This window comes from Nocardia sp. NPDC057272 (assembly GCF_042668615.1).
GTDB lineage: Bacteria > Actinomycetota > Actinomycetes > Mycobacteriales > Mycobacteriaceae > Nocardia.
Genome location: NZ_JBHUYK010000003.1, coordinates 114968 through 172638 on the forward strand (window position 1 = coordinate 114968; position 57671 = coordinate 172638).

The 57671-nt window shown below is 67.4% G+C and carries 52 protein-coding genes (2 of these 52 running past the window's edge); 32 read left to right on the forward strand and 20 right to left on the reverse strand.

Features of this window, described 5'->3' with window-relative positions; genetic code table 11:
• Positions 1 to 1230: the 3' portion of a CCA tRNA nucleotidyltransferase gene (locus ACFULV_RS05820; RefSeq protein WP_378653540.1), read on the forward strand. The gene continues 234 nt to the left of window position 1, outside the view; the window shows 1230 of its 1464 coding nt (coding positions 235-1464); the start codon falls outside the window, past its left edge; the stop codon is at positions 1228 to 1230.
• Here ACFULV_RS05820 and ACFULV_RS05825 read toward each other — a convergent pair whose 3' ends face one another.
• Entirely contained in the window at positions 1231 to 2046 is an 816-nt protein-coding gene (locus ACFULV_RS05825; RefSeq protein WP_378653542.1) for a hypothetical protein, read from the reverse strand.
• A gap of 138 nt (positions 2047 to 2184) precedes the next feature.
• Between ACFULV_RS05825 and ACFULV_RS05830 the strand changes: the two genes are divergently transcribed.
• The 7 genes from ACFULV_RS05830 (at position 2185) to ACFULV_RS05860 (ending at position 7910) form a co-directional block, all read left to right on the forward strand.
• Positions 2185 to 2583: a molybdopterin-binding protein gene (locus ACFULV_RS05830; RefSeq protein ID WP_378653545.1), complete on the forward strand. Its 399-nt coding sequence runs from the start codon at positions 2185 to 2187 to the stop codon at positions 2581 to 2583.
• Complete coding sequence (gene modA / locus ACFULV_RS05835; RefSeq protein WP_378653546.1) at positions 2580 to 3323, forward strand: molybdate ABC transporter substrate-binding protein; 744 nt, start codon at positions 2580 to 2582, stop codon at positions 3321 to 3323. Before ACFULV_RS05830 ends, modA begins: the two co-directional genes overlap by 4 nt.
• A complete protein-coding gene (locus ACFULV_RS05840; protein WP_378653547.1) occupies positions 3320 to 4159 on the forward strand; it encodes an ABC transporter permease in 840 nt (279 codons plus the stop codon). The genes modA and ACFULV_RS05840 overlap by 4 nt, the downstream gene beginning before the upstream one ends.
• A gap of 110 nt (positions 4160 to 4269) precedes the next feature.
• A complete protein-coding gene (locus ACFULV_RS05845) occupies positions 4270 to 5445 on the forward strand; it encodes a sulfate/molybdate ABC transporter ATP-binding protein (protein ID WP_378653994.1) in 1176 nt (391 codons plus the stop codon).
• Between the two features lie 98 nt (positions 5446 to 5543).
• Complete coding sequence (locus ACFULV_RS05850) at positions 5544 to 6293, forward strand: LamB/YcsF family protein (protein ID WP_378634648.1); 750 nt, start codon at positions 5544 to 5546, stop codon at positions 6291 to 6293.
• Positions 6294 to 6308: 15 nt separating this feature from the next.
• Positions 6309 to 6983, forward strand: coding sequence for an allophanate hydrolase subunit 1 (locus ACFULV_RS05855; RefSeq protein WP_378653549.1), 675 nt, complete (start codon positions 6309 to 6311; stop codon positions 6981 to 6983).
• Positions 6984 to 7052: 69 nt separating this feature from the next.
• A complete protein-coding gene (locus ACFULV_RS05860) occupies positions 7053 to 7910 on the forward strand; it encodes a biotin-dependent carboxyltransferase family protein (protein WP_378653550.1) in 858 nt (285 codons plus the stop codon).
• A gap of 1 nt (position 7911) precedes the next feature.
• Here ACFULV_RS05860 and ACFULV_RS05865 read toward each other — a convergent pair whose 3' ends face one another.
• A complete protein-coding gene (locus ACFULV_RS05865) occupies positions 7912 to 9435 on the reverse strand; it encodes a DUF4185 domain-containing protein (RefSeq protein ID WP_378653552.1) in 1524 nt (507 codons plus the stop codon).
• Positions 9436 to 9527: 92 nt separating this feature from the next.
• Between ACFULV_RS05865 and ACFULV_RS05870 the strand changes: the two genes are divergently transcribed.
• Positions 9528 to 9764, forward strand: coding sequence for a hypothetical protein (locus ACFULV_RS05870; RefSeq protein ID WP_378653553.1), 237 nt, complete (start codon positions 9528 to 9530; stop codon positions 9762 to 9764).
• Here ACFULV_RS05870 and ACFULV_RS05875 read toward each other — a convergent pair.
• A complete protein-coding gene (locus tag ACFULV_RS05875) occupies positions 9733 to 11046 on the reverse strand; it encodes an MFS transporter (RefSeq protein WP_378653996.1) in 1314 nt (437 codons plus the stop codon). The two genes, ACFULV_RS05870 and ACFULV_RS05875, sit on opposite strands and share 32 nt — an antisense overlap.
• A gap of 142 nt (positions 11047 to 11188) precedes the next feature.
• Here ACFULV_RS05875 and ACFULV_RS05880 point away from each other — a divergent pair, with 142 nt between their 5' ends.
• Positions 11189 to 11908 carry a pirin family protein gene (locus tag ACFULV_RS05880; protein ID WP_378653999.1) on the forward strand — a complete coding sequence of 240 codons (720 nt, stop codon included), beginning with the start codon at positions 11189 to 11191 and terminating at the stop codon, positions 11906 to 11908.
• Positions 11909 to 11910: 2 nt separating this feature from the next.
• On the opposite strand, the gene ACFULV_RS05885 is transcribed toward ACFULV_RS05880, so the two are convergent.
• Entirely contained in the window at positions 11911 to 12441 is a 531-nt protein-coding gene (locus ACFULV_RS05885) for a hypothetical protein (protein WP_378634659.1), read from the reverse strand.
• 220 nt (positions 12442 to 12661) lie between these two features.
• Here ACFULV_RS05885 and ACFULV_RS05890 point away from each other — a divergent pair, with 220 nt between their 5' ends.
• The 5 genes from ACFULV_RS05890 to ACFULV_RS05910 all read left to right on the forward strand — a co-directional run bounded on the left by ACFULV_RS05890 (position 12662) and on the right by ACFULV_RS05910 (position 18048).
• On the forward strand, positions 12662 to 13516 hold the full coding sequence (locus ACFULV_RS05890) for a helix-turn-helix domain-containing protein (protein WP_378634661.1): 855 nt from the start codon (positions 12662 to 12664) through the stop codon (positions 13514 to 13516).
• 10 nt (positions 13517 to 13526) lie between these two features.
• The gene (locus ACFULV_RS05895; protein WP_378653555.1) at positions 13527 to 13892 is read left to right on the forward strand and encodes a DUF397 domain-containing protein; all 366 of its coding nucleotides are present in this window, start codon (positions 13527 to 13529) and stop codon (positions 13890 to 13892) included.
• A 42-nt stretch (positions 13893 to 13934) separates the two neighbouring features.
• Entirely contained in the window at positions 13935 to 15950 is a 2016-nt protein-coding gene (locus tag ACFULV_RS05900; RefSeq protein ID WP_378653557.1) for a M13 family metallopeptidase, read from the forward strand.
• 66 nt (positions 15951 to 16016) lie between these two features.
• Positions 16017 to 16772 (forward strand): MBL fold metallo-hydrolase, encoded by a 756-nt coding sequence (locus tag ACFULV_RS05905; RefSeq protein WP_378653559.1) that lies wholly within the window; start codon positions 16017 to 16019, stop codon positions 16770 to 16772.
• 94 nt (positions 16773 to 16866) lie between these two features.
• Positions 16867 to 18048 (forward strand): Fic family protein, encoded by a 1182-nt coding sequence (locus ACFULV_RS05910; RefSeq protein WP_378653561.1) that lies wholly within the window; start codon positions 16867 to 16869, stop codon positions 18046 to 18048.
• On the opposite strand, the gene ACFULV_RS05915 is transcribed toward ACFULV_RS05910, so the two are convergent.
• The 7 genes from ACFULV_RS05915 to ACFULV_RS05945 all read right to left on the reverse strand — a co-directional run bounded on the left by ACFULV_RS05915 (position 18045) and on the right by ACFULV_RS05945 (position 26207).
• Positions 18045 to 19121, reverse strand: a complete 1077-nt coding sequence (locus ACFULV_RS05915) for an ABC transporter ATP-binding protein (protein ID WP_378653563.1) — start codon at positions 19119 to 19121, stop codon at positions 18045 to 18047. The two genes, ACFULV_RS05910 and ACFULV_RS05915, sit on opposite strands and share 4 nt — an antisense overlap.
• A gap of 67 nt (positions 19122 to 19188) precedes the next feature.
• Positions 19189 to 20517 carry an ABC transporter substrate-binding protein gene (locus ACFULV_RS05920; RefSeq protein WP_378634671.1) on the reverse strand — a complete coding sequence of 443 codons (1329 nt, stop codon included), beginning with the start codon at positions 20515 to 20517 and terminating at the stop codon, positions 19189 to 19191.
• Positions 20518 to 20538: 21 nt separating this feature from the next.
• On the reverse strand, positions 20539 to 21405 hold the full coding sequence (locus ACFULV_RS05925) for a carbohydrate ABC transporter permease (protein WP_378653565.1): 867 nt from the start codon (positions 21403 to 21405) through the stop codon (positions 20539 to 20541).
• Positions 21402 to 22313, reverse strand: coding sequence for a carbohydrate ABC transporter permease (locus ACFULV_RS05930; RefSeq protein WP_378653567.1), 912 nt, complete (start codon positions 22311 to 22313; stop codon positions 21402 to 21404). Before ACFULV_RS05930 ends, ACFULV_RS05925 begins: the two co-directional genes overlap by 4 nt.
• Before the next feature lie 158 nt (positions 22314 to 22471).
• Positions 22472 to 23362, reverse strand: a complete 891-nt coding sequence (locus ACFULV_RS05935) for a L,D-transpeptidase (RefSeq protein ID WP_378653570.1) — start codon at positions 23360 to 23362, stop codon at positions 22472 to 22474.
• Between the two features lie 320 nt (positions 23363 to 23682).
• The gene (locus ACFULV_RS05940) at positions 23683 to 25020 is read right to left on the reverse strand and encodes a cytochrome P450 (RefSeq protein ID WP_378653573.1); all 1338 of its coding nucleotides are present in this window, start codon (positions 25018 to 25020) and stop codon (positions 23683 to 23685) included.
• Between the two features lie 8 nt (positions 25021 to 25028).
• A complete protein-coding gene (locus ACFULV_RS05945) occupies positions 25029 to 26207 on the reverse strand; it encodes a serine hydrolase domain-containing protein (protein ID WP_378654001.1) in 1179 nt (392 codons plus the stop codon).
• A gap of 184 nt (positions 26208 to 26391) precedes the next feature.
• Between ACFULV_RS05945 and ACFULV_RS05950 the strand changes: the two genes are divergently transcribed.
• Together ACFULV_RS05950 and ACFULV_RS05955 are read left to right on the forward strand one after the other, a co-directional pair.
• Entirely contained in the window at positions 26392 to 27012 is a 621-nt protein-coding gene (locus ACFULV_RS05950; RefSeq protein ID WP_378634683.1) for a hypothetical protein, read from the forward strand.
• A 38-nt stretch (positions 27013 to 27050) separates the two neighbouring features.
• A complete protein-coding gene (locus tag ACFULV_RS05955; protein WP_378653576.1) occupies positions 27051 to 28499 on the forward strand; it encodes an MFS transporter in 1449 nt (482 codons plus the stop codon).
• Between the two features lie 63 nt (positions 28500 to 28562).
• Here the strand turns inward: ACFULV_RS05955 and ACFULV_RS05960 are convergent, their stop codons facing one another.
• Positions 28563 to 29231 carry a S1 family peptidase gene (locus ACFULV_RS05960; RefSeq protein WP_378653579.1) on the reverse strand — a complete coding sequence of 223 codons (669 nt, stop codon included), beginning with the start codon at positions 29229 to 29231 and terminating at the stop codon, positions 28563 to 28565.
• Between the two features lie 489 nt (positions 29232 to 29720).
• Here ACFULV_RS05960 and ACFULV_RS05965 point away from each other — a divergent pair, with 489 nt between their 5' ends.
• The 9 genes from ACFULV_RS05965 to ACFULV_RS06005 all read left to right on the forward strand — a co-directional run bounded on the left by ACFULV_RS05965 (position 29721) and on the right by ACFULV_RS06005 (position 39227).
• Positions 29721 to 30575 (forward strand): ABC transporter permease, encoded by an 855-nt coding sequence (locus ACFULV_RS05965; protein ID WP_266294734.1) that lies wholly within the window; start codon positions 29721 to 29723, stop codon positions 30573 to 30575.
• Positions 30576 to 30578: 3 nt separating this feature from the next.
• On the forward strand, positions 30579 to 31442 hold the full coding sequence (locus ACFULV_RS05970) for an ABC transporter permease (RefSeq protein WP_378634691.1): 864 nt from the start codon (positions 30579 to 30581) through the stop codon (positions 31440 to 31442).
• A gap of 7 nt (positions 31443 to 31449) precedes the next feature.
• Positions 31450 to 32949 (forward strand): MlaD family protein, encoded by a 1500-nt coding sequence (locus ACFULV_RS05975; protein ID WP_378634692.1) that lies wholly within the window; start codon positions 31450 to 31452, stop codon positions 32947 to 32949.
• Entirely contained in the window at positions 32946 to 33971 is a 1026-nt protein-coding gene (locus tag ACFULV_RS05980) for an MCE family protein (RefSeq protein WP_378653581.1), read from the forward strand. Before ACFULV_RS05975 ends, ACFULV_RS05980 begins: the two co-directional genes overlap by 4 nt.
• Positions 33968 to 34963 (forward strand): MCE family protein, encoded by a 996-nt coding sequence (locus ACFULV_RS05985; protein WP_378634697.1) that lies wholly within the window; start codon positions 33968 to 33970, stop codon positions 34961 to 34963. The genes ACFULV_RS05980 and ACFULV_RS05985 overlap by 4 nt, the downstream gene beginning before the upstream one ends.
• Positions 34960 to 36063, forward strand: coding sequence for an MlaD family protein (locus ACFULV_RS05990; protein WP_378653584.1), 1104 nt, complete (start codon positions 34960 to 34962; stop codon positions 36061 to 36063). Before ACFULV_RS05985 ends, ACFULV_RS05990 begins: the two co-directional genes overlap by 4 nt.
• 8 nt (positions 36064 to 36071) lie before the next feature.
• The gene (locus ACFULV_RS05995) at positions 36072 to 37160 is read left to right on the forward strand and encodes an MCE family protein (RefSeq protein ID WP_378634703.1); all 1089 of its coding nucleotides are present in this window, start codon (positions 36072 to 36074) and stop codon (positions 37158 to 37160) included.
• The gene (locus ACFULV_RS06000) at positions 37157 to 38335 is read left to right on the forward strand and encodes an MlaD family protein (RefSeq protein WP_378634706.1); all 1179 of its coding nucleotides are present in this window, start codon (positions 37157 to 37159) and stop codon (positions 38333 to 38335) included. Before ACFULV_RS05995 ends, ACFULV_RS06000 begins: the two co-directional genes overlap by 4 nt.
• A 133-nt stretch (positions 38336 to 38468) precedes the next feature.
• Positions 38469 to 39227 (forward strand): hypothetical protein, encoded by a 759-nt coding sequence (locus ACFULV_RS06005; protein WP_378634709.1) that lies wholly within the window; start codon positions 38469 to 38471, stop codon positions 39225 to 39227.
• A gap of 91 nt (positions 39228 to 39318) precedes the next feature.
• Here ACFULV_RS06005 and ACFULV_RS06010 read toward each other — a convergent pair whose 3' ends face one another.
• From ACFULV_RS06010 to ACFULV_RS06035, 6 genes are all read right to left on the reverse strand, one after another.
• The gene (locus ACFULV_RS06010; protein ID WP_378653586.1) at positions 39319 to 39903 is read right to left on the reverse strand and encodes a ribonuclease H; all 585 of its coding nucleotides are present in this window, start codon (positions 39901 to 39903) and stop codon (positions 39319 to 39321) included.
• Between the two features lie 10 nt (positions 39904 to 39913).
• A complete protein-coding gene (locus ACFULV_RS06015; RefSeq protein ID WP_378634715.1) occupies positions 39914 to 40387 on the reverse strand; it encodes an SRPBCC family protein in 474 nt (157 codons plus the stop codon).
• Positions 40388 to 40458: 71 nt separating this feature from the next.
• Positions 40459 to 41676 carry an L-2-hydroxyglutarate oxidase gene (gene lhgO, locus ACFULV_RS06020; RefSeq protein WP_378653588.1) on the reverse strand — a complete coding sequence of 406 codons (1218 nt, stop codon included), beginning with the start codon at positions 41674 to 41676 and terminating at the stop codon, positions 40459 to 40461.
• Entirely contained in the window at positions 41673 to 42374 is a 702-nt protein-coding gene (locus ACFULV_RS06025; RefSeq protein ID WP_378653590.1) for a hypothetical protein, read from the reverse strand. The genes lhgO and ACFULV_RS06025 overlap by 4 nt, the downstream gene beginning before the upstream one ends.
• Before the next feature lie 335 nt (positions 42375 to 42709).
• A complete protein-coding gene (locus ACFULV_RS06030) occupies positions 42710 to 43501 on the reverse strand; it encodes a TIGR03084 family metal-binding protein (protein WP_378634722.1) in 792 nt (263 codons plus the stop codon).
• A gap of 99 nt (positions 43502 to 43600) precedes the next feature.
• Positions 43601 to 44956 (reverse strand): hypothetical protein, encoded by a 1356-nt coding sequence (locus ACFULV_RS06035; protein WP_378653593.1) that lies wholly within the window; start codon positions 44954 to 44956, stop codon positions 43601 to 43603.
• 168 nt (positions 44957 to 45124) lie between these two features.
• On the opposite strand from ACFULV_RS06035, the gene ACFULV_RS06040 reads away from it, so the two are divergent.
• A complete protein-coding gene (locus tag ACFULV_RS06040; protein WP_378653595.1) occupies positions 45125 to 46000 on the forward strand; it encodes a 3-hydroxyacyl-CoA dehydrogenase family protein in 876 nt (291 codons plus the stop codon).
• A 4-nt stretch (positions 46001 to 46004) separates the two neighbouring features.
• Positions 46005 to 46901 (forward strand): hypothetical protein, encoded by an 897-nt coding sequence (locus ACFULV_RS06045; protein WP_378653598.1) that lies wholly within the window; start codon positions 46005 to 46007, stop codon positions 46899 to 46901.
• Between the two features lie 106 nt (positions 46902 to 47007).
• On the opposite strand, the gene ACFULV_RS06050 is transcribed toward ACFULV_RS06045, so the two are convergent.
• Entirely contained in the window at positions 47008 to 47343 is a 336-nt protein-coding gene (locus ACFULV_RS06050; RefSeq protein WP_378653601.1) for a hypothetical protein, read from the reverse strand.
• A gap of 122 nt (positions 47344 to 47465) precedes the next feature.
• On the opposite strand from ACFULV_RS06050, the gene ACFULV_RS06055 reads away from it, so the two are divergent.
• The 4 genes from ACFULV_RS06055 to ACFULV_RS06070 all read left to right on the forward strand — a co-directional run bounded on the left by ACFULV_RS06055 (position 47466) and on the right by ACFULV_RS06070 (position 56764).
• The gene (locus tag ACFULV_RS06055; RefSeq protein WP_378653603.1) at positions 47466 to 50261 is read left to right on the forward strand and encodes an ATP-binding protein; all 2796 of its coding nucleotides are present in this window, start codon (positions 47466 to 47468) and stop codon (positions 50259 to 50261) included.
• Between the two features lie 117 nt (positions 50262 to 50378).
• The gene (locus ACFULV_RS06060) at positions 50379 to 52175 is read left to right on the forward strand and encodes an HSP90 family protein (protein WP_378653605.1); all 1797 of its coding nucleotides are present in this window, start codon (positions 50379 to 50381) and stop codon (positions 52173 to 52175) included.
• A complete protein-coding gene (locus tag ACFULV_RS06065) occupies positions 52175 to 55006 on the forward strand; it encodes a hypothetical protein (RefSeq protein WP_378653608.1) in 2832 nt (943 codons plus the stop codon). Before ACFULV_RS06060 ends, ACFULV_RS06065 begins: the two co-directional genes overlap by 1 nt.
• 30 nt (positions 55007 to 55036) lie before the next feature.
• Positions 55037 to 56764 (forward strand): serine/threonine-protein kinase, encoded by a 1728-nt coding sequence (locus ACFULV_RS06070; RefSeq protein WP_378653610.1) that lies wholly within the window; start codon positions 55037 to 55039, stop codon positions 56762 to 56764.
• A gap of 317 nt (positions 56765 to 57081) precedes the next feature.
• Here the strand turns inward: ACFULV_RS06070 and ACFULV_RS06075 are convergent, their stop codons facing one another.
• Positions 57082 to 57671: the 3' portion of a TetR/AcrR family transcriptional regulator gene (locus tag ACFULV_RS06075; RefSeq protein WP_378634743.1), read on the reverse strand. Its footprint extends 28 nt past the window's final position; the window shows 590 of its 618 coding nt (coding positions 29-618); the start codon falls outside the window, past its right edge; the stop codon is at positions 57082 to 57084.

A 57671-nucleotide genomic window follows, 5' to 3' on the forward strand; every position in this document is an offset into this window, starting at 1 on the left:
GAGTTGATGCGTGGGTGGGCCGACCACCTGTGGGATACCGGCGGCTTGGCCTTCGGCACGGTCAGTGCGGCCAAGAACGACCAGCAGCTCGAGATCACCACCTTCCGCGCCGACACCTACGACCGGGTCTCGCGCAATCCCGAGGTCACCTTCGGTGACACCCTCGAGGGCGACCTGGTGCGCCGCGACTTCACGGTGAACGCCATGGCGGTGAAGATCGCCGCCGACGGGTCGCTGGAATTCGTCGACCCGCTCAACGGGATCGAGGCGCTGCTCGAAGGCGTGCTGGATACTCCGGCGGCGCCGCAGGATTCGTTCGACGACGATCCGTTGCGGATGCTGCGGGCCGCGCGCTTCGTCGCCCAGCTGGGTTTCGAGGTGGCGCCGCGGGTGCGTGCGGCGATCATCGAGATGGCCGACCAGATCGACCGGATCACTGCCGAGCGGGTGCGCGCCGAACTCGACAAGCTGATCGGCGCCGACCACCCGATCGACGGCATCAATCTGATGTGCGACACCGGTCTGGCGCAGCGCGTGCTGCCCGAGGTGCCCGCGATGAAGCTCGAGATCGACGAGCACCACCAGCACAAGGACGTGTACCAGCATTCGCTGACCGTGCTGCAGCAGGCGATCGACCAGGAGGAAGGCGACGCCGACCTGGTATTGCGCTGGGCCGCACTGCTGCACGACATCGGCAAGCCCGACACCAAACGCAACGAGCCCGCGGGCGGCGTGAGCTTCCACCACCACGAGGTGGTCGGCGCGAAGATGGTGCGCAAGCGGATGCGAGCGCTGAAGTACCCGAAGGCGTTCACCGAAGAGGTTGCGCGCCTGGTGTTTCTGCACCTGCGTTTCCACGGCTACGGCAAGGGACAGTGGACGGATTCGGCGGTGCGCCGATACGTCACCGACGCCGACGACCTGCTCGATCGCCTGCACAAGCTCGTGCGCGCCGACTGCACCACCCGCAACAAGCGCCGCGCGGCGGCCCTGCGCTCGACTTACGACGAGCTCGAGGAGCGGATCGCGGCGCTGCGCGAGCAGGAGGATCTAGCTCGGGTACGCCCGGATCTGGACGGGAACGCGATCATGGAACTGCTCGGTCTGCCGCCGGGGCCCCAGGTCGGTAAGGCGTGGAAGTACCTGAAGGATCTGCGTCTGGACCGCGGCCCGATGACGCGGGAAGAGGCCGAAACCGCCCTTCGGGAATGGTGGGCTACCCAGAACTGATCAGAAGACGATCAGTGTTGTCCCCGCGATGATGGCGTCGCGGATCTGGGTCAGGTCGAACGAGCCGGTGGTCTCGGGCAGTTCGAGCCGGAATTTCACCACGTCACCGCGCCGGTGCGCGTAGGAGATTCTGGCCCGGTTGGGCAGGTCGTCGAGCAGTAGCGCGGGTGCGGGCACCACGCGCTTGGGGAGCCGGATGCCGTACCAACTGGCCTTGCGGATGTCGAGGGTGAGCAGGTTGTCGTAGACCTGCCCGTCGACGACCGCCCGCATCTTGCGCGTGCGATGCGTCGCGACGATCTGTCCGCGCTGGTCGAGCCGCACCCGCCAATCCAGGTTCTGGGCATCCACCCAGTCCGCCAGCGCGCCGATGCCGATGGTGCCCTCGATGTCGAGCTGCTGGACCCGGACCTTGGTCGGCACACCGGGAATCAGCCGCACACCGTGCGCGACCACGGTGACCGTGTCGAACGGATGTGAGTCCCAGACCAGGTTCGACAGCACTGTCTTGCTCTGGAAGTGAGCGCCGCGTCTGCGCAGCTTGAACGTGTCGAGGGTGGCGGTGAGGTCGTGCCCGAGCAGCGTGGCACTGATCTCCTGGCCGCCGAAACGGCTGAGGATGCCCTCGCTGAGCACGGTCATCAGCACATCGGGCATGAGCGCGGTGACGGTGCCGGAACCGAGGTCGGCGACGGGGTCGGCCCAGGACGTGGTGAAGCCGAGCCACTGGTCGATCCATGACGGGTCGAGCAGACGTTTGCCCATATCGACAGCGCCTGACAGTGACCAGGACTTCGGATCGAAATACGTGGCCATGATGGCTTCGAGCGTACTTGGCCGCGTCGCCGGTGGCCATGAAGTGTGACCCGATTATGGGATATCACGACCGGTTGTTTCCGGAAGTGCGGAGTTTTTTTCTTGTTATGTCCGAATATGCGGACATATCCTGATCGGGTGGCGAAACTGCGAATCAAGGAAGCGGCCGATCTGCTCGGCGTCAGCGACGACACGGTGCGTCGCTGGATCGACACGGGCGCCCTCACGGCGACCAAGGACGCCGCGGGCCGCCTGGTGCTGGACGGTCGGGAGCTGGCCGAACACGCCGTCGACCAGGCACGCACGCCACACACCCAGGTGGGTAGTGCCAGCTCGGCACGCAATCGGTTTCCCGGTCTGGTCACTCGCGTGGTGACCGACACGGTGATGGCACAGGTGGAGATGCAATGCGGTCCTTTCACGGTGGTCTCGCTGATGAGCAGCGAATCGGTGCGCGAGCTGGGGCTCGAGCCGGGCAGCGTCGCGCTGGCCAGCGTCAAGGCCACGACAGTGGTGGTCGAGAAGGCCGCCGAATGATCGGCCGGGTCGCGCTCGGCACCGCGCTGGTGCTGGTCACCGTGAGTGGTTGCGGGAGTGGCGATACCGAGGAATCCACGCTCACCGTGTTCGCCGCGGCTTCGCTGAAGAGCGTTTTCACCGGCCTGGAGAAGGACTTCGAGTCCGCGAATCCGGGTGTGGACGTGCAGTTCTCGTTCGCGGGCTCGTCCGACCTGGCCGCGCAACTCCAAGCGGGAGCGCCCGCTGATGTTTTCGCCTCGGCCGACCAGCCGACCATGGACAAGGCCGTCCAGAGTGGCCGAATCACCGCAGCCCCTACCACTTTCGCCACCAACGTGCTCACCCTGGTCACGGCGCCGGGAAATCCCAAGGGCATCAGCGGAATCAACGACCTCGCCGACGCGACCGTGGTCGTCTGTGCCCCCCAGGTTCCGTGCGGCCGGGCGACGAAAAAGGTCGCCGACGCCGCGGGGGCCACGCTGCGTCCGGTGAGTGAGGAATCCTCGGTGGCCGATGTTCTCACCAAGGTGACCTCCGGCCAGGCCGACGCCGGCTTCGTCTACGTCACCGATGCTTCCGCCGCGGGTGCGAAGGTGGGCGTCGTGGCGGTTCCCGAGGCGTCGGCTGCCGTGAACACCTATCCGATTGCCGTGGTGGCCGATTCGAAGCAAGCCGCGAACGCGCGGAAATTCGCCGAACTGGTCACCGGCCCCACCGGACGCGCGGCCCTGGCCGCAGCGGGGTTCGGCGCACCGTGACCGGTGTCGGCAGTACCGGGCTGCCTCGGTGGTTGCCGGTGCTCGCCGTCTTCGGTTTCGCACTGGTGGTACTCCCGCTGGCCGCGTTGGCCTGGGGAGTGGAGTGGGGTCGGTTCGCTGAGCTCGTGACTACCGAAGCATCAAGGGACGCACTGTGGTTGAGCCTGCGCACCGCTACCGCGAGCACCGTGCTGTGCCTGGTGTTCGGGGTGCCGATGGCGGCGGTGCTGGCGCGAGCTCGGTGGCGAGGGTTGCCGGTGTTGCGCGCTCTTGTGCTGCTGCCCTTGGTATTACCGCCGGTGGTCGGCGGTATCGCGCTGCTCTACACCTTCGGCCGGCGGGGGCTGCTCGGCGAACATCTGGAAGCCGCGGGGATTCGGATCGCGTTCAGCACGACCGCGGTCGTGCTGGCGCAAACCTTTGTGGCACTGCCCTTTCTGGTGCTCACCCTCGAAGGGGCGTTGCGGACGGCGGGTAGCCGCTACGAGCAGATCGCCGCGACGCTCGGTGCGGGCCCGAGCACGGTCTGGTGGCGGATCACCCTTCCCCTGCTCCGCCCCGCGCTGATCTCCGGCGCGGTTCTCGCCTTCGCTCGCGCCCTCGGCGAATTCGGCGCCACCCTCACCTTCGCGGGCAGTCTCCAAGGCCGCACCCGCACCCTCCCACTGGAGATCTACCTCCAGCGTGAAGCCGATCCCGACGCGGCCGTCGCCCTGTCGGTGGTGCTGATCGTCGTCGCCGTGCTGATCGTCCTGCTCGCCTACCGCCGCACCAGCCCGATCCCCGGCACCCAGCTGCGCAGCGGTGCCCCGCGAGCGATCGGCGGCGCGAAGTGACCGAGGATTCGCCCGAGCAGAGCCCCGCGACCGGACCGGCTGATGTGCCGAGCGACCATACCGGCCCACCTGCGACGTGGCCCGCCGATCGTTCGAGCCATCCGAGCGGGCTGTCGGTGTCCGCGCGGATCGCAGGCCGCCATCTCGACTTGCGGATCGAAGCCGGCCCCGGCGAAGTACTCGCCGTGCTCGGCCCCAACGGCGCGGGGAAGTCGAGCTTGCTGCAAGTCATCGCCGGACTGCTGGTCCCCGACGATGGCCACGTACGACTCGGCGAACGCACCCTCACCGACACTGCCGAAGGCATTGCGCTGCCCCCACATCGGCGCGGAGTCTCTCTGCTCGCCCAGGACCCACTCCTGTTCCCCCACCTCAGCGTGCGCGACAATGTCGCCTTCGGCCCACGCAGTCGAGGCGCCAACACGCGCACCTCCCGCGAAATCGCCGAATACTGGCTGAGCGCCGTCGATGCGAAAGAATTCGCCGACCGCCACCCCGGCGGGCTCTCCGGTGGTCAATCCCAGCGTGTCGCCCTGGCCCGCGCTCTCGCCGTCGACCCCGACCTGCTGCTCCTCGACGAACCCATGTCGGCGCTCGATGTCGATGTCGCCCCGGCCATGCGAACCCTGCTCCGTCGCGTCCTGCGCGACGAACCCGGTCGCGCCCACCCCCGCTGCGCCGTCCTGGTCACCCACGACATCATCGACGCCATCACCCTCGCCGACCGCCTCGTCGTCCTGGAAGCAGGCCGCATCGTCGAATCGGGCCCGGTCGCCGAGGTGATGGCGCACCCCCGCAACCCCTTCGCGGCCCGCATCGCCGGCCTCAACCTCCTGCGCGGCACCGGCGTCGAGTCAGCGCTCCAGACAGGTCCGGTGGCCGAACGCGGTGGCCTGCTCACCGGTGCCGGCGAACCGCAGGCACCGCGGACTCACCCCGGCGATCCGGCCCCGGCCCTGGGGACGGTGCTCGTCGACGACCTCGGCGTCGATGGCTGCGTCGTCGGCGATTTCCTCCCCGGCGCCCGCGCCGCGGCGGTGTTCGCACCGGCCGCGGTGTCGGTATTCCGCAGCCGGCCCGGCGGTAGCCCACGCAACGTGTTCACCGTCGACATCACCGAGATCACCGACCGGGGCGGCATCGTCCGGGTTCGCGGTGACGCACCGCAGGCACCGGGTCTCTGCGCGGACCTGACCCCCGCCGCTGTCGCCCAACTCCACCTCACCACCGGCATTCAGGTCTACTTCGCGGTGAAGGCCACCGAGGTCCGCGTGTACGCCTGCTGAACCGCGCCCCGGTGATAACGGTATGAATCTGTGCGTTCATGCTCGAAATACCGGGGTACATTCCCGGCGAGTGACCCGCGAAGACCGGAGGGCATCGCATGCCGCTGGACCTGAACAGTGATCTGGGCGAGGGGTTGGGCCCGTGGCGGATGGGTGACGATGCCGCCATGCTCGACATCGTGACCAGCGCGAACATCGCGTGTGGTTTCCACGCCGGCGATCCGACCATCATGCGCCGCACCTGCGAACTCGCGGTGGCCAAGGGCGTGCGGATCGGCGCGCACGTCGGCTATCGCGATCTGGTCGGTTTCGGCCGCCGCGATATCGCCATCGCCCCGGCCGATCTGCGCGACGAGGTGCTCTATCAGATCGGCGCGCTCGCGGCCTTCGCGCGGGCGGCGGGCGACCGGGTCCGCTATGTGAAACCGCACGGCGCGCTCTACCACGCGGCCGCCCGCGATCGCCTGCTCGCCGAAGCCCTTGTCGCCGCGGTGGCCGAGGCCGAACCCGGTCTCGCACTGCTCGGACCGGCGGGTACCGAACTGGAACGGGCCGCCCAGCGGGTGCGTTTCGTCGGTGAGGGATTCGCCGACCGGGCCTACACTGCAACAGGTTCGCTGGCCCCGCGCGGAGTTGCCGGGGCGGTGCTGTCGGCCGACGACGCCGTGGCCCAGGCGACAACTCTTGCGCTGTCGGGGACCGCGCGTACCGTAGACGGTCCCGGTACGGTCGCCGTGTCCGTGGCCAGCGTGTGCGTCCACGGCGACTCTCCGGCGGCCGTCGAGATGGCCCGCCGGATTCGGGGGGCGCTCGACGAAGCCGGGATACCGGTGGAGCCGTTCAGCTGAGGGGTGGGAGGCACGATGGACATCGATTGGAACGCGCGGATCCGGCCCGCGGGTGACCGCGCCATGCTCATCACCCTCGACGACCCGCGCCCGGTACAGCGCTTGGCCTCCGCGCTGCGCGTGCACGCGATAGCCGGTGTCGAGGATGTGCTGCCCGCGGCGGAAACCGTGCTGATCACCATGCATTCGGTGAGTTACGGCGTGCAGGTCCGCCGTGAGCTCGTCGCGCTGCTCGACCGGCTGGATCACGAGCCACCGCAAGCGGATTCGCCGGATGTTTCCCGTGGAACAGTGCCGGATACCGAGCCGGTGGTGGAGATCCCGGTGCGCTACGACGGCGCGGACCTGCCCGAGGTGGCGCGGTTGCTCGACCTGTCGATCCCGGAGGTGATCGCGGCGCACACCGGCACTGTCTGGCGGTGCGCGTTCGTCGGTTTCGCGCCCGGTTTCGGCTACCTCACCTCGCCCGACGGCAGGCTCACGGTGCCACGCCGCACCCATGCCCGCACGGCCATTCCGGCCGGCGCGGTGGCGCTGGCCGGCGGATATTCGGCCGTCTACCCGCGCGGCACGCCGGGCGGTTGGCAGTTGATCGGCACCACCGATCTGCGAATGTGGGCGGTGGACCGCGATCCACCCGCGCTGGTGCGGGCGGGTTCGGCGATCAGGTTCGTCGCTTCCGACGAATAGCTGCTTCGGCGGAAAATCAAGGGCTGCTCAACGGTGCGCCGCCTCGACAGCGAATCGGGGAGAGATCGCATGCTGATCTTCATCGAACGGGTGGGGCCGCTCGCGACAGTGCAGGACCTGGGCAGACAGGGCTGGTTCGATTCCGGCGTCGGCCAGGCGGGTGCGGCCGACCGCGGGTCACTGCGGCTGGCGAACCGGCTGGTCGGCAATCCGGAGGACTTCGCCGCCATCGAAGCGCTGCTCGGCGGTCTCGCCTTGCGCGCCGACGGTCACCTCACCGTCGCGGTCACCGGCGCGCCCGCCCCCGCCACCGTCGACGGCACCCCGGTCGGGCACGCGAGTGTGCTCGAACTCGACGAGGGCCAGGTGCTGCGACTGGGCCTCGCGAACACCGGTCTGCGCAGCTACGTGGCGGTGCGCGGCGGTATCGATGTGGCCAAGGTGCTGGGTTCGCGCAGCCGCGACACCTTGTCCGGCATCGGTCCCGACCCGCTGGTGGTCGGCACGCAGCTGCCGGTCGGTCCCCCGCCGCGCACCCTCCCGACCGTGGAATTCGCGCCGGTTCCGCTGCCGCCGAAAGTGCTCACGGTCCGAGCGTGTCCGGGCCCGCGCGCGGACTGGTTCACCGATCCCGATCAGCTGTTCCGCGGTTCCTGGATCGTTTCCACCGACACCGACCGGGTCGGTGCCCGGCTGGATCGCGCCGACGGACCCCCGCTGGTGCGGTCGATCGGCCGTGAATTGCCCTCCGAGGGTGTGGCGCTGGGCTCGGTGCAGGTGCCACCGAGCGGTCAGCCGGTCGTCTTCCTGGCCGATCACCCGATCACCGGCGGTTATCCGGTGATCGCCGTCGTCCTCGATGCCGATGTCGACCGGGTCGCGCAGGCTCGCCCCGGCGACAGACTGCTGTTCGTGGCGGCGTCCTGACTCAGCGCGGCGGATTCAATCGCGCGTGCATGAGGTACACGTTGTAGCTGTCCCACGCCGACATCGTGAAGTACAGGTCCTGCGCGGTCGACCAGGGATGGATGAACCCGCCGTACGCCTTCGGATACATCTCGGTGGACACCAGCGGCACTGTCGAGGTCCAGGCGCCCTGCGGCTGGCCGGCGGTCCGCAACACGATCTGGCTCGCGGCCGAATCGAGATAGACCATCTGCCACTGCCGGCTTTCCTCGTCGAACCGCACCGACAGCTCGCTGGCCATCCCGTTCACGAGCGGTGTCGCCGAATTCTGCGCCGCGGGCGCCCAATTGCCGTCCACCCAGTACTGGTAGGCCGTCTTGTTGAGCACGTCGGCCTTGCGCACCCTGGCCAGGCCGATCGTCCCGATCCGGCCGTTGGGCGTGCCGAACATGTAGACGTAGTCCCCGTGCGGCACCATCGCCGCCACCTGGAATTGCCCGAGGCCGAACATGTTCTCCCAGCGGGCATGCTGATCTTTGGTCCAGGTCGAGCCGCCGTCGTCGGAGTAGGCGAGTCCGCCGTAGTTCGTCATCCACATGCCGGGGATCTTCGACCAGTGGTTCACCGACATGTAGCTCATGAACTGCCGTTTGCCGAGCGCGAACCCCGAGGTCGGGATCGTGGTGGTCTCCCAGTTCTTGATCTTGCGGCTGCCGAGGAGTTCGGCGGCGTGACAGGGGCTGTCCTGCACCATCGAGTCGATGGTGATGCCGTCGCTCAGATCCTTGTCGGTGCTGTAGGCCAGCACATTCGATCGCCAGTCGGCGCCGTCGGAGCCGGCGCCGCCGTAGGCCCAGCCCTCGCCGAAGGTGTCGCCGAAAACCATGGCCACCTTGCCCGGTTCGGTTTCCCAGAACAGCCCGAGGTCGGTGCCGTCGACCTGCCAGCGCATATCGGTCCGGTTGGTCGAGCCGTGTCCGGTGACCTGGTCCACGAGGCGGACGGACTCCACCTTCGCGGGCACGACCGGCGCCCCCAGCGGACCGCGCTCGATCGGCCGGACCACCGGTTCCGGCGCTTCCTGGGCCGGTTCGCCCTCGCCGCCGGGCACCGGGATCGGAATCGGCTCGATCTCCGGGTTGATCCTGATCCGCGGCAACGCGATCGCCGATCCGGTCGAGGTGGACTCGTCCGTACTTTCCGGTTCGGGTTCCGGCGTGTCACGGACCTCCGGGCACGGATTGCGGCACGGATCCGAGGGCAGCGGAACCTGTGCGACGCGCGTGTTGTCGTGCGGCGGGTCGGGAATCGGTACCGGCGTCAGCTGCGGCACCCAGACCGGGATGTCGATACTCGGCGGCAGGACCGGCGCGGGCGGTGCGGCCGGGTCGGGCAGCCGGTTGACCGGGTCGAATCCTGTTTCCCCGCAGAGATTCACCGGCGGGGGCACCCACGGCAGCGGGCCCGCCTGTGCGGGGACGGCGAGGATGGCGGACAGCAGCACACCCACGGCGGCAGTTCCGTGCGATACCGGTCTTGCGCGCATCTGGCTCCCTCGAATCGGTGTCGGCGAGGAACACCTGTGATCTTGTGAGAACTTACCGGAACCGATCGCTGTTGCCGTGCGTCCAAACACATGTGAACGAAATCGAGTACGTCTTCGGAACCGGCGACGCGGTCGTGCACCACTGGTCGAGCTACGACGCACTGGCCGACACGAGCGTCGTCGACGCGCTCTGGATCGATTACGACACCGGCGTCGACCACGACACGCTGCTCCCCGACATCGCGCCGGCCACCGCCGATCACCGAACGGTGCTGGCCCAGGAACCCGCGGGCACCCTCAGCAGGCCACCCTGGCTCGACGGGAATTGAGCACGATGGCCGCGATGCCGAGGGCGTACACCCCGGCGCCGGCCAGCACCACCCCGATCGAACGTCCGTCGGCCGGGATCACCAGCGCGGTCACCGCGATCGCCAAGACGAAGCAGACGTTGAAAACCGTGTCCTGCAGGGCGAATACCTGCCCGCGCTGGTCGTCGTCGATGTCGATCTGCATGCTCGCGTCGCCGGTGAGCTTGATCGTCTGCCCGGCGAGGCCGAGCCCGAACGCGCCTGCCAGCAGTAGTCGGTGCGCGTTGTCGACCGCGGGCCCGGTGGCCAGCGCGATCGGCGTCACGAGCGTGAGTTGCACGATCACCGCTGTCGTGAGCCCGAGCAGTACGGTGCGCGGCCTGCCGAGGCGCGGAATCAGGATCGGCGCACCGATCGCGGCCAGCAGCATGCCTGCCGCCGCGAAGCCGATCGCCACCCCGAAGCCGATCAGCCCGCCGCTCATCTCGGCGCCGTCGGTGGGCTGGCGTAGCACCAGCACCATGATCAGCGTGTTCATCCCGAAGACGATGCGATGCGCGCCGATGCCGATCATCGCCGTGGTCACCTGGGCCGCACGCCACACGGCCCGCGCGCCGGTGCGCAGACCGGTCGCGATGGCGTGCACGGTGCTCTCGGTCGCGGCCGAGCCACGGTCCGGCCCGAGCACATGCGGTCCGAACCCGTAGGCCAGCACCGCGCCGACCAGCGAGCCGAGCCCGCTCAACGCCACCGCGACCGCCGAGGCCGCATCGCCCGCGCCGATCAGCGCGATCACCGCCACCGACGCCGCGGCGCCGATCCCGGCACATACCGAGGCCACCGTCGCCAGCACCGAATTCATCGGCACCAGCCAGCGTTGCTCGAGCACCCGCGGCAGCGCCGCCGACACACCTGCCAGCACGAACCTGCTGATCCCCACCGTCGCCAGCGCCAGCACCAGCAGTGGCGTCTCCCCCACGCCCACGAACAGCCCGATCGCGGCCACGCCGATCAGCACCGCCCGCGCCACACTCGCCGCCAGCAGCACATTGCGCCGATCCCACCGATCCAGCAGCGCGCCCGCGTACGGCCCGAGCACCGAATACGGCAGCAGCAGCACCGCGAAACCGGCGGCGATGGCCAGCGGATCGGTCTCGCGTTCCGGGTTGAACAGGATCGCGCCCGACAGGGCCGCCTGGAACATCCCGTCACCGAACTGCGCGGCCAGCCGCAACAGGGCCAGCCGTGGCACCCGCGGGTTCCGGCGGACCACCTCGCGGGTGTCGCGAAGCAGATGTCTCATCGAGACCGGCTGCTCATCCGCCGTATTCGAGCCGTCAGGGGGATGAGTCGACACGTCATGACCATAGTGGTGCCAGAATTGAAGGGTGACGCCCACATCGACGACACCGCCGCGGATCGAACTACACCGCGGTGGCGACCGGATGAAGACGCGGATCCCGTGGCTCGACTCCAAGCATTCGTTCTCCTTCGGCGAGCACTACGACCCCGATAACACCCATCACGGGCTGCTGCTGGTGAACAACGAGGACGTGGTGCTGCCCGGCGAGGGCTTCGACACCCATCCGCATCGGGACATGGAAATCGTCACCTGGGTGCTCGGCGGCAGCCTCGTGCATCAGGATTCGCTCGGCCACAACGGTGTCATCTATCCGGGTCTGGCCCAGCGCATGAGCGCGGGCACGGGCATCATGCACTCGGAGAAGAACGATTCGTGGCGCCTCGACGGCAAGACCCACGACGAGCTGGTGCACTTCGTGCAGATGTGGGTGGTTCCGGATGAGCCGGGCGTCGACCCCGGCTACCAGCAGCTCGAGATCGACGACGAGCTCGCGCGCGGCGAGCTGGTGACGGTCGCGTCGGGCCTGCCCCGCTATCGCGACCGCACGGCCATCGCGATCAATTCCTCACATGCCGCCATGCACGTTGCCAGGATGACGGCCGACAGTCCCGGCGTCACCCTTCCTGATGCCCCGTACCTGCATGTTTTCGTCGCACGCGGTGAGGTCGACGTCGAGGGTCTCGGCACCCTGTCCCAGGGCGACGCGATTCGGCTGACCCGCTCCGGCGGCCAGTTGATCCGTCCGCACGGCGACGCCGAGGTGCTCGTCTGGGAGATGCACGCGCGCCTCGGCGGTGGGTGAGCTCAGGCCGAACCCGGCTGCCGGATCAAGGTCGCCGACTTGGCATTTGTCCTGGTAGCGGCGACGATCTGCGCGAAATCGGGTCGGAAGTCGCCGTCGGGCGCCTGCATCCAGGTGCGATATCCGCTGCGCTCGTCGGCCGGCGACGGCAGCACTACCTCGCTACCGGGCAGGGCGACCGAGGCGCAGACCCGGAACAGCTCGGCGAACAGCACAGTGTCGAGGTAGGAGTTGTCGACCGGGCCGGTGAGGAAGGTCCAGCGACCGGAGCGGGGGTGGGCGATGATCGGCCCGCAGCGCAGGCCGCGCGTGACGAGCATCCCGCGGACTCGTTCGCCCAGCGTCGACGGCATCACCACCGCGCCGACCGCGCCGATCTCGAGCACGATTCGTCCCAGCGCCGCGTCGACGACGCCGTAGAGGCCATGGTGCTTGCGGTACTGGCGACAGCGCGCCAAAGCGTCCTGGGTGGCCGAGTATTCCTCGGCCGCCGTATACCCGCCCTTGTCCTCATCAGTGTGCAACGTGCTCATCACGACCTCGTCTCTGTCGACGGTGGTTCGATGTAGCTGTGAGTTCGCTCGATTGGGGCGAATCTCGGCGAGAGGTGGAGCATCACGACCAGGTGGCGCGGAAACTTTTTCATAACGGCAGGACGTGAGGGAAAAATGCCGTTCTACGCAGCCTATAGCCGCACAACCGCGCTGACAATAGTCAGTAGCTGGTGTGTCGATCAGCGTACGATATTCGCCCATGGCTCCCGTTTCGCCGACCGTCGCGCGGTGGGAACTCGTCCTGCGTCTGCGCGAACTCCGCGAGCAGCGCGGATTCGATTCGGCCGGGTTCGCCCGTCGCGTCGGGTTCACGCCCGCGAACTGGTCGCATGTCGAGAAGGGCAGGCGGGTGCTCACCCGCACCACCATCGAGCCGGTTCTCGACGTTCTCGATGTGACGCCCGACGAACGCCTCGAGCTGCTCGCCCTGCTCGAAGCGAGTAAGCAGCGCGGCTGGTGGACGACGGCCTCCTCGGCGCTGATCGGTCCCGAGTTGCAGCGGCTGTACGGGATGGAGGCGGGTGCGCAGAGTATCCGCAGCTACGACAGCATGATCGTGCCCGGTCTGTTGCAGACCGAGGCGTACGCGCGGGCGCTGATCAGTGCCGATGTGATGATCCGCCCGGTCCAAGTTGACCAATTAGTCTCGATACGACTACGTCGTCAGCAGAGATTGCACGGGCCCGACCCGCTGGAACTCACCGCGGTGCTCGGCGAGGCGACTCTGCGTCAGCAGACCGGCGGTGGCGAGGTGCTGCGCGGGCAGTTGCGGCACCTGGTCGCGCTGGTGCGCGAACTCGACACCGTCGACGTGCGCGTCATTCCGTTCAGTGCGACCGAGGGGGCCGTGCTCGGCGGTTCCAGCTTCCATCTGCTCGACTTCGCAAGCGATCAGCTACCTACCTTCGCCTGGGCCGAGAGCGCGGTGTTCGGCGGTCATGTCGACGACGCCGAACAGGTCCGCGATCTCGGCTTCGCCTACGTACGTGCCCGCGAGCAATCCCTTTCCCGCACCGAATCTCTCGCCCTGATCAGGGAGTATGCAAGCGTGTAAGATTCTGGGTATGTCCACCACCGCTCGCCGCCGCCCGGCCGAACACGGCTGGTTCACCTCGTCGCGCTCGAATAACGGCAACCAGTGTGTCGAGGTTCGTTTCGATGGAGACGCTGTCCAGATACGAGACAGCAAATTCCGCCGCAACCCGATGAACGCCGGCCTGGACGAGCCCATCATCACCGTCGACGCCCCCCTGTGGACAGCCTTCCTCCACTGCCTTCTCACCGCCCGCCCCCACCCCGACCTGGTGGCCCACACCTCCCCCGACGGCTCGACGACCCTCCGCCACGAAGCCGTCCTCCTCCGCTTCACCCCCGAAGAGTGGAATGCCTTCGTAGCCGGCGTCCGCGACGACGAGTTCGCCTGCGTGTAAGACCACGTCGCCGGCCATCGGTGTTTCGGCATACTGGGGGGCGTGACTTCTGATCTGAGCGCTCCCTCCGGTATTGATCTGTCCTTCCGCGATCAGGATGTGCGGGTGCAGGACGATCTGTTCGCGCATGTCAACGGGCAGTGGTTGGCCGGGTATGAGATCCCGGCCGACCGGGCTGTCGACGGTGCGTTTCGCACGCTCTACGACCAGGCCGAGCTAGATGTGCAGGCGATCATCACCGATAGTGCCGCCGGTGCGGCCGACGATGCCGACGCCCGCAAGATCGGGGATCTGTTCTCGAGCTTCATGGCCACCGATGTGGTCGCGGCGGCCGGGTTCACACCTGTCGCCGAGGAGTTGCGCGCGATCGCCGAGGTCGGCGATCCGAGTGCGTTCGCCGCGCTGCTCGGGCGCTTGCAGCGCACGGGGGTCCGTGGCGCGCTCGCCTACTACGTGGACACCGACGACAAGAACTCCACCCGCTACCTCGTGCACGCGACCCAGTCGGGCATCGGGCTGCCCGACGAGTCCTACTACCGCGCCGACGAGTTCGCGGAAATCCGCGACGCGTACCTCGCGCACATCACCAAGACGTTCACCATCGCCGCCGCGGACGCGTCGCTGGCGGGCCTGCTCCCCGCTGACCCGGCCGACGCCGCCCGCCGCGTGTTCGAGCTGGAACGCGCACTCGCCGCGGGACATTGGGATGTCGTCCGACGTCGGGATGCCGAAAAGAGCTACAACCTCACCACTTTCGCCGACCTGGTCGCCGAGAACCCGGAATTCGACTGGGCCGCGTGGGTAGACGGTGTCGCCACCGGACTCGACCGTGACGGCAAGGACCTGTTCGCCGAACTCGTCGTGCGTCAGCCAGGCTACGTGCGCGCCTTCGCCGCCGCGTGGGCCGAGGTGCCGCAAACGGATTGGCAGGCGTGGGCGGCGTGGCAGGTGCTGCACGCGCGTTCGGGGTTCCTCACCGACGAGATCGTCGAGGAGTACTTCGACTTCTACGGACGCACTCTCACCGGCGCCGAGGAGAACCGCGAACGCTGGAAGCGCGGGGTGTCGCTGGTGCAGGAACTGCTCGGTGAAGCAGTCGGCAAACTGTATGTGGCCCGGCACTTTCCGCCGCAGGCCAAGGCCCGCATGGTGGAGTTGGTGGCCAATCTCCAGGAGGCCTACCGCCGCAATATCGCCGACCTCGAGTGGATGGGCCCCGACACCCGCGCGGCCGCACTGACCAAGCTGGAGAAGTTCACCCCCAAGATCGGCTACCCCGACACCTGGCGCGACTACTCCGCGGTCGAGATCGACGCGAGCGACCTGGTGGGCAACTACCGCCGTGGCCATGCCGCCGAGCACGACCGTGACCTGGGCAAACTGGGTGGCGAAGTCGATCGTGGCGAATGGTTCATGACCCCGCAGACCGTGAACGCCTACTACAACCCCGGCATGAACGAGATCGTGTTCCCCGCGGCGATCCTGCAGCCGCCGTTCTTCGACATGAACGCCGACGACGCCGCCAACTACGGCGGGATCGGCGCGGTGATCGGCCACGAGATCGGGCACGGCTTCGACGACCAGGGCGCGAAGTACGACGGCGACGGCAACATGCAGGACTGGTGGACCGACGAGGATCGCGCCGAGTTCGGCAAGCGCACCAAGGCCCTGATCGACCAGTACAACGTGCTCTCCCCCGCCGACCTGGACGACGAGCACACCGTGAACGGCGAATTCACCATCGGCGAGAACATCGGCGACCTCGGCGGATTGTCCATCGCCCTCGCCGCCTACAAGATCTCGCTCGAAGGCAAGGAACCTCCGGTGATCGACGGCCTCACCGGGCTGCAGCGCGTCTTCTACGGCTGGGCGCAGGTCTGGCGCACGAAGGCCCGCACCGAGGAGGCGATCCGCCGTCTCGCCGTCGACCCGCACTCCCCGCCGGAGTTCCGCTGCAACGCGGTGATCCGCAATATCGACAGCTTCTACGAGGCTTTCGACGTGACTCCGGCGGACAAGCTCTACTTGAAGCCGGAGGAACGTGTGACCATCTGGTGACGAGGTCTCGACCCTGCCGGTCGCCGGTAGGGTCGAAACCCACTGCATCGGAGAGGGACAATTCTCATGCGTCACCAGCAGGTCGCCGACAACGTCTTCACCATCGCGGGCACGGACGTGAACATGGTCCTGCTCCGCGAGGGTCGTGACCTCACCCTGATCGACGCGGGGTGGTACGGCGACGCCGGCCTGATCGAAGCCACCATCGAGGCCCTCGGTCATCGCCCCGAGGACATCACCGCGGTGCTGCTGACCCATGCTCACCTGGACCACGTCGGCGCCCTCAACCACCTACAGGCGAAGTACGGCATCCCCGCCTACACCAGTCGCCTCGAGGTGCCGCACGCCAAAGGCGAGGTCCACGAGTCCGCCACCCCGCTCGACGTGATCAAACGCCTCACCGACGTCTCCACCTGCGGCTGGGCCCTGAGGATCACCCGCGCGGGCGGCCTCCGTAAGAACCAGGTCCCCCACATCCAGCCCTTCCGCACCGCGGGCGAGCTGGATCTTCCCGGCCGCCCCACGCCGATCGCGACCCCGGGACACACCTCGGGCCACTCCGCCTTCCATCTCGCGGCCGCCGGCGCGGTAGTCACCGGCGACACCCTGGTTACCGCGCATCCCACCTCGAAATTCACAGGCCCCCAACTACTTCCCGACTTCTTCAACCACTCGACCCCGGAAACCCTCACAGCACTCGAGGCCCTCGAGCCGATCGCCGCCGACCTGGTTCTCCCCGGCCACGGTGACCCCTTCACCGAGGGCATCCGGCAAGCTGTCGACCGGGCGCGGACCCACGCGAGAACCGAACGGCGCGAATAACGAGTAGTCACCTAGTTGCTGTCGTCACTTTCGGCAAACGCGAGTAGTGACCATGTAAGTAGAGTTTGCGATAGCGAAAGTACAGTAAGAGCACATGGATTGGCCGGCCCACCGCACGGAGCAGCGTTCCTGGCAGGCGCGTGACGGACGAAGTCCGCGAGTCGGCCCCGTCCCCGAACAGGCAGCGGTGTCGATCCCACCGCGCATCGCCGAACTCGACTTCGCCACCAGGCGAACAACATCGGCTAGCGAAGCCGCCGTGATCGCCGTGACGCATCTCGAAGCCGGCCAGGGCCAGTATTCGGCACCGTTGCGCGAATTCCTGCTGCGCAGCGAAGCTGTCGCGTCGTCGCGGATCGAGCACATCGATGCGGGGTGGCGAGCATTCAGCAAATCTTTCGGCGGCGCGACGGCCGGACCTGAGGCGGCGTCACAGGTCAGCGCGGTCCGGGCACTCACCGGACTGGTCGACAGTGCGGCGACCGGCCGGATCACGGAGGCGAATCTGCTCAGCGCCCATCGTGTGCTGATCGCTCCGGAGTGGGAGAAGGCCGGACGATTCCGGACCGTCCAAACCTGGATCGGCGGTAGCGATTACACGCCGCTGCACGCCCTGTATGTGCCACCGCCACCGGAACTCGTGCCCGAACTGGTGGCCGACCTGCTCGCCTTCGTCGCGCGTGGTGATCTGCCGATCCTGGTCCAAGCGGCGATCGCGCACGCGCAGTTCGTGTCGATCCACCCGTTCGTCAGCGGCAACGGCCGGATCGGACGCGCCCTGGTGAGCGCCATTCTGCGCAGACGCGGGCTGACCGACAGAGTCACCGTCCCCTTGGCGTCGGTCATGCTCGCCGACACCTCCCGCTATTTCGCCCAGCTGGCCGCCTACCGCGCCGGTGCCGCCGACGAATTCGTCATCTATCTGGCGCTCGCCGCGGTGTACGCCAGCGAGGCGGCGATCGACTCGGCCCGCACTCTCGCCGCGCTCCCCCAGCGATGGCGAGACCGTGCCCGCCCCCGCGGCGGTTCCGCCGACGAAGCGCTCTTGGCGAACCTGGTCGAGCACCCGATTCTCACTGTGGCCGGCGCGAACGCCATCACGGCGACAACCGATTCGGCTACCTACCGTGCCCTCGAACGACTCGTCGACGTGGGCATCCTCGACGTCGTCTCCGACTCCAAACGAAACCGAATATGGGCCGCCACCGACATCCTCGCCGAACTCGACGCCCTCAACGCCGCGATCGGCCGCCGCACCGCGGCGGGCCTGTCCTAGCGCAAGCGCAGTTCGGTGTCCGCGTCGAAGAAGAACACCTCGTCCGGCTTCGGCCGCAGGTGCAGGGTTTCGCCGAGGGTGGTCTGGAAGCGGCGGTCCACCCGGACGACGATCTTGCCGGAGCGGGTGGACCAGTCGGTGCCCGCGCCGTGGGTGTAGACGAAGGATTCGGCGCCCAGTTCCTCGAGCAGTTCGGCGACGACGGTGATTCCGGCGGGATCGGTGGTGAATTCCCAGGATTCGGGGCGGATGCCGAGAACCACGCGCGCTCCGGAGATGTTGCGGGGCACCGGGATCCGCAGTCCGTCGAGCACTGCCTCGCCCTCGATCACGGGGGCTTCGAGCAGGTTCATGCCGGGTGAACCGATGAACCCGGCAACGAAGGTGTTCAACGGATTGTCGTACAGCTCACGCGGAGAGGCGATCTGCTGGAGGGTTCCGTCGCGGAGCACCGCGACACGGTGCCCCATCGTCATCGCTTCCACCTGGTCGTGGGTGACGTAAACGGTGGTCGTGCCGAGTCGCTGCTGCAACGCCGCGATCTGGGACCGGGTGCTCACCCGCAACTTCGCGTCCAGATTGGACAGCGGCTCGTCCATGCAGAACACCTGCGGGCGGCGCACGATGGCGCGGCCCATGGCCACGCGCTGACGCTGGCCGCCGGAGAGCTTGGCCGGTTTGCGGTCGAGCAGCGGCTCTAGCTCCAGCATCGCCGCGGCTTCCTTCACCCGAACCAAGGTGTCGGACTTCGACATTCCCGCGTTGCGCAGCGCGAAGCCCATGTTCTCGGCGACGGTCATGTTCGGGTAGAGCGCGTAGCTCTGGAACACCATCGCCACGTCGCGGGCGCGCGGCGGCAGGTCGGTGACATCGCGCTCACCGATGCGAATCGTGCCCGCCTCCACGGATTCGAGTCCGGCCAGCATCCGCAGGCTGGTCGACTTGCCGCAGCCGGAAGGGCCGACCAGCACGAGGAATTCACCATCGGCGATGTCGATGTCGAGTGCGTCGACGGCGGGGGCGTCGGCGCCGGGATAGCGATGGGTCACACCGTCGAACTGCACTGTCGCCATGGCGAATTCTCCTAGCGGGAAAGCGAAACGGGCCGGTGGTCACAACGAACACCGGCCCGTGGGGGAACTACTTGGGCAGCTTGGGCGTGATCTGCCGGTCGATGATCGCCTGCACGTCGGCGGCCACCTTCGCGAGAACCGTTGCCGGATCGGCGTTCTGGAGGCCGATCTGCTCGTAGCCGGTGCCGATGATCTGATCGGCGCCGGGCACGAACACGCGGGCGTAGTCCTGCGACTTCGCTACCGAGAGCTGGTCGATGGCGACCTTGGAATTGGGGTTCTTCGCCAGGAAGTCGATCTCGCTCGGGTCGGTCACGGCCGACTTGCGCACCGGCATATAGCCCGTGTTCTGCGTGAAGTACGCCGTGTTGGCCGCGTTGGTGATGAACTCGATGAACTTGAGCGCGTTGACCTTTCGCGTGTCGGAGATCCGCGACGGAATCGCCAGACCGGCGCCGCCGGTGGTGACGCCGGGACCGTTCGGGTGCGGCAGGAACGCGGTGCCGACCTCGAACTTGCCGTCGGCGTTCTTCTTGATGCCCTTGAGGTCGCCGGTGGAGGCGATGGTCGAGGCCGCGACGCCGGTGCCGAAGTCGACCGCGATCTGCGGGCGGATCGCGGCGTACTTCTTGACATTGATCGAGTCGCGCAGGTAGGTGGCCGCGGCGATCGAACCCGGATCGGTGAACTTCAGCTTCCACTGATCGGAGTAGGCGCCGCCGAAGGTCCAGTTCGGGCCCTGGAAGGTCCAGCCCAGGTAGTTCTTCGCGTCACCCCAGGCGTGCGCGAACTTGTCGGCGCCGACGAGCGACTGCAGCTTCGGGCCCCACTCGTCGAATTCCTGCCAGGAGTTCGGGCCGCGGTCGGGCAGTCCGGCCTTCGCCCAGACGTCCTTGTTGTAGTAGAACAGCGGCGTCGAGCGGGCGTAGGGCAGCGCGTAGTGCTTGCCGTCGAACAGGTAGTCGGCGGCGAGGGAGTCGACGTAGTCGCTCAGCTGCACACCCGCGGCGCCGAAGTGCCCGTCGAGCGGTTCGATGGCCTTGCTCAGCGCGTAGTTGAACCACCAGACGTCCGACAGCACCACAACATCGGGCAGGTCACCACCGGTGAGCGCGGCGTTGAACTTCTGCGCCACCTCCTCGTAGTTCTTGCCCGCGTCGACCAGGTTCACCTTCAGGTCGGGGTTCTTCGCCTGGAACCGGTTGATCAGCTCCAGCTCCAGCTCCTTGGAGGTACCGGGGTGGTTGGACCAGAAGGTGATGGTGTTGGCGTCACCGGAATCACCGGATCCGCCGCCGGTGCCCGCGCACGCGGACAGTGCCGCGGCAGCGGCGACGCCGCCGGTCAGGCCGAGGAAGCCACGGCGACTCAACGCCGGGAATCGTGAGTTGGACACTGGCGAACTCCTGTTCGAGAACTATCCCTTGACCGCACCGGAGGTGAGGCCCTTGATCATGTGACGTTGCAGGGCAAGGAAGACGATGAGGATCGGCAGCATCGTGAGCACGGTGCCCGCCATCACCGGCCCCCAGTTGGTGACGCTGGGGTTCTCGGTGTTCTGCAGCAGAGTCAGCCCCACCGGCAGCGTCGCGACATCGGCGGAATCGGCTATCAGGAACGGCCAGAGGTACTCGTTCCACTCGTTGACCAGCGTGACCACCGCGAACGCCACCATCGTCGGTCCCGACATGGGCAGCACCACGCGGGTGAGCAGCCGCCACCAGTTCGCCCCGTCCATCCGCGCCGCCTCGATCACCTCGGCGGGCAGCGACAGGAAGTGGTTGCGCATCAGGAAGGTGCCGAAGGCGACGCCGCAGAGCGGAATGATGATGCCCTGGAAGGTGTTGCGCCAGCCGAGCTGTGCGATGAACGCGTAGTTGGAGATGACGGTGATCTGGTTGGGCACCATCAGTGCCGCGATGATCACCAGGAACACGATGTTCTTGCCGGGGAAGCGCAGGAACACCAGGCCGTACGCGCTGAACACCCCGAGCGCGAACTTCACCACCGACACCACGCCGGTGACGATCAGCGAGTTCCGCAGGAACGTCCAGAACGGCACCGTGGTGGTGGCGTGGCTGTAGTTCTCCGGATGCCAGCTGTGCGGCCAGTAGACCGCGGGCTGGGTGTAGATGTCGGAGCGGTCCTTGAGCGAGGTGATCAGGATCCAGAACAGCGGGACTCCGACGATGATCAGCACACACACCATCGCCGCGTAGCCGAGGAGCGTCACGGCACGTTCGCGCCGCTTGTACGACAGTGTCTGCGGGCCTACATGTTTCATCGTTCGCCTCGGTCCATCACGCGTACCTGGATCAACGTGACCACCAGCAGCACCACGAACATGATCGTGGCCACGGTGGCGCCGTAGCCGGCCCGGAAATTGCGGAACGACTCCTCGTACACCTGGAACACCATCGTCGTCGTGCCGTTGCCGAGCGGTCCGCCGCGCGTCATCACATTGATGATGTCGAAGACTTGCAGCGAGTTCAGCAACACGGTGATCGACAGAAAGAAGGTTGTCGGACGCAGTTGTGGCAGAAGAACTTTCGTGAATCGGGTCCAGCTGCTCGCGCCATCCATTTCGGCCGCTTCGAGCAATTCGGCGCGCACGCCTTGCAGCGCGGCCAGATAGATCACGAAGGCATAGCCGAGGTTCTTCCAGATGTAGGTGAGCGTCACCATGAACAGGGCCCAATCCGGGTCCTGATAGAAATCCGGCACATTGTCGACGCCGAGCCGGTGCAGGACGTCTTGTACCAGACCGAAACTCGGATCGAAGATGAATTGAAAAGCTACGCCGATCGCCGCGCCCGAAATCACGAACGGTGCGAATATCGCCGAGCGGACTACATTGCGCCCGAACAGTTTTCGATCGAGCAGCATGGCCAGCGCGAGACCGAGCGCCATACTCACCACAACGGCCGCCACGGTGAAGATCACCGTATTGCTGACGACCTTCCATGAGTCGTCGCGCTGCCACCACTCGATGTAGTTGTCGAACCCGACCGAATTCGCCACCGGGTCAGCGATATTCCAGTCGGTGAACGATAGCCGGATGTTATCGGCAAGCGGTCGGTAAACGAACAGGGTGAGCAGCGCCAGGTTCGGCACCATGAGTACCGCGAACAGCGCGTAGTCCTGCCACGGACGGCTTCTCCCGGGGAGTACCCGCTCTGGACTCTTTCGCACCGCGGCAGCTTTACGGCGCATGGCGAACCGTTGGTTAACCCTGCCCGCCGATTTTCTGAACATCGGGCACACAGTGCCGATTACAGCAAAAACCCGAACAACACGACCTCGATTGATCGTATTGTTCGGGTTTTGTTCAGTGCATCGCGCTCAGTACATCAGTTCCAGTCGCCGAGACCGTCGCCCGCACTGAGGGTTCCGCCCTGGGTGCCGGTGATGACCACGGCGTCACCACGGCGCGAGTTCTCCAGGAACCACTTCGCGTCCTCGGTGCTCACGTTGAGGCAGCCGTGGCTGGCGTTCGAATAGCCCTGCTGCGCAACCGACCACGGCGCGGCATGTACGAAGATGCCGCTGTTGGAGATGCGGGTGGCGTATTCGACCTCGAGCTTGTAGCCCTCGGGATCGGTGACCGGCACGCCGTAGGTGGACGAGTCCATGGTCATCTTCTCGAGCCGCTCACCCACGATGTAGGTGCCGTTGGGGGTCTCGTGGCCGGTCTTGCCGAGCGAGGTCGGCATCTCGCGCACGACTTCACCGTTGATCGTCACGACGATCATCTTGGTGGCGTCGTCGACGGTGGCGACGAACGCGTCACCGATGTGGAACGCGCTGGAGGTGCCACCCGCGGCCACGGTCACGTTGGTGTTGGCCGGCCAGAACTCGGCGGGCTTCCAGCGAACCTGCTTGCTGGAGGTCCAGTAGAAGTAGCCGGGCGCGTTGGTGCTCGAGGTGACCTTGATGGCCCGCTCGGCGGCCGCGCGGTCCTCGACCGGCTCCTGGAAGGTGATGATGATCGGCTGCGCGACGCCGACGGTCTCGCCGTCGGCGATGTTGATGTTCGGCGGCGCGAAGGGCGCCTGCTGCGCGGGCTCGTTCACCGCGGGCTGGCTCGAACCGGCGCCGAAGCCCGGCAGAGTCGGCTGAGCCTGCGCGGGCACGGCGATCAACGCGCCGGACGCTGCGATCGCTGCCGACAGCAGCAGACCCCGGCGGAGCCAGTGCGATTGCCGCATATTTGCCTCGTAGTGCATAGGTTTCTCGTCCATTCCATCTCTCGTTCCGCGTGCGGCGGCGCGAGATCTACTCAGTGACGCTCGTTCTCATGTGCCGTAGAGGCCGCAACGGGTCTCTACGGGGTAACGACTTCCCCGACCCTGACCCTCCATTACTACCCGCACCAGGTGACACGGTGCCAGCCGCGCCGAGCGGTGATAACAGGGCCGCAACTATGTGCCGTGGGTCACATAACATCCTGTTATTCATCGGCTTTCGTCAAACGCCGCGCTCACAGCGGCGAGTCGGCGGCGGTGCGTGCGAACAGCGGGGAAACACACCGGTGTGACTCTCAAACGTCACGTGAGGCAGATCACCCGGTGCGTGTGAAGTGGATCGCCCGATCCGGTGCGGTCGCGAGATTGCGGGGCACGGTGCGCGGTCGCCCACCGAGCGCCAGCGCGGGATCCAGGGTCAACCGGACCTCGGTCAGCAGCGTGGCCAGCACGATCCGCAGCTCGTAGTCGGCCAGTGTCGCGCCGATACAGCGCCGGTGACCACCCCCGAACGGCGCGAACTCGAATGGCGTGACGGTGCGGTCGAGGAACCGGTCGGGGTGGAACAGGTGCGGTGCGGGCCAGGTGGACGGTTGGCTGTGCAGCACGCCGACGGCAAGGCCGATGGTGGCGCCCGCCGCCACGTCGACCCCGAGCCAGCGCAGCGGCTCCTTCACCGTGCGCAGCACGATCGGCACCGGCGGATGCAGGCGCAGGGTTTCCTGGCAGACGGCGTCGAGCAGCGGGAGCCGGGCCTGCTCGGCCGGGTCGTCGCCCGCGGCGGGTAGCTCGGTGAGCAGTCGGGCGAGCAGGCCGGGTTCACGGTGCAGGTGGTAGAGCGCCGAGGTGAGCGTGGTCGCGGTGGTTTCGTGGCCCGCGACGAGCAGGGTGCGCAGCTGCTCGCACAGTTCGGCATCGGTGAGGGTGGTGCCGTCGTCGTAGCGGGTGGCGAGGAGGAGATCGAGCAGGTCACCGTCGGCGGGGCCGGTGCGGCGCCGGCGGGTGATGTCGGCCAGGATCAGCTCGTCGAGCCGCTCCCGAGCCGCGGTGAACCGCTCCCACGGACCGAAACCGCCTATGCCACGGCGCAATACGGGCGCCACCAGGAGCGGGGTGGTGAAGGCGGTGAGGAAATCGGTGACCACGCCGCCGTATTCGGCCGCGCGATCGGAATCGGCGCCGAACACCGCGGCGAGGATGACGCGCAAGGTGATGGCGCGCGCGGCCGCCAGCGAATCGATGCGCGTGCCGAGCTGCCAGGGACCTCGTGCACCGTGATGGATCTCGTTCAGTGTCGCCTCGCGAATCACCTTGCCCAGCAGTCGCACCCGCGCGCCGTGCAGTGCGGGCGCCAGCAGCGCGCGGTCGGTGCGATGCCGCGTCCCGGAACTCAGAATCAGCGACGCGGCCCCGACCATCGGCTCGATCGGATTGGGCCGCGGCGGCTCGAGCAGCGCCACCGGCGCCCGGAACAACGCGCGTGCGCCCTCGGCCGTTCCAGTGAACAGCACCGGCGGAAACCCGGGGAACCCGACCGCGAACGGATCACTGCGCGCGGCGCGTCGTCGCAGGTAGCCCTCGAAATCCCGCCCCGCGGCCACGCCGTGCAGCAGGGACAACCGCGGCGCAGTGGGCGCAGGGCTCGGCGAACTCATGCCCAGTACTACGTGGCACCCCTTCGAGAGGTTCGATCGCCGCGCACCGTCCCCTGCGCCATCGCCGCCAGCTTGGCCAACCGCGCGTCACCGAGCGCCGTCACGGCCCCGCCCAGCCGATTGGTGACGAACGCGATCGACATCCCCAGATCGGGATCGGCATAGGCACCGGAGCCGCCGACACCATAGTGGCCGAAAGCATGTCGTGGTTGCTGCTTGGTCATCAGTACCGGCCGGTGGTAGCCGAGGGTGAACCGCAGCGGCAGTCCGAGGACATAGTCGCGACTGCTCGTCTGCTGGGTGCGGTTGATCGTCTCGATCGTCTCCGGCCGCAGGAACCGCACGTCGCCCACCTGCCCACCGTTGGCGAGGGCCCCGTACATCCTGGCCAGTGCCCGCGCCGAGAACACCCCGTTCCAGCCGGGCATCACCGCGTCGTGCACCCGTGGATCGCGGACCAGTTCGTCGAAGCTCTCCGGCATACCCGCCTCGGCCAGACCACGCGCCGGTCGCACCCATGACAGCACCGACGACGCGGTGTTCCAGCGGATCCCCGGTGGCGCCAGATGCGGAAAGATCTTCGCGATCCGATGCCGCTCGCCCGGCGGCACCTGGAACCAGAACTCGTCGATTCCCAAGGGCTGGGCCACTTCTCGGCGCAATACCGCCGTGAACGGATCGCCGGTGACCCGCTGCACGATCTCGGCGACCAGCCAGCCGAAGGTGATCGCGTGATAACCCGAGGTGCGGATGCGGCGCGGGTCGGCGGGGCTCTCGGCCAGGGCGGTCACCACCGCGTCGTAGTCGAGAATGCCCTCCCGACCCGGCACCAGCCCGCGCACGCGGTGCAGGCCCGCGCGATGGGACAGCACATCACGCACAGTGATGTCGTCCTTGCCGTGCGACCCGAACTCCGGCCAGTAGGTGGCCACCGGCTCCTCGTAATCGATGAGCCCGCGCTCGGCCAGCCGATGCAGCACGGTGGCGGCGACACCCTTGCCGGTGGAGAAGGTGAGCGCGATGTTCTCGCCGGTCCAGCGCTGATCCTTGGCCGCCCAGCCGGCCCAGATGTCGACGACCGGGCGTCCGTCCAGGTAGATGGCCAGCGCACCGCCGCCACGACTGGGCTGGGCGAACATCCCGAAGAAATGATCCGCGAGCCGGATGAAGCGCGGATCGACCACCATTTGCCGTGGCGCCGCGAAGTCGTCGACCGGTGCTGACACGATGGATACCTCCTGATACACGCGATCCGGGGGCCCCGCGCCGCACACGGCGACCGGAATCCCAAGGGTATCGCAGGGACAGACCCGCCGGTTGGAGTCGACGGGGGTGGCTCCGGTGGTGTATTCACAATGGGTGTTTGCAGATTTGCCAATCGGCCGGCTCGTCGGCGCGATCGCCATCACCGTGACCGCGTTCGTCTCGACCGGTTGCGGAGGCACCATCGACGGCCACGCCCAGCCGGCGATCGATGTCGTCCCCGCGACCAGCACCGCGACGCCGACCACCAAGCCGGGCAAATCGACCACCGGCAAACCCACCGCGAGCAAGCCCGCGCCGACGTCGAGCAAGGGCGGCAAGACCGACTTCCAGGCCAACGTCGGCGACTGCGTCGCGCTCGGCGGCACGGTCAACGACGCGACCATCGAGAAGGCCGCGTGCGGTAGCCGTTCGTCGAACTACAAGGTCATCGGCAAGGCCAAGACCAGCAACGGCTGCGTCGGCGACCGCGACAACTTCTACGCCGAGACGCTCAACGGCATCGAGACCGGCGCCCTGTGCCTCGACATCGACTGGGTCGTCGGCGGCTGCATCGACGTGGGCGGCGACGAACCCAAGCGCATCGAGTGCGGCGAGGGCGGGACCGAACCGGTCAAGGTCATCACGATCAACAAGAACTCCGACAGCGTCGACGACTGCCCCGATGCCGCCGATTCCGGCTTCAAGTACGCCGAGCGCCACGTCGTCGTCTGCGTGGAGAGCCTGTAGTCCCTACGAAAGACGTGGGTGGCGGCTAGTTTGGAGTAGTGCCACAGACGGTTCGGCTGAACTCGGCCACGGGCCGGTGGATTCTGCTCGCCACCATCCTCGGCTCGTCGATGGCGTCGCTGGACGCCACCGTCGTCTCCGTCGCGCTGCCACGGATCGGCGAATCGCTGCACACCGATGTCGCCGGGTTGCAATGGACCGTGAACGGTTACACGCTCACGCTGGCCTCCTTCATCCTGCTCGGCGGTTCGCTCGGCGACCGGCTCGGCCGTCGGCGTGTCTTCGTCTGGGGCATCGTCGGATTCGCGATCACCTCGCTGCTGTGCGCGGTCGCGGTGAACATCGAGATGCTCGTGGCCGCGCGCTTGCTGCAAGGCGTGGCGGGCGCGTTGCTCACCCCGGGCAGCCTGGCGCTGATCTCGGCGTCGATCGATCGACGCGACCAGGGCAGTGCGATCGGACTGTGGTCCGGTCTCGGCGGGGTGGCCGGTGCGTTCGGGCCACTGCTCGGTGGTGGCTTGATCGATCTGGTCGGCTGGCGGGCGATCTTCCTGCTCAATGTGCCGCTCGCGCTGGTGGTCGCCGTCGTCACGCTCAAATATGTCCCGGAGAGCCGTGATCCGGAGGCGCCCGCGCGGATCGACATACCGGGCGCGGTGATCGTCGCGCTCGCACTCGGTGCGCTCACACTGGGCCTCATCGATTCCCGGGTGGTGCTGGTGGCGGTCGGGCTGGCCGCGCTGGCGTGTTTCGTGCTGGTGGAACTGCGCAGCCCCAATCCGCTGGTACCGCCGTCACTGTTCCGGTCGCGGGTGTTCACGGTGGCGAATCTGGTGACGTTGCTCGTGTACGCCGCGCTCGGCGGCGTCTTCTTCCTGCTGGTGCTGCAATTGCAGCTGGTGGCCGGGTACTCGCCGATGGCCTCGGGCGCCGCCGGACTGCCCGTCACCCTGCTGATGCTGGTGCTCTCGGCGCCCGCGGGCCGATGGGCGCAGCAGCACGGGCCGCGGATTCCGATGACGTTCGGTCCGCTGCTGGCCGCGGGCGGGGTGTTCGCGTTGCAGCGGATCGGACCGGGCGCGGACTATCTCACCGATGTGCTGCCCGGCGTGTTCGTCTTCGGGCTCGGACTGTCGGTGCTGGTAGCGCCGTTGACCGGCGCGGTGCTCGCCGCGGTGCGCGAGGGCGAGGCCGGCATCGCGTCCGGAGTGAACAACGCCGTGGCGCGAACGGCACAGCTGCTCGCCGTCGCGGCGTTGCCAGGGGTGGCCGGGTTGTCCGGTGCGTTCGACGACCCGGTCGCCTTCGCCGCCGGCTTCGACACCGCGATGCGCTGGTGCGCGTTGTTGCTGCTGATCGGCGCGGGGGTCGCGGCGGTCCTGCTCCGCGTGCCGCGTCAGCCTGCGCAGCCCGAACGCGTCGACTGCCTGCCGCATTGCGCGGGCGCCGACGGACCCGCGCTGGCACCGAAATCGCTTGCCACATAGCGAGAGCGGGCCGCGTGGACAACCACGCGACCCGCTCGACATCCGGGGAGTACGGGCGAGGGACTAGATCGGGTGATAGCCCGACCCCACGCCGCCGCGGGCGTTGATGTCGTCCATGATCGAGTTCATGTTCGTCCCGACCTCGGGCCCGAAGCAGGCCAGCGCGAGATAGGCGTTGACCATGCCGACCAGTGTCGAGCCGACGACGACCGGCGCGCCGGAATCGCCCTCGACCACGCACATCTGCGACCAGGTCTCGGTATTGGTCGCGAACACGTCGCCCCAGGTGATGCCGCAGGTATTGCCGGTGGTCCGGCCTTCCTTACAGACGATCGTAGGGAACTGCGCCGGTCCGCCGACGCCGGTGATGGTGACGTTGCCGATTCGGTTGACCGGGATGATCCGGCCCGGCGTGAACTCGATGACCGCGTAGTCGAGTTCGGAGTCGCTGTACACGAAACGGCCGATCTCGCCGTAGCCTCGATCCACCTCGGCGCTGACCGTCGCGCCCGCGTCGCCGCAATGGCCCGCGGTCAGTCCGACCAGCCTGCCCGCGCCGTCGTGTCCCACCGTGGTGACGGTGCACTCGAACGCGTTGTCGATCACGATGCCGGAGCCGCCGCCGATCACCGGGGGGCCTGCTTGCGCGTTGGCCGCACCGGTGCCCAGCAGAGCTGCACCGAGGGCGAGGGCGAAGGCGGTGTTGGCCACCTTGGCGAGTTTGCTGAACATGTCCCTCCAGATGTCGGAAGTTCGCACAGTATCAATACGGTCTGTCTATCGTGCCTGTATTCGGTCCCGGGCGCGCCCCCGGACCGGTGCGTTTGCCGCCGTGTCGTGCGGGTCTTCCCGAAGTAGTTGTCATAGCGATTCCCTATTGCAATCGCCAAGCGGCGCGTCGTTCGTGATTCTCGCGTGAAGTGTTCGGATAATTCGACGAGGACTTCGTTATGAATGACAAAGTTCCGCAATATTCCTTTACCGCGACCGCTGGTACTGGGAATCCATGCGGGAAAAGGACTTCGCGGGTAATCCCTGGAATCCCGGAATTACGGCCTGTAGGGTCCGGCATGGCCGGTCTCATAGCCGTTTCGGACAGTGACCTCTATCTATGACAGCGCTCACATGTCGGTGATGTGTTCTGCGCTACTCCGTAGTAAGGTGCGTCAAGCAAACAAGTCGCCGGGGCGTTGAGGGCCCGGCGTCGAGAGGGGTTATGCAGTGCAGTCGACCGAGAGTCCGCCCACACGTTCACGAGTCAGCGAGGCTGTCGACTGGACGAAGGGCCTTTGGGACGACCACCCGAAGAAGTCGCTGGAAACCTTCGGTCGACAGATCACGATGGGTATCGAAGCGATCACGGAGTTGATCGTCGCGATCTTCCGTCGGCGTTTTCCTTTCGACGAGTTCGTCCGGCAGTCCGCGTTCATGGCCAGTGTCGCCGCGGCACCGACACTGCTGGTCGCCATCCCGATCGCGGTGATCGTCTCGATCCAGGTCGGCGCGGTCGCGGGCCAGGTCGGTGCTACGTCGTTCATCGGCGCGGCCAACGGCCTCGGCATCATCCAGCAGGGCGCCCCGCTGGTCACCGCGCTCATGATCGCCGGTGCCGTCGGTTCGGCCATCTGCGCCGACCTCGGTTCCCGCACCATCCGTGAAGAGATCGACGCGATGAAGGTCATGGGTGTCGACCCGCTGCGCCGCCTGGTGGCTCCCCGCCTCGGCGCCGCGATGCTGGTCAGCTTCCTGCTCTGCGGCTTCGTCGTCTTCGTCGGCTTCCTGACCGGCTACATGTTCAACATCTTCGCCCAGGGCGGTACGCCCGGCTCCTACATGAGCACCTTCGCCTCGTTCGCGGTCACCCGCGACCTCGCGGTGGCGCTGTTGAAGTCGGTCCTGTTCGGTCTGATCGCCTCGATCATCGCCTGCGACTGCGGCCTGAACGCTCGCGGTGGTCCCGGTGGTGTCGCCAACGCGGTGAACTCCGCGGTGGTCAGCTCCACCGTCATGCTGCTCGGTGTCAACGTGGCGATCACCCAGATCTACGCCGCCGTCTTCCCCCCACAGGTGGTCTGAGCCATGTCATCTACGTACGTACCTCCGCTACTGCGGCCGATCCGGTCGCTGCAGAAGGCCAGCAAGGCGCCCGGCGACATGCTCGCCCGCCTCGGCCACCAGGTCTTCTTCTTCCTGCGTTCGGTCGGGTCCATCCCGCTGGCCTTCAAGCAGTACCCGAAGGAGGTCTGGCGTCTGCTCTCCGACGTCACCTGGGGTAACGGCAACATCGTCGTCGGTGGTGGCACCATCGGCGTCATCCTGATCATCAGCGCCTTCGGCGGGATGACGGTGGCCATTCAGGGCCACACCTCGCTGAACCTGCTCGGATTGAGCCCCATCACGGGCGCGATTTCGGCCTTCGCCACCACCCGCGAGCTCGGCCCGCTGCTGGCGGCCTTGGCCTTCGCGGCCCAGGCGGGCTGTCGATTCACCGCACAGCTGGGCGCCATGCGCATCTCCGAGGAGATCGACGCGCTCGAGTCGGTGGCGATTCGCCCGCTGCCCTACCTGGTGAGCACCCGGATGATGGCCGCGGTGATGGCGATCGTGCCGCTGTATTGCCTCGGTCTGACCATGGCCTACCTGGCCTGCTCGGTCACCGTGCAATTGATCGGCGGTACGGCGTCGGGCACCTACTCGCACTACTTCTTCCAATTCCTGGTGCCGACGGACGTCCTCTACTCCCTGCTCAAGGCGATCATCTTCGTCATGATCACGACGTTCATCCAGTGCTACTACGGCTTCTTCGCCTCGGGCGGTCCCGAAGGCGTCGGCGTGGCGGCCGGCCGCGCGATCAAGATGTGCATCATCCTGGTCGTGTTCGCCGACCTCCTCATGACATTGGCGATCTGGGGCATCAACCCCGGTATCAGGATCTCGGGGTAGGCGCGCGATGATCATCGATCCCAGTGGGCGCGGTCCCACCATGAAGCAGTTGTACGTGGCCGGTACCGCCGGTCTGATCGTCTTCGGCGTCATCCTGGCCTTCCTCACGGCCCGCTACCAGGGCTACTTCGTTCCCAAGGTCAACGTGGTCGCGAACCTGTCGACCACCGGTGACGGCCTGCCCTCCGATGCCGACGTGAAGTTCCGCGGCGTGCTCGTGGGCGTGGTGAAGAACGTCGAGATCGGCAAGAGCGCCGAACAGAAGGTGAACATCGAGCTCAAGCCCGAGTTCGCCGACGGCATCCCCAATACCGTCACCGCCCGCGTGGTGCCCTCCAACCTCTTCGCGGTCACGTCCGTGGAGCTGGTCTACAACGGTGCGAACAGCCAGCACCTGAAGGAGGGCTCGCAGATCCCCGAGGACCGCAGCCAGGGCACCATCGCGCTGCAGGACACGCTCACCACGGTGCGCGACATCCTCGACGAGGTCGATCCGGTGCAGCTGGGTCGCGTGCTCGGCACGCTCACCCAGGCGCTCGACGGCAGCGGCCGGGTTCCCGGCTCGACCATCCAGCGCCTCGACCACTGGCTGACCACGGTCGCCGACGCGGGCCCGAACGTGGGCGGCATGCTGGACAACTTCTCCAACTCCGCGCACGCGCTGAACCAGTCGGCGCCGGAACTGCTCGACGTGCTCGGCTCCTCGGTGCAGACCGCGAACACCATCGCCACCAAGCGCGAACAGCTGATCGCGCTGCTGGCCGGTGCGAGCGCCACCACCGACCGGGTGAACGACCTGTTCGCGTCGAATCCCGATGTGGGCAAGGAAGTCACGGTCGGTATGAACGCCACCCTGGGTGCGCTGGCCGCCGACCCCGCGTCGATCACCAAGACCTTCCAGGTCTTCGGTCCCTCGCTGGCCCAGCTCAACACCACCTTCCACGGTGGACCGAGCGGCAAGCAGATGGTGTGGAACGCCGGCCTGACCTTCACGCCGTACCAGCCCAACACCGTTGCCGACTGCCCGCGCTACGGCGACCTGCTCGGACCGAGCTGCTTCACCGCACCGGCCGAGGCCTCGCTGCCGGCCATCCCGGACAACCTGCGTCCGCGCAAGCTCGACTCGGCCGCGGGTCTCCCGCCGCTGGTGTCGATTCCGGGCATGCCCGACATCCCGGGTCTCACCAGTCCCGGTGTCGCGCCGATGCACACAGCCAACGGCACCGAGATCAAGCCGTTCCAGGGCACGCCGCTCGAGGGTCTCGTCCCCTCGATCCAGATTCCGGGCCTGCCCGGTGTGCTGGGTGGCGCGCCCGCTCCCGCGGCCGCTCCGGCCGCGGCGCCCGCTCCGGCGAGCGTGCCCACCGCGACACCGATCTCCTACTCCGGTGACGCGGCGATGACTCAGCTGCTCGGTCGCAAGCCGAACGCGTCCGAATATCTGCTGCTCGGTCCGATTCTGAAGGGCGGAACCCTGCAAGTGTCCGAAAACGGGGGTGGCGCATGAGTATCCGTAAGCCACTGATCGGGTTCAGTATCTTCGCGCTCGTGTCACTGCTCGTCACCGTGGTCGTGTGGAACACACTGGCTCGCACGGTCGACGGTGACACCCGCAAGTACACCGCGATCTTCACCGACGTCCTCGGGCTGCGGCCCGGCGACGATGTCCGGATGGCCGGCGTACGCGTCGGCAAGGTCGAGAAAATCGAGCTCGACGGCAAGAACGACGCCAAGGTGTCGTTCATCGTGCAGAGCGACCAGACCCTGTTCAACGACACCAAGGCGCTGGTCAGGTACCAGAACCTGATCGGTCAGCGCTATGTGGCGCTGACCCCGGGCGCGACGCCGAGCCCGGAGCCGCTCAAGAGCGGCTCCACCATTCCGCTCGACCGCACCGAGCCCTCGTTCGATATCTCGGCCCTGCTCAACGGTTTCCAGCCGCTGTTCCAGGCGCTCGAGCCCGCCGAGGTCAACGCGATGTCGGAGACCCTGATCCAGGCGCTGCAGGGCGACGGGGTTTCGCTGTCGGCGTTCATCGTTCAGGCGGCCCAGTTGGCCACCGATTTCCAGCGTCGCGACGCGATCCTGTCCGACGTGATCACCAACCTGTCCGGTGTGATGGCTGGGTTGGCAAAGCGAGGGGATGAATTGGAGACCCTGATTACCCAGACCAGGGCGTTGATCGGCGGACTCTACGACCAGGGTCAGTCGCTGCAGGCGTCCACGGTCACCCTTGCCGATTCCACGACCGCGCTGGTCGGGATGATGACCAAGATCCAGCCGAAGCTGGCTGCGACCCAGAACTCGACCACCGCGGCGCTGAATCTGCTGCTGGCCAACGGCGCCAAGCTCGACCAGGTCGCGATCGACATGCCTTCCATGCTCGCCGACCTCGGCCGGATGACATCGGAAGGCACCCACGCCAACGCCTACCTGTGTGGTCTGGACATCTCGCTCTACGGGGTTCTGTTCCCGCGCGGTCTGGTCAGCCAGATCGGTGGCACCGGCCATTCCGAGGTGTGCAGATGAGCAAGATCAAGTCAGCCTTCGTCGGTAACCGCAACTTCTGGCTGGGTGTGATCGGTGCGCTGTGCATCGTGTTGCTGCTGGTCGGTTCGAGCATCTACCAGTTCATCGGGCTCGGAAAACAGTCCATCGACGCGGAATTCGTGCAGGCCGCGGGCATCAAGACCGGTGACAAGGTCGCGGTCTCGGGTGTGCAGGTCGGCACGGTCTCCGGCGCCAAGATCGAGGGCGATCACGTGGTGGTCACCCTCGACGTGGACAGCTCGCTCAAGCTCGGTCCCGACGCGCACGCCGCGATCAAGATGGCGACCCTGCTCGGCGCGCGCTACGTGGACCTGCAGCCGGGCGACGGCACGGGTCTGAAGAACAAGACGATCCCGCGCAACAACACCGACGTGCCGTACAACATCGCCGATGTGGTGCAGGTCGGTACGCCCAAGTTCGAGGCGCTCGACACCAAGAAGCTCGCCGCCTCGCTCAACACCATCAACTCCCAGCTCGGCGATTCGCCGGAGCTGGTCGCCCAGGCGCTCGACAGCGTCGGCGCGGTCGCGAAGGTCGTCGACCAGCGCAAGGGTGAGGTCGACAGTCTGATCAAGGACCTCAACCGGGTCACCCAGCTGCTCGCCGACAACCGCAACTCGATCCTGCTCGTCATCACCCAGGGCGAGGCCATCGCCAACCGGGTGATGGAACGGCAGAGCCTGCTGCGCCAGCTGCTGGACAATGTCGCCACGCTGACCCGTCAGCTGGAGGAGATCGGCGCCCAGAACGGCGATCAGTTCGGCGGCACCATCAGCCAGCTCAACACCATGGCCGAGGGTCTGCAGAAGAACAAGGACAATCTCGACAAGCTGCTGCAGATCGGTCAGCCCACGGCGCGCTACTTCAACAACGCGCTCGGCAACGGTAACTACGGTTCGGTCGCACTGCCGTGGTTGTTCCCGGACAACTGGCTGTGCTTCGTTCAGGTGATCCAGGGGTGCCAAGGATGAAACTGACCAACAAGCTCCGCATCGCGCGTACCATGATGATCGCCACCACCGCGCTGGCCCTCGGCAGCTGCTCGCTGATGCCGAGCCAGTTCGACGACGCGCTCGGCCGCTCGACCAAGATCACCGCCGACTTCGAGAACATCGCGGGCATGTACGAGGGCAACGAGGTCATGGTCCTCGGCCTCGCGGTGGGCAAGGTCGACAAGATCGTGCCCAAGGGCACCTACGTCGAGGTCCACATGACCGTCGACGCCGGCGTCAAGATCCCGAAAGACGCGATCGCGGCGATCATCTCGCCCTCGATCGTCACCGACCGCCACATCGAGGTGAGCCCGCCGTTCACCGGCGGTGAAGCGCTGAAGTCCGGCGATCACCTGCCCAAGGCGCGCACCAGGACCCCGGTCGAGCTGGACACGATGATCAAGACCATCGACCAGTTCGCCGCCGCCCTCAAGCCCGAACCCGGCCAGGAGGGTCTCGGCCCGCTGTCGGGCCGGGTGCTCTACCCGGTGCTCAACGGCAACGGCCAGAAGATCAGGGAAACCCTCGACGCGCTCTCGGGTGCGTTGAAGGTCGGTGTCGACAACAAGGACGCCATCGCCAACATCATCATCAAGCTCAACGAGCTCACGACGATGCTGGCCGACAACGATCAGTCGGTGCGCGACTTCAGCGACCGGGTGACCGCCATGTCGGGGCTGCTCGCCGAACAAGCTCCTGGCCTGCAGGCCACCCTCGATCAGCTCAACCAGTTCCTGAACAACACCTCGACGACCTTCGCCGGGCATCAGGAAGAACTGGCCGCCTCGCTGACCGGCCTGACCACCGTCACCAACCAGTTGCGCGCCAACTCGGGCGCGATGGTCGAGATCGTCGACATCGTGCCGCTGCTCATGCAGAACATCGACGGCGCGATCAACAAGGAAAAGGGCTTCGTCCGCCTGCAGGCGCTGATCGGCACCGCCCTCTCGGGCGAGATCGTCAGCGCGTTCTGTGAGCGGATCCAGATGCGTCCCGATGGTTGCCGCACCACCGGCAACGTCCAGGACTTCGGCCCCGACTACGGGCTCACCGCCGCACTGCTCGGACTGACGAAATGAACCGACGAATGACGATGAAGGCCCGCCGCGCGCTGCTCTCCGCGGCCGCACTGGCCACGGTCACGATCACGACCGGCTGTGGCTTCACCGTGGAGGATCTGCCGCTGCCCAAACCGGGCACCGGCGGCGAGACCTACACCCTGCACGCGAAGTTCGAGAACGCGCTGAACCTGCCCGACCAGGCCAAGGTGAAGGTCGGTGGTTCTGATGTCGGCGTCGTGTCGGCGATCACGACCAAGAACTTCGAAGCCGTGGTCGACATGGAGATCAACACCGACTTCAAGCTGCCGAAGGGCAGTACGGCGGAGTTGCGCCAGGCCACTCCCCTCGGTGACGTCTTCATCGCGCTGAGCAGCCCGAAGAATGTGGCGGGCGCGCCCGACATGGCCGCGGGCGACACGTTCACCCTGGAGTCCACCTCGGCCGGCGCCACGGTGGAAGAGCTGCTGGTCTCGGTGTCGATGCTGTTCAACGGCGGCGGTGTCGCCAGTCTGAGCCGGCTCGGCACCGAACTCGGCTCGATCCTCAACGGGCACGGCACCGAACTCGGCCATCTGATCTACGAGATGACCGGCGTCATCGGCGAACTGAACGCCAACAGCACCAAGGTCGACTCGGTGCTGACGGAGTTCAACACCCTCGCCAACACCATCGAGGCCAACAAGGGTCAGCTCGGCCAGGTGGCCGACACACTGCCCCAGGCCATCGGCGCGATCGCCGAGAACAACCGGGCGATCGGCGACCTGCTCAGCAAGCTGGCCACAGCCACCGCCGCCATCGGTGACTACTCCAACACCACCGGTGATCAGCTCTCCGACCTGCTCACCAATCTCGACAACCTGATGAACGCGCTGGCCGCGACCGGTAACGACTTCGGCTACGTGATGGATCAGCTGCACGCGATCCGCCCCGGCGCCAACCAGACGTTCAAGGGCAAGAGCCTGGCGCCGTACGCGACGCTGACCAACCTCGACGTGGGCCTGTTGACCGACCCGGCGAACAGCAAGCTCTGGGACTTGAAAGATGTGAACGATTTCGTCGGCAGCTTCATCCAGGTGCTGCAGATCGTTCAGGGCCGAGTGGGAGGCCACCGATGAGCAGGCTGAAGAAGTTCGCGAGCAGCAAGATCTTGCTGGCGAACAGCGCGCTCGTAGTCGTGCTGTTGCTCGGTGGGACGTACCTGCTGGTGAACGTGATGCGGGTCAATCCGCTGCGGTCCGAGTACGACGTCACCGTCAACCTGGATCGCTCCGGCGGTCTGCAGCCGGGCAACGACGTGACCATGCGCGGATTCCGGATCGGCAAGGTCACCTCGATCGAGCTGATCAACGACGGTGACGCGATCGCCGCCAAGACCCGGATCGACAAGGATTTCAAGATCCCGGTCGACACCATGATCCAGGTGGCGGCGCTGTCGGCGGCGGGCGAGCAGTACATCGACTTCCGTCCGAAGAGCGATGTCGGCCCGTTCCTCAGTGACGGCGCGGTGATCAAGTACAGCCCGGAGCAGATCCAGACGCCGGTTCCGGTGTGGGCGGTGCTCGACGACACGAGCGCGCTGATCGCCCAGGTGAATCCGAAGCAGTTCGACGTGATCCTCGACGAGCTCGACATCGCGCTCGGCGCCGGTCCCGACCAGCTGCGCGGCCTGATCAACGGCGTCAGCCTGGTGGTCGCGGGTCTGGACAACCTGCTCCCGCAGACGGTGAATCTCATCGCCAACCTGCGGGTGATCGCCGAGACCACCTCGAACGCCCAGCCTGATCTGCAGACGCTCACCCAGAATTCGGGTGCGCTGCTCACGCAGTTCAACAACGCCAACGCAGAGCTGCAGGGCGTGCTCGACAACGCGCCCGGTCAGTTCGAAACGCTCGGCGCGGTGCTCGACGCGACCGCCGACCCGATCAGTTCGCTGGCGGCCAACTTCGTGGCGATCACCAAGGCGGCGCAGCTGCGTCAGCCCGCCCTGCGGCTGCTGTTCCCGTCGCTGGCACTGGGGCTCGGATCGATCAGCGCCCCGGCGCACGACGGCGAGTTCCACACCATCATCGACATCTGGCCGCGGCCGACGTGTAACTACGACACCCAGTACCGGCGCAACGAAGAGGTGCAGGACGGCAGTATTCCGAAGTGGAACTACTGCACCAATCCGACCTCTGACCTGCAGATCCGTGGTTCGGCCAATGCCCCGCGGCCGAACGTGCCCAACAACGGCGCGCAGATGCCGCCGGGTGTCGACCCGAATGAGCGCACGCCCATTCCCGCCAAGTAAGGCTTGTGGATGCCCGGCCAGGTTGTTCACAGCTTGACCGGGCATACTCGCGGGGAGACGTGTGGCCCGGCTCACGGGTCACACACAGGAAATCGGTGCGTTATGTGCGCCGGGAAAGAGCAGGATTGATTCGATGACCAGCGACGATGCCCAGAGCAAGTCCGATGCTGCCGCGGCAGACAAGCCCGATCTGGCGAAGACCGACGACACCGTGAAGGGTGCGGCGGCGACTCCCGAGGTCGATCAGCCGACTGTCACAGCACAGACCGTGACCGAGGCGCCGGCTCCGGCCGCTGCCCCGAGCGCGGCATCGAGCTCGAAGGGCTGGATCGCCGCAGGTGTGGCCGGTGTGGTCGCGGTCGGCGCGATCACCGCGGGCGTGGTGTTCTTCCTGCAGAACAGCAACAAGGCCGAGAAGCTCGACGCGATCGCCGAGTCCACCAAGGCCGCCTGTGATTACGGCGCCATCCTGGCCAACTACGACTACTCCAAGGATCTCGACGGCTACATCGCGTCGATGAAGGCGGGCGCCACCGGCGACTACCTCAAGGAGTTCAGCGACGCCAGCGATGCGCTCAAGGGCGCGATGGTGCAGGCCCAGGTCAAGTCGACCGGTGAAGACGTGCAGTGCGCCTACATCTCGGGCAGCACCGACGACGTCAAGGCCATGGTCACCATGACCCAGTACCGCACCAACTTCACCCAGACCCAGCCCGACCGGATGATGTTCGCGATCGAGATGAGCCTCGAGCGCTCGGGCGACAAGTGGCTGGTCAGCAAGCTGGACTCGCCGTTGCTCAAGAACGGCGGCGGCGACGCCACCGGTGGTACGGCGCCTGGTCAGGCCGTTCCCTCTCCGGCTCCCGCGCCTGTCCCGACACCCGGGAACTGAGCGCACGGGAAACCGAGCCAATCGAAACGCCGCGGGCAGATTCATCGCCCGCGGCGTTTCGTTGTGCGGTCCCACTCCGGTCGCACCGCACCTAGAACAGGGTCAGAGTCCCTGCTACCGGTACATCAGCTGCGACCGACTTCCCTGTGGAGACCGAGTTCGTGGGGACTGGCGCCGCGGGTTCCCGGCGCCGAAGCCTTGCTGGTTCCGACGCGACCGGGGCTGACTCGCGGCCGAGAGCCGGGTTCTCGCGGACAGCTCGGGCCGCTTCGCCTGCCAGTTTGTCGGCTTGTTCGTTGAAGTAGTTGCCCACGTGACCGCGCACCCAGCGGAACCGCACCGGTCCTTCGCGGCCGGTGATGGCCCGGTCGATCTGCTTGATGATCTCGACGTTCTTCACCGCGCCGCCGGTGGAGGTGCGCCAGCCGTTGCGTCGCCAGCTGGTGATCCATTCCGAGGCGCACTTGATGGCGTACTGGGAGTCGCTCTCGATGAGCATCGGTTCGGCGCCGGGGTGGGCGAGGATGGCTTCCAGTACTCCGCGCAGTTCCGCGATCTGGTTGGTGCCGCTGGCCGCGCCACCACTGTCGGCGGGCCCGGAATGATTCACCCATGCCCAGCCGATGGCACCACCGGGATTGCGCAGGCAGGACCCGTCGGTGCTCACGATGATCATGACCGCCACCCTAGGCGATGCGGCCGACAAGATCGGTACCGTGGAATGCCTCTATCTCCCTTCGCAACCGCGATTCCGTTCGGCGCAGTGCCGATTTCGCGGCCGCGTCGACGAGGCCGTGGCACAGGCGGCCGAACATGCCGCGTGGTGGTGGATAGTCGGCTTCGGAGGTCAGCACCGACCGTTCGTAGCCGAGTGGATCGAATCGCAGGGTAACGGTTCCGTATACCCGCCCACGCAGGGTATACCCGATGACGGCATTGCGCCGATATTCGGTGATCTCCACCGATGATCGCAGCGGGATCACGCCGAACAACCGGACTTTCACCGCGAACGCGGCGCCCAATCCCTGATCCGGTTCGCCCAGCGGCGCGACGTCGGTGACGCCGAACAGCCACTGCGGCGCGTGGCGGAAATCCTCGGTGTAGGCGAAGGCGGCATCGACCGGTGCGCCGACGTCACTCGCAAACCTGATGTGGCCCATCGGCCCTCCCTGCTCCGGATGGGTTTCCTCGCCCACGCGTACAGGAGCCAAAAGTACTACAAATCTCCTCTTTATTTAGCGGAATGGAGTTGTTCGACCAGGTATTCCGCGATCGGCATCGCCGACGTGGCGGCCGGGGACGGTGCGTTGAGCACGTGGATGGAGCGCGGCGTGCGTTCGATGAGGAAGTCGTGCACCAGCGTGCCGTCACGCAGCACCGCCTGGGCCCGGATTCCCGCGCGGTGCGGGAGCAGGTCGCCGGTGCCGAGTTCGGGGCAATATTTGCGGCACTCGGCGAGGTAGCCGCGCTTGAACACCGAATTGCGGAGCTCGCGGACCCCGGTGGCGAGATGGTCGCGGGCCACCCGGCGCACGCCGGCGAAGCTCAGCACGTCGATGGCGTCACGTCGGTTCACGCTGCCCTTGCGATAGCCCTCCCGCGACAGCCCGAGCACCGCGTTGGGGCCGACGGTGAGTTCACCGTCGATGGTGGGACTCAGGTGAACGCCGAGGAACGGCAGCGCGGGGTCGGGCACCGGGTAGATCAGGGTGCGTACCAGATCCGATCGCTCGGCGGGGAGCCGGTAGTACTCGCCACGGAACGGAACGATACGAAAGTCGGTGTCGACACCGGCCTTTCGTGCCATCCGGTCGGCCTGCAGGCCCGCGCACACGATCAGCGTGCCCGCGGTGACCGAACCGCCCGGACCCGAAACCGTGACGGCGGAGACGCTCTCGGTGATCGCCTCGACAGCAGTGCCGAGGAGAATTTTGCCGCCCATCGACTCGACCTCGGCGGCGAGCGCGGCGGTGACCAACGTGTAGTCGATGATCCCCGTGGCGGGCACGAACAGCGCGCCGACCCCGCTGATCCGTGGTTCGCGCCGCCGCAGTTCGGCCGCGTCGATCGCCTCGACCTCCACGCCGTTGGCGATCGAACGCTCGTACAGCGCCAGCATCCGCGCGTGTTCGGCGGAATCGGTGGCTACCAGCAACTTTCCGCATTCACGGAACGGAATATCGTGGGCCGCGGCGAATTCCTTCGTCCATCGCGCACCAGCCCGGCACAGCCGTGCCTTCAAACTGTCCGGGGGGTAATAGATCCCGGAGTGGATGACGCCGCTGTTGTGCCCGGTCTGATGCGCGCCGAGGGTGTCTTCCTTCTCGATGAGCACCAGGCTCGCCTCGGGATACTGGGTCAGCAACCGATGCGCGGTGGCCACGCCGACGATGCCGCCGCCGACCACACAGAAGTCGTACGCACCGTTCGAGGTGCCGCGAGGAGTCACACGCCGACGGTAGTCGGCAGTTCCTCGGTCGAGGACCGCGGTGTCTCGGCGTCGCCCTCGTCTTCGTGCGATTCCGTGGCGGTGCCGGGGGTCTCGGCCGGTTCGGCGCCGGTGCCCTCGACCCGCAACGTATGGCTGCCGAGGCCGGGATCCGACAGCACGAAAACCAACTCGCCACGGCGCGCGTCGAATTCGGTGTGCAGCGCGGTGACGGCGGCCGGATCCACGGCCAGGCCGAGGTATTTCGCCGCCACCGTCACCAGGTTGGTGTCGACGGTGAACGCCACGGTGTCGCTGCGCGGCGGTGTCACCTGCGCGCCGACATAGGTGCCGCCGATCCCGACCCGCCCGGTCAGTGGTGAATTGCCAGGTCGTGCACCGACTCCGGACTGCTGCGCCGTGATCGGCGTGCGCGTGGCGGCGGGGTCGGAGCGCTCGGTGGACAGCGTCGGCGCGCCGAAGGACATGGCCAGCTCCACGCCGCCGACGCGGGGTGCGGAGTCCTCGGTCGAGAAGGGGCGGTGGTGGCCGGGATTCGGCGTCGCGGCCGGTCCCGCGAATTCGGTGGGCGGCGGTGCCAGTTCCGGCATGTGATTGACGATGTAGGCACCCGCGGCCACGGTGAGGCAGAGGCTGGCGGCGCCGGAGAAGATGATCGCGGACAGGCGCACGATCTGAGCAGGTCGATGTGCGGTCACGATGCGGTTCCCTCCTGTGGCTGTGGGTATACCCGAGTAGAGCCGGCCCGCATCGTTGAAAGCCACGTGCTGATACCTACGGTACCGAGTACCGCGCGCGGTGACCGCCTCCCACGGCTGAGATCAGAGCCACATCCGAAACGGTGCCGTATCAGTCCTAGTCGGGGCGGGTTTTCGGCTGGGCAAGTGTTTCTCACACCCCGTATCGGGTATCTGAAGGGAGCAGGCGAGCGTCATTCACGACTGCCACGGTGGTCACCCCCGGCCAACGAAGTCCGGGGCAGTCGGCACGAATGGCGCTCTGGGAAGGCGCTCGCCTGTTCTTATTCCGGCCCTCAGGCGAACTGGCCTGCTCGGCGGCCCGGTCCGGGCGGCCCCGCGAAGGCTTGGGCGATGCCGAGCCAGTGGTCGGCGTCGGGGCCCTCGGTGGTCAGGGCGGTGTCTTCGCGGTGGCGGCGTTGGGTCGCCACGAGGCAGAAGTCGATGGCGGGGCCGGTGACGCGCTGTGGTGCGTCCTCGGGGCCCCAGGTCCAGACAGTGCCGTCGGGGGCGGTCAGTTCCACGCGGAATTCATCAGTGGGGCCGGATTCGCCGTTGACCAGGTAGGCGTAGTTCCTGGCGCGGACGCTGATGTGGGCGACCGTGCGCAGGCGGGCGGTGGGCACGCGGGTGACGTCGAGCGCGTCGGCGACGTCCTGGCCGTGGGCCCAGGTTTCCATGATGCGGGCCGAGATCATCGACGCGGCACTCATCGGCGGGCCGAACCAGGGCAGTTTGGTGCCCGCGGGGACGGCGGCCAGCGCGGCGATCAGCTGCTCGCGTCCGGTCTGCCAGCGAACCAGCAGGTCGGCGGGTGGGGTCTGGGCGATTTCCTCGGCGCCGTCGTCGACGATGGTCAGGCCGCGCGGGGCCGCTTCGGCGAGGAACGCCGCGAAGCCCTCGGCGTCGGTGGCGGCGATCAGCGATACCTCGTCGGTCCAGGTCAGGTGGGCGATCTGGGTGGCGATGTCCCAGCGTGGCGCGGGTGTCGGCGTCTTCCACTGCTCGGGGGTCAGCGGTGCGACCAGGTTTTCCAGATCCGCGCATTCGGCGGCGTAATCGTCGAGCAGCGCTGCGAGGTCAGCCATGGAGTTCCCTTGCCGATCATGGCGCGACCCGGTACCGGTGCGCCGTCGTCACCAAGAGTCGCAGCGACCGTCAAAAAATGCAAGCACGCGTGCTTGTTATTACCAGCCGAAGGTCAGCAGGTGGAGCGCGCCGACGCCGATGCCGAGCGCCCCGCCGTGTAGATACAGCAACCACGCGTCCTGTTCGACCGACGCGTAGAACATCTCCATGAACTCGCCGGGCGTCAAGGTCCGCAGTTTGCGCGCCGCGAAGTCGTCGATCTTCTTCGCCTGTTCCAGCACGAACTGCTCGTCCTCGATCATCGTGCGCGCCGAGACCAGCCCGGCGCCCGCACCCGAGACCGCCAGATTCTCGAACTGCTTCTTACCGAGTGCGGCCCGCACCATGAACGCGGTCGCGCCGAGCTGCTTGTGGATCTCCTCCGACACCACCCGCTCGATGAGCTGACGAGTCTTGTCCCCGTTCGGCCCTTCCAGGAGCTCGACGGACAGGTTCTCCACGGTCAGCACCTGGTAGGCCAGGATGTGGGCGAGGTCGGTGGCGGCCTGTGGCTGACGCTTGGCCAGCAGCGCCTGACGCCACAGATACTTGTAGCGCGGCTGCGGATCGCCGGGTTCGAACACCATCTTGATCGCGATCACGTTCACCGTCACGCCGATCATGGCCGACGCGAACAGCACGATCACCCAGGCCGGGATCGCGCCGAAGTACGGGATCTTCGAGTGCACATGCAGGTAGAGCGCCAGGATCAAGCCGAAGGGGGCACCGAGCAGACCGATCCGCGCCATGAACTTGAGCTCGGGCGCGGCGATGGTGGTGGTCAGATCCTTCAGGATGGCCGGGTTCTTCTCCAGGTACCGGATCACGAAGTTCTTCACGTCGAGCAGCTGGTCGATATTGTCGCCCAGGCTCTCGAACGCGCGCCGGCACAGCGCGGGCAACTGCCGGTCGACCCGCTGGTAGATGGCCTGTTTCACGGGTCTGGGCAGCGAGCGCCACAGGTCGGGGTTCTCCCGGTACATGATCTCGTCGACGATCGGCTGCACCTGGTCGCGCGCCCGTTCGGCGAGATAGTCGCCGATCCCGTCGAGGTCGAGTTCATGGATGAAGTCGCGTGGGCTGCCGATCCGCAACAGCGCCGAGTCGACGCAGATGCTCGCCATCTTCTCCGCGCGTGCCGGGATGAAGCCCTGGAAACCGAGCATGCGCCCGTCACCGGAGAACGTGGGCAGCACCTGCACGCGCCGCGGTAGGTACGGGTACAGCACGTGCAGCATCGGCACCCGGAAGCCTTTGAAGTACAGCGGCCAGAACAGCATCAGCACGCCGGTCCAGTTGGTGAGCCAACCGGCGAGCGCGCTGAAGATGGGGAAACTGATCAGCTCGACGACGAACTTCGACTGCCCCGTCAGCTCTTCCCAATCGATGAAGAGTCCGGAGGCCAGTGTGGTCATCGAGGAGCCCCCTAGTGCTGACGCGCGAAATACGTGAAGAACGTGAGGATAAGGCAATCACATTCTGACCGGTCGTGACGGGGTGTCAACGCAAGTCGGCGCTACGCTGACAAGGCTGTTGTCTGCGTCACTGAGTTCTTCCCCGTCGCCTGTGCAAAGGGAGTCGCTGTGAGCAATGTTCCGAAGAATCATTTCGAGCGTCCGGTCGCGGTGATCGGTGGTGGCACCCTGGGCAGACGGATCGCCCTGATGTTCGCCACCAGGGGCGGCGAGGTCCGCATCATCGATCCCGCCGGCGAGGTCGGCAATGCGGCTGTGGCCTTCGTGGAGAAACAGCTGCCCGAGGTGGCCGCCACGGTGCCAGACGGCAAGCCGGGCACCGCGGAGTATGTGCCCGATCAGGCGATCGGGGTGAAGGGCGCGTGGCTGGTGGTCGAGGCGGTGCCGGAGATCCTCGACCTGAAGAAGAAGGTCTTCGCCCAGCTCGACGCCGATGCCGATGCCGATGCGATCGTCGCCTCGAACTCGTCGTCGTACGCGAGCCGGTTGTTCACCGAGGGTTTGAAGACCAACGACCGGATGCTCAACACCCATTTCTATATGCCGCCGCAGTCGACGGTGCTCGACGTGATGTCGGACGGTCACACGTCCCGAGACGTCCTCGACTTCGTCCTGAAGACCTTCCCGGAGTACGGCCTGCACCCGTACCTGGTGCGCAAGGAGTCGACCGGCTTCATCTTCAACCGCATCTGGGCCGCCATCAAGCGCGAGTCGCTCGAGGTGGTTCACGAGGGTGTGTCGATTCCCCATGATGTCGACGAGATGTTCATGCGGAATTTCGGCACCAAGGCGGGTCCGTTCCGGATGATGGACCAGGTGGGCCTGGATGTGGTGCTCGATATCGAGGAGCACTACGAGCAGGAGAACCCGAACCTGCCGAAGGGTCCGGTCGAGCTGCTGAAGAAATATGTCGACGCGGGCAAACTCGGAGTGAAGTCGGGTGAGGGTTTCTACGACGACTACCCGAAGCCGAAGCAGGGCTGAGCCCGTGACCGAGATAGTGGCGTTGGACCTCAAAGCAGGTGCGATGCACGCCATTTCGCTGGACGGCAAACACGTGCGCACCGTGGTCGACGGCCTCGATCGATTTCCCGACGGTGTCGTCGTCGACAAATTGCGTGGCCATATCTATTGGACCAACATGGGCACCCCCGACGCGCGGCCGGAGCCGGGTGTCGAACCGGAGTTCTTCTCCCGCAACGGTTCCATCGAACGGGTCGACCTCGACGGCGGCAACCGCACCACGATCGTCCCGATCGGCGCCTTCACCACCGGCAAACAGCTCGCCGCCGATGTCGAAGGGGGCAGGCTGTATTGGTGTGATCGCGAGGGCATGCAGGTTCTCACCTGTGATCTGAACGGTGACGACCTGCACGCCCTCGTGGTGACCGGCGAGGGCGATGCCGACGCCTACCTCCCGCGCAACTGGTGCGTCGGCATCTGCCTCGACCTCGACCGCCGCCTGCTCTACTGGACTCAGAAGGGCGCGGCCAAGGGCGGCGAGGGCCGGATCTTCCGCACTCGGATGGATCTGCCCCCCGGCGCGGATCCTGCCGCCCGCACCGATATCGAGCTGCTCTGGGAGAACCTGCCCGAGCCGATCGATGTCGAACTCCACGGTGTCGGCGATCTCGTCTGGACCGACCGCGGTGCCGCCCCCCACGGCAACGCGCTGTACGAGGCCAAGGTCCAGCCGGAGGTCGGCACCCCGGCGATCATCTCCACCGGCTACCGCGAGGCGATCGGCGTCACCGGTTTCGATTCCCGCTTCTATGTGAGCGATCTCGGCGGCACGATCCGCCTGGTCGACGTCGGCACCGGTACCGATACCGACCTGGTCCGGATCGGCAGCCCGCTCACCGGTATTGCGCTGGCCGACCTGTAGCGCCGCGGTTCCCGCTCGGGGGCGGGAACCGCCGGCCGCAGGACGGCTTGCACGGCGAGGCCGACACACCGGCCGACGGGCATCCGGCTGCCCAGCACGATCAGGTTCATGACACTGCCGCCCTGGCGTAGATGGCGGCCCGGTCGTGGTGGGTGAGTACCGGGCAGATCTCCACCCGGTCGGGACCGGGCAGCAGCGCGGGGTCCTCCCCCGGCAGCAGTTCGGTGGCCAGGATCGCCTCGCGCACCGCGTGCAGGGCTTCCTCGGTCTCGGCGATGCCGATCACGATTCCGGAGCCGTCGGCGCGGCGCAGTTCGTAGAAGTCGAGCAGCCCCGGCACTCCCGCGACGGCGGGCTCGATGCGGTTGGCATTGGCGAAGTCGACGGCGGCGAGTTCGGTCGCCGTGCGTGGCTGGTCGAACCAGACGACATGTGCGTACATGATTTCATCTCCTGAACTGGGGGAATCGGATAGATCAAGCGTCGCGCCGAACGGCGTCGCGCGGATCAGTGCCGGTACGTATTCGCAGTACTGAACTCGCGCCCGCGCGAGATACTGATGCGGTGCAGACTCCGGCCGTCGGACGGCATGAGGAGATCGCCCGCCTGCGCGCCGCCGTCATGGCCGCGGCCTCGGGTGCGGGCAGATTCGTGCTGGTCAGCGGTACGGCGGGGATCGGCAAATCGTGGTTGGCCGAGCATGTCGGCACGCTGGCCGCCGAGGCGGGATTGCGGGTTGCCCGCGGCAGTGCCCTCGACGACGCGGGGATGCCGCCGCTGTGGCCGTGGCGCCGGGCCGCGCGCGAGCTCCCCGAACTGGCCGCTGCCCTCGACACTGTCACCGAACCCGGTGGCGGGCCCGCCGCCCAGCGCTTCCGGATGTTCACCGAGGTCGCCGATGTCCTCGTCGGGGCCGCCGCGCCGTCGGGTTTGCTGCTGGTGCTCGAGGATCTGCACTGGTCCGATCCCACGTCGCTGGCGCTGCTCACCCACGTGGCGACCGAAACGCCGCACACCAAGGTGCTCATCGTCGCCACCGCCCGCGAACCGATGGGCGAAACCCTGCTCGCCGACCAGCCCGACTGGCTGCGCCTACCCCACTTCCAATCCCTGCCCGTACCAGGACTTTCCGAACACGAGGTCCGCTACTGGCTCGAACAGCGCGGCCTCACCCCGGATCTCGCGCACCGCGTGCACGAACGCACCGGCGGTACTCCCCTGCTGGTCCGCCTGGTCATCGATGCCGACATGGGCACCGGCGAGGACCCACTCCTGTCGGTCCCCGGAATCCGTCGCCTGATCCTCGCCCAGCTCGACCGTATCGATCCCATGGCCATCGAGGTTCTCGGTGCGGCGAGCGTGCTCGGCGAACGCATCGATACCGAATTGCTGGCGCAGGTCTACGGATCGGTGCTGCTGCCGGAGGCCGTTCCGGCTTCCGATGCGGTGACGGTGGCCCTCGATGCGGCATCCGCGGCCGGAATCGTCCGTCGTTTCGCCGACGACACAACGGGTTTCACACACGCTTTGGTACGCGATGCCGTGTACGCCGACCTCGCCCCCTCGCGGCGAGCGGCCTGTCACCGTGCGGCAGCTGAGGTACTGAGTGGGCGAGGTGGCCCGGATTCGGCGGTGGCGGGGGCGATCGCGACCCACTGGCGGCAGGCGAGCGGCTGTGCGGACTCGCCGTCAGGTCGCCATTGGTCTCGCCGGGCCGCACGATCGGCCCGCGCGAGTGCCGCCTATGCCGAGGCAATCCGATTCGGGCAGTGGGCCATCGATGCCGCGGGCGTCACCGCGTCCGATGCCGAGCGCGCCGAGCTGCTGATCGAGCTGGCGCGCGACGAGTTCGCCGCCGGTTGGGTGGCTACGAGCCTCGACCACTGCGTCGAGGCGGGCGCGTCGGCCGAACGAGCAGACCGCCCCGACCTGCTCGCGGAAGCCGGCCTGGTGGTGCAGGGCGTCACCACCCCGACCGTGATGACGCAACTGGATACGCTCTGCGGCAAGGCATTACGACTGCTCGAACCCGAGAAGCATCCCGACCTGATCGCCCGCATCCTCGCGCAGCGCGCCCTGTCGGCCGCCGACCGCGGCGCGGGTGCGCGGGCCAGGGAACTCTCCGACCGGGCCATGCGCGCCGCCGAACGGTCCACCGATCCCGACGTCGTCCTCGACGCGATCCACGCCCGCCACCTCTCTCTCGCGGCCGTGGACTTCCTGGCGGAGCGAACGGCGCTCGCGGCCAAGGCGATCGAGATCGCGGCCGACGCCGAGCAGCCGCTGGCACAACTCTGGGGATACGTGTGGACAGCCGACGCGGCCCTGCAACGCGGCGACCTGCTCGCCTTCGACAACGCCCTCGACCACATCGAACTCCTCGCCGACCGCCGCCGCCTCCCGATCGCCCGCTGGCACCTGTTGCGCCTGCGGGCCACCCGCGCGGCCCTGGTCGGCGACTTCCCCGCCGCCCTCGCCTGCGACACCGCCGCCCACGAACTGGCGGTCGGCATCGGCGACTACTCCCTCGCCGGCCTGCACCACGCCTTCCGTGGCATGTACGCCGTGATCGTCGGTCATATCGACCGCGACGAGCTCACCGCGGCGCTGGCTTCGCTGGCCTTCGCCCCGAAGATCACGATCGCCCAGCTGTTCGCCCCGATGCTGCACGCGATGGCAGGCGATCTCGAGGAGGCGAAGGCCCTGTTCGCGCCGTTCCGCCTGCTGCCCGACACCCTCGAGATCGGCCCGCGCTGGTCCGGCACGGTGTATTCGGTGGGCATCGTGGCCGAATTCCTCGACGACGCCGAGACGGCCGACCGCGTCTTCCGGGCCTTCCGCGGCCGCGAACACCACTACGCCGCCGACGGCACGGGTGCGCTCATCTGTGTGGGTTCGATCGCGCGGATCCGCGCCGACAACGCCCGCGTCGCAGGCCATCTCGACGCCGCCGTCGACCTCTACCACCAGGGCCTGACGATGGACACCGCGATCGGGGCCCGCCCCTTCGTCGCCCTCGGCCACCTCGGCCTGGCCCGCACCCTCTTCGCCCGTGGCGACCTCCCCGCCGCCCGCGAAGCCGCCGACCGGGCCGCCGCCGCCTTCCGCCGCCTCGATATGCCACACCGCCTGCGCGCGGCTGACGCCCTGCTCGCCGGCATCGCCACCGCCACCCGCACCGCCGACCCACTGACCCGCCGCGAACGCGAAGTGCACGACCTCGTCGCCACCGGCCTCACCAACCGGGAAATCGCGACCCACCTGGTCCTTTCCGAGCGCACGGTGGAAACCCACGTCCGCAACATCCTCGCCAAACTCGCCGTCACCAACCGCACCGAGCTCACCCGAGGTTCCCACTGACCGAACCCCGGCCGTCGCGTTCCCGGCGGAGCAGAGCGCGAAGAACTGCGGCGCCAGCCGCCGGAGATCCAGTTACAGTGACCCAGCGGATGGTCAGCGTTTTGGGAGGGAACCCCGGTGGAGCAGGTATTCCAGGTCGACTTGCGGGGCATCGTCGACCTGCTCAGCCATCACCTGTACGGCAGTCCACGGGTCTACGTCCGCGAGTTGCTGCAGAACGCGGTCGACGCCATCACCGCCCGCCACGCCCTCGACCCACAGGCTCGCGCGCAGGTGAGGATCGAGACGCCCGCGAGCACCGGTGACGGCACCATCCGTGTCCATGACAGCGGTGTCGGCCTGACCGAGGCCGAGGTGCACACCTTCCTCGCCACGATCGGCCGCAGCGGCAAGCGCGACGACCTCGGCTTCGCCCGGCACGAGTTCCTCGGCCAGTTCGGCATCGGCCTGCTGTCGTGCTTCCTGGTCGCGGACGAGGCCGAGGTTCTCACCCGGTCCGCGCGCGGCGGCCCGACCGTGCGCTGGACCGGTTTCGCCGACGGCCGCTACCGCGTCGAGCCCGCCGCGCGGGAACGCGACGAACCCGGCACCACCGTGATCCTCGCGCCCCGCCGCGGCGCCGAGCAGTGGCTCACTCCGACGACCGTCGTGGAGCTGGCGCGGCTGTTCGGTAGCCTGCTGCCGTTCGAGGTCACCGTCGACGGTCAGCCGATCACCGAGCCCGAAGTCCCGTGGCGCGCAACCCACCCCACCCCTTCGGACCGCACGAACGCGCTCGCCGCGTACGCCGAGGACACCTTCGGCTTCACCCCGTTCGCCACCTTCGACCTCGCGTGCGCCGAATCCGGTGTCAGCGGTGTGGCTTTCGTGCTTCCGCAGCCGGTCAACCCGGCGGCGAAGGCCGGACACCGCGTGTATCTGAAGCGAATGCTGCTGGCGGAGAGCGTCACCGGCCTGCTGCCCGACTGGGCCTTCTTCGTCCGCTGCGTGGTCGACACCACCGAGCTGCGCCCCACCGCGAGCCGCGAAGCCCTCTACGAGGACGACCTGCTGGAGAGCACGAGGGAAGCGCTCGGCGGCCGGATCAGGGACTGGCTGGTGGAACTGTCCACCTCCGACCCGTCCGCGCTGCACCGGTTCCTGCGCATTCACGATCTCGGCGTGAAGGCCCTCGCCCTGCACGACGACGACATGTTGCGCCTGGTCGACCGCTGGTTGCCGGTGGAGACCAACGCGGGCCAGATCCCGCTCGCCGAATTCCGCCGCCGTTTCGGCGAGGTCCGCTACACCCCGTCGGTGGAGGAGTTCCGCCAGCTCGCCGCGGTGGCGAGCGCCGCGGGCATCGGCCTGGTGAACGGCGGCTACTCCTACATCACCGATATTCTCGAGCGCTTGCCCGCGATCGATCCCGAGATCCGGGTGCGCCGTTTGGATCCCGCCGAATTGGCCACCCATTTCGACCTCGTCGATCCGGCGACCGAGCTGGCGCTTCGGCCCTTCCTGACCACCGCCCAGCGGGTGCTCGACCGCCTCGAATGTGAAGTGGTACTGCGCACTTTCGATCCGCCGTCGCTGGCCGCGCTGTATCTGCTCGACCGCGATGCCCAGCATCGCGCCGAACTGCGCGCCACCCGCGAGGTCGCCGACGAACTGTGGGCCGATGTTCTGGGCGCCTTCGATACCGACCAGGCGGGCGACCGTCCGCAGCTCGTGCTCAACTACCGGAATCCGCTGGTACGCCGCATCACCGGGCTCGCCGACGCCCGTTTGGTCACCACGGCGGTCGAGGCGCTCTACAGTCAGGCGCTGCTGCTGGGCCAGCACCCGATGCGGCCGGTCGACACCGCGCTGCTGAACAAATCATTCGTCGGGTTGCTCGACTGGGCGGTTCACGATCCCCGGGGAGAGCTCTGATGTCCGACGCCAACACCCCCGACGACCTGCAACGGCTGCTGTTCCAGGCCTACGACATGCCCTACGGTGACGCCAAAGACGCACTGCTGGAACAGGTGCTGCGGCACGCGGAGGCGGGCGCGCACACCGAGCTCGCGTTCCACGTGCGCATGGCGATGGTCGACGCGTACGGCCACGGGATGAGCCCGGCCAAATTGTTCGTCCCGTTCGCCCGCTGCCTGGCCGAATACGATCGCGACCCCGGTGCCCACGAGTCGTGGGTGGCGCCGTCGCTGCGATGGAAGTTCAAGACCGCGGTGGGCGCGATGACGAAATTCCCCGAGGTACCGATGGATCGGGCGCTGGCTGCCCTCGATCAGATGGAACGGCGCTATCGGGTCGAGGGTCAGAGCCTGAACGCGGTGTACGGCCGTCGGCATCGGGTGGCGGTTCACATCGGCGATCTCGACGCGGCCGCCGCGTGGTACGAAAGGTGGTGCACCACACCGCGTGACGAGAACTCCGATTGTGAAGGCTGTGACCCCACCAACCGGGTCGCCTGGCTGGCGAGCCAGGGCCGCGACATCGAAGCCGTCGAGCTGGCCGCTCCGGTCCTCGCTGGTGAACTCGGCTGTTCCGAGCAACCGCAGCTCATCCTGACCGAACTGCTGCTGCCCTACCTGCGCACCGGTCAGCTCGACGAGGCGCGCAGCGCGCACCGCCGCTCCTACCGCCTGCTGCGCACCAAGCCGCAGGACCTCGCCGCGATCGGCGACCACCTCGAGTTCTGCGCGCTGTCGGGCAATCAGGTGCGCGGCCTGGAACTGCTCGACCGCCATTTCTCCTGGCTCGATCGCGCGCCGAGCCCGAAGGACGCGCTCGCCTTCCTGACCTGCGCGGCGCTGCTCCTGCGCACCCTCGTCGATGCGGGCAACGGTGATACGTTGCTCCGCCGCCCGGCCGCCGCCGATCGCCCCGCCGCCGAATCCACCGCGCGCGCGATGCTGGTGGAGCTCACCGACGAGGCACTGGCCATCGCCGCCCGCTTCGATCACCGCAACGGCACCGACCACCAGACGGCGTCGGTCCACCAGAAGCTGGCGAGCCGGCCGATCGTCGACTACCTGCCGCTGTCCGCGGCCGCCGCGCACCGGGTACCGGTCGAGCGGGGTCCGGCGGCCGCGGCTGTCGAGATCCCCGAGCTCACCACCCTCGAACTGATCGAACGCGCGGAACAGGCGACCACACAGCACGCGCACGCCGAGATACGGTCCCTGGCAGAGCGGTTGGCGGCCGGGCCGGAGCCGGGCGATCCGAGTCTGGCCGGGCGGCGCGCCTCCGTGCTGGCCGGCGCGGCCTTGCGGACGACCGATCACGATCATGCCGAATCGCTGTTACGCCGGGCGGCAGAGTTATTCGCCGCGACAGGCGAGCAGGATCGCCGTCAATCCGACCTGGGCCGGCTCGGGCTGCTCCTCAGTAGGCACGGCGATGTGGCGGAAGCTGTCGGCCTGCTGCGCGATTCCCTGTCGCACCTGGGGAATTCGCCGGAACCGCGGACGAGAGCGGCTGCGACGCTGAGGCTTTCCGGCGGCATGTTCGCACTGTTCGATCGCGGCGAGCTGTCCGAGGACGATGCCGCCGAGCTACCGGCGTTGCTCGACCGGGCCGCGGCCGACGCCGCCGCGGCGGGCGAGGACAGCCTGCTCGGTGATGTCGCCCGGCACCGAATGTATTTGCACCAGAACAATGCTGAACTCGCCGACGCGGCAGCGGCAGGACAGGAAGCCCTCGCGGCGTATCGCCGGACCGGTCAGGCGTGGCGGGTAGCCGATGTGGCCCAGTACCTTTCCGGAATTCACCTCGACGCGGGCGATTCGACCGCGGCGCTGGAGATGATCGATGAGGCGGTTCGGTTGGTCGACGCCGACCTCCCCGATAGCGTGCGCCTCATCGTGCACGCCCGGCGCGGTGCCCTGCTCATCCACCTGAACAGGCACGAGGAGGCAGTCAGCGAGCTGTTGACCGCCATCGCGGTCGGTATCGCGGCAGGTAGTTCGCAGGTGCCGTACGTGCAATGGGATCTGGCTGTCGCCTACCGCGCCGTCGGCCAGTTGCTCGACGCCGCCGACCAGGCCGAAGAGGCGATCGCCGGGCTGGAGCGCGCCGGGGCCCCCGAGCAGGCCAGGACCTGCCGCTTCCTGCTGGTCGATCTGCATCGCCGGCTGGATGAGGACGAACAGGCACTCACCGTCCTCGACGAGATCATCGAATTCGACCGTGCCACCGGCAATTTCGGCGGCGAATCCCATGCCCTCGTCGAGACCGCCGATCTGCTCGACGTGCTCGATCGCGATGCCGAGGCCGCCGAACGCTACGCGCTGGCCGCCGAGGTCGCCGAGAGATTCGGTGATCCGGTGCGCGTCGCCTACTGCCGCTACAGCGCCGCGCTGTCGCTGCACTGGACCGGCGATTCCGCCGCCGCGATCACGGCCGTCACGGCCTCCGACGAAGCGATCGCGACGCTCGCCACCGCCCACCCGGACACCGAACTGCTCACCTGGCACACAGCCCGGCACAACCACAACGCCGCCCGGATCCTGCGTCGCGCGCAACGCCCCGACGAGGCCCTTCCGCGCGCAGACGCCGCCGCGGCGGGCTTCCGCGCCATCGAGGCAGGCGACCAGGCCATCCGTTCCGACTACGAGCGCGCCGTACTCCTCATCGAGCTGAACCGCCCCACCGAAGCCGAGAAGATCCTCACCGAGGCCGTCGCGGAATTGGCCGACGACCACGCCGCCAAGCCGATGCTGTCGGAACTGCTGGCCGAGACCCGAGCCCAGCTCGCCTGACGCGCCCCTGATCCGAAGGAACCACCCGCGATGCAACCGCTCGACCCGAACGATCCTCGGCGGATCGGCGACTACCGACTGCTGGGCGTGCTGGGTGCCGGGGGCATGGGCAAGGTGTATCTGGGCCGGAATCCGGGCGGGCGCACGGTCGCAGTGAAGGTGATCCGCCCGGATCTGATCGATGCGGAGTTCCGTGCGAGGTTCCGTCGTGAGGTCGCGGCGGCTCAGCGCGTCGGCGGCGCCTACACCGCGCCGGTGCTCGACGCCGATGTCGATGCGCGGGCGCCGTGGCTGGCCACCGGCTATGTCGCCGGGATCTCGTTGACCGACGCGGTAACCCAGTTCGGGCCGTTCGCCGAGCCCACGCTGCTGGCGTTGGCACACGGGCTCGCCGAAGCGCTCGTGGCGGTGCACGCGGCAGGCATCGTGCACCGCGACCTGAAGCCCTCGAACGTGATGCTCGCGATCGACGGCCCCAAGGTGATCGATTTCGGCATTGCCAGGGTGATCGCGGATTCCGCCCTCACCACCACCGGAAAGTTCCTCGGCTCACCCGGTTTCATGTGTCCCGAACAGGTGAGCGGCGAAACACTCAGTCCCGCCTGCGATGTCTTCGCCCTCGGCGGCGTCCTCACCTTCGCCGCCGCGGGTCACGGCCCCTTCGGCACGGCCGAGGTGATGCAGATGCTCTGGCGCATCGTGTACGAGGAACCCCGTCTCGAGGCTCTTCCTTCCGCCCTGCGACCGCTCGTCTCGTCCTGCTTGGCCAAAGACCCCGCTGCCAGACCGACCCCGGAACAGGTCCTTTCGGAACTGGCCCACATCGGCACTGCCGAACGAACCGGTTGGCTGCCGCCACAAGTCGTCGCGCACATCAGTACCAGCGCCGTCCGGCTGCTCGACCTGGATTTCGATCGTGCCGACCCACCCGGCGCATCGCAGCTCGATGCCGCCGCGATTTCCGCACCAGGCTGGTCGACCGGCACTTCGGTACCGAACCTGCCGGCCGCGAACCCGGCGCAGGTCTCTCCGACCGGCTCCTCGAGACCGCACGGACCGACCGTCACCAGCGGATCGCCGCCGACTCCCTATGGACAGCCCGGCGAATTCACCCCGCCGCCCTTTGTGGTCGCGCACAATTCCGCCGAGACGTTCACCGGTCGCCCGCCGCCCGCGCCGGCACGTGCCACCGCGTCGCGACGAACCCGGACTCTGCTGATCGCCGCGTCCACAATGGTGGCGGTGGCGGTGGCGGGTGGCGCCTATCTGATCGGGACCCAACTGAATGCCGGGTCCACCGGCGGTACCGGATCGAGCACCACCGCCGCCTCGACCTCCGTCGCTTCGAGCTCGACCGAGACCGCCCCCAGCTCGACCGAGACCGTCCCCAGCTCGACTGCCACCGGATCGGGCGCGGCCTCCGTCCCGGCCGAGTTCGTCGGCACCTGGAAGGGCCGTGCCGCCGACGGCCTGGTCCAGTTCGACATCGAACTCACCATCGCCGCCGGTGCGGTCGGTCAGGAACTCGCGACCTCGGCCAACACCGGCGCCGTGTCCCGCGACCGCTGTGGCCGTGCGGAAACCCTCACCGAGGCCACCGCGCAGCGCCTCACCTTCCGGGCCAGACTCACCGCTGGTAGCGGATGCTTCGACGAGGGGGCTACCTCGACGGTCACTCTGCAACCCGACGGCACGCTGGCCTATCGAACCCCGGGTGTCCTCGGTGGCACCATCGCCGGCACCCTGCGGAAGGGCTGACGATGCGCTCCGACCGAACTGGAACAGGTTGCTACCGGATAGCCCGCGATGCCCACGGCGCAGGTGCACCCGGTCGTTTGTCCAGTAGCAAACCTCTACGTGAAACGCGGTGTCGCGCCGCTGACGGGCCGCGCTGTCAATCCATACCCGCAGGTAACGTCGGTCTCGCAAACTCTCCCGTTGCGATCTGGGTCACTAATATGTCAAACTCTCGCCCACACTGTGAAGCCAGTCGGTCTCACAATGTCGGGAAAGGGAGTCGATTGAGCGGGCGGCAGGTGAGCAGAGTTGCCACCGCCTCGAAGGCTGCCCTGATGTCAGTCGAACGTGACCAGCGCCAGGGCCGCGCCGGTGAGCAGATCGACCAGCTCGTCGACGGGCGGACGCGACTCGCGCAGCAGCCATTCGTGCGCCACACCGGTGACCGCGCCCGTGATCAGCGCGGTGGTCAGCTCGGCGTCGCCGCGCAGGCGCACCCCCACTCGCTCCAGCGCCCCCTCGATCAGTGCCGACCAGGCGTGCCTGCGGGTCCGGCGATGGGTCTCCATCCGATCGCTCACCCCGACCACCTCGATCAGCGCCACCTGCGCGCGATACGGGTCGGACCCGAGCGACTCCAGGTACGCGCCGAAGCCGGCCCGCAACGCGAGCTGCGGATCGGTCGAGCCGAGCGCGACCAGCGCGGTGCCGACCGCGGCCGCCGCGTCGTCCTGGATCCGGTCGTAGGCCGCTACCAGCACGTCTTCACGAGTTTCGAACTCTTCGTAGAACTGCCGCTTGGACAGCCCGGCTGCCGCGCACACCTCGGCGAGCGAGCACGTGGCGTAGCCACGTTCCGCGAAGATTTGCGTCGCTGCTTCCAGGAATCGCAGTCGTCGTTCGGCTTTTCGCGCGACGACCGTACGAC

Bases quoted from the DNA above. Each gene is read 5' to 3' on its own strand.
- ACFULV_RS05915 (WP_378653563.1), bottom strand. From the start codon at position 19,121: ATGGCGACAGTGCAGTTCGACGGTGTGACCCATCGCTATCCCGGCGCC.
- ACFULV_RS05995 (WP_378634703.1), top strand. From the start codon at position 36,072: ATGACGATGAAGGCCCGCCGCGCGCTGCTCTCCGCGGCCGCACTGGCC.
- ACFULV_RS05850 (WP_378634648.1), top strand. From the start codon at position 5,544: ATGCCGCTGGACCTGAACAGTGATCTGGGCGAGGGGTTGGGCCCGTGG.
- ACFULV_RS06000 (WP_378634706.1), top strand. From the start codon at position 37,157: ATGAGCAGGCTGAAGAAGTTCGCGAGCAGCAAGATCTTGCTGGCGAAC.
- ACFULV_RS05890 (WP_378634661.1), top strand. From the start codon at position 12,662: ATGGCTCCCGTTTCGCCGACCGTCGCGCGGTGGGAACTCGTCCTGCGT.
- ACFULV_RS05905 (WP_378653559.1), top strand. From the start codon at position 16,017: ATGCGTCACCAGCAGGTCGCCGACAACGTCTTCACCATCGCGGGCACG.
- ACFULV_RS06015 (WP_378634715.1), bottom strand. From the start codon at position 40,387: ATGGGCCACATCAGGTTTGCGAGTGACGTCGGCGCACCGGTCGATGCC.
- ACFULV_RS05825 (WP_378653542.1), bottom strand. From the start codon at position 2,046: ATGGCCACGTATTTCGATCCGAAGTCCTGGTCACTGTCAGGCGCTGTC.
- ACFULV_RS05945 (WP_378654001.1), bottom strand. From the start codon at position 26,207: ATGGTGGTCGATCCGCGCTTCATCCGGCTCGCGGATCATTTCTTCGGG.
- ACFULV_RS05980 (WP_378653581.1), top strand. From the start codon at position 32,946: ATGAGTATCCGTAAGCCACTGATCGGGTTCAGTATCTTCGCGCTCGTG.
- ACFULV_RS05940 (WP_378653573.1), bottom strand. From the start codon at position 25,020: ATGAGTTCGCCGAGCCCTGCGCCCACTGCGCCGCGGTTGTCCCTGCTG.
- ACFULV_RS06070 (WP_378653610.1), top strand. From the start codon at position 55,037: ATGCAACCGCTCGACCCGAACGATCCTCGGCGGATCGGCGACTACCGA.
- ACFULV_RS05910 (WP_378653561.1), top strand. From the start codon at position 16,867: ATGGATTGGCCGGCCCACCGCACGGAGCAGCGTTCCTGGCAGGCGCGT.
- ACFULV_RS06050 (WP_378653601.1), bottom strand. From the start codon at position 47,343: ATGTACGCACATGTCGTCTGGTTCGACCAGCCACGCACGGCGACCGAA.
- modA (WP_378653546.1), top strand. From the start codon at position 2,580: ATGATCGGCCGGGTCGCGCTCGGCACCGCGCTGGTGCTGGTCACCGTG.
- ACFULV_RS05990 (WP_378653584.1), top strand. From the start codon at position 34,960: ATGAAACTGACCAACAAGCTCCGCATCGCGCGTACCATGATGATCGCC.
- ACFULV_RS05960 (WP_378653579.1), bottom strand. From the start codon at position 29,231: ATGTTCAGCAAACTCGCCAAGGTGGCCAACACCGCCTTCGCCCTCGCC.
- ACFULV_RS05925 (WP_378653565.1), bottom strand. From the start codon at position 21,405: ATGAAACATGTAGGCCCGCAGACACTGTCGTACAAGCGGCGCGAACGT.
- ACFULV_RS05975 (WP_378634692.1), top strand. From the start codon at position 31,450: ATGATCATCGATCCCAGTGGGCGCGGTCCCACCATGAAGCAGTTGTAC.
- ACFULV_RS05875 (WP_378653996.1), bottom strand. From the start codon at position 11,046: ATGAGACATCTGCTTCGCGACACCCGCGAGGTGGTCCGCCGGAACCCG.
- ACFULV_RS05895 (WP_378653555.1), top strand. From the start codon at position 13,527: ATGTCCACCACCGCTCGCCGCCGCCCGGCCGAACACGGCTGGTTCACC.
- ACFULV_RS05885 (WP_378634659.1), bottom strand. From the start codon at position 12,441: ATGAGCACGTTGCACACTGATGAGGACAAGGGCGGGTATACGGCGGCC.
- ACFULV_RS05865 (WP_378653552.1), bottom strand. From the start codon at position 9,435: ATGCGCGCAAGACCGGTATCGCACGGAACTGCCGCCGTGGGTGTGCTG.
- ACFULV_RS06010 (WP_378653586.1), bottom strand. From the start codon at position 39,903: ATGATCATCGTGAGCACCGACGGGTCCTGCCTGCGCAATCCCGGTGGT.
- ACFULV_RS05935 (WP_378653570.1), bottom strand. From the start codon at position 23,362: ATGGACGAGAAACCTATGCACTACGAGGCAAATATGCGGCAATCGCAC.
- ACFULV_RS05860 (WP_378653550.1), top strand. From the start codon at position 7,053: ATGCTGATCTTCATCGAACGGGTGGGGCCGCTCGCGACAGTGCAGGAC.
- ACFULV_RS06030 (WP_378634722.1), bottom strand. From the start codon at position 43,501: ATGGCTGACCTCGCAGCGCTGCTCGACGATTACGCCGCCGAATGCGCG.
- ACFULV_RS05970 (WP_378634691.1), top strand. From the start codon at position 30,579: ATGTCATCTACGTACGTACCTCCGCTACTGCGGCCGATCCGGTCGCTG.
- ACFULV_RS05855 (WP_378653549.1), top strand. From the start codon at position 6,309: ATGGACATCGATTGGAACGCGCGGATCCGGCCCGCGGGTGACCGCGCC.
- ACFULV_RS06035 (WP_378653593.1), bottom strand. From the start codon at position 44,956: ATGACCACACTGGCCTCCGGACTCTTCATCGATTGGGAAGAGCTGACG.
- ACFULV_RS06005 (WP_378634709.1), top strand. From the start codon at position 38,469: ATGACCAGCGACGATGCCCAGAGCAAGTCCGATGCTGCCGCGGCAGAC.
- ACFULV_RS06065 (WP_378653608.1), top strand. From the start codon at position 52,175: ATGTCCGACGCCAACACCCCCGACGACCTGCAACGGCTGCTGTTCCAG.
- ACFULV_RS05985 (WP_378634697.1), top strand. From the start codon at position 33,968: ATGAGCAAGATCAAGTCAGCCTTCGTCGGTAACCGCAACTTCTGGCTG.
- ACFULV_RS05880 (WP_378653999.1), top strand. From the start codon at position 11,189: ATGAAGACGCGGATCCCGTGGCTCGACTCCAAGCATTCGTTCTCCTTC.